Source organism: Archangium violaceum Cb vi76 (assembly GCF_000733295.1).
GTDB classification, from domain to species: Bacteria; Myxococcota; Myxococcia; order Myxococcales; family Myxococcaceae; genus Archangium; species Archangium violaceum.
Window position 1 is genome coordinate 169,781 of the sequence record NZ_JPMI01000378.1, and the last position, 56,113, is coordinate 225,893.

47 protein-coding genes and 1 pseudogene (2 of these 48 cut by a window edge) are annotated in these 56,113 nt (G+C 68.5%); 29 read left to right on the plus strand and 19 right to left on the minus strand.

Annotated features, from left to right (window positions below; translation table 11 throughout):
- Both Q664_RS46885 and Q664_RS46890 read left to right on the plus strand, forming a co-directional pair.
- Positions 1 to 1,173, plus strand: partial view of an ATP-binding cassette domain-containing protein gene (locus Q664_RS46885; RefSeq protein WP_052519575.1) — the 3' portion only. The gene continues 954 nt to the left of window position 1, outside the view; 1,173 of the gene's 2,127 nt are visible here — the last part of the coding sequence; its start codon lies beyond the left edge, outside the window; its stop codon occupies positions 1,171 to 1,173.
- A 71-nt stretch (positions 1,174 to 1,244) separates the two neighbouring features.
- Positions 1,245 to 3,065, plus strand: coding sequence for an AMP-dependent synthetase/ligase (locus Q664_RS46890; protein ID WP_043412667.1), 1,821 nt, complete (start codon positions 1,245 to 1,247; stop codon positions 3,063 to 3,065).
- A gap of 12 nt (positions 3,066 to 3,077) precedes the next feature.
- Here Q664_RS46890 and Q664_RS46895 read toward each other — a convergent pair whose 3' ends face one another.
- The 3 genes from Q664_RS46895 to Q664_RS58605 form a co-directional block, all read right to left on the minus strand.
- Complete coding sequence (locus Q664_RS46895; protein ID WP_043412449.1) at positions 3,078 to 4,652, minus strand: SDR family NAD(P)-dependent oxidoreductase; 1,575 nt, start codon at positions 4,650 to 4,652, stop codon at positions 3,078 to 3,080.
- A 211-nt stretch (positions 4,653 to 4,863) separates the two neighbouring features.
- Positions 4,864 to 7,017 carry a PQQ-binding-like beta-propeller repeat protein gene (locus tag Q664_RS58600; protein ID WP_075207704.1) on the minus strand — a complete coding sequence of 718 codons (2,154 nt, stop codon included), beginning with the start codon at positions 7,015 to 7,017 and terminating at the stop codon, positions 4,864 to 4,866.
- Complete coding sequence (locus Q664_RS58605) at positions 7,014 to 7,832, minus strand: tetratricopeptide repeat protein (RefSeq protein ID WP_063934885.1); 819 nt, start codon at positions 7,830 to 7,832, stop codon at positions 7,014 to 7,016. Before Q664_RS58605 ends, Q664_RS58600 begins: the two co-directional genes overlap by 4 nt.
- A 191-nt stretch (positions 7,833 to 8,023) precedes the next feature.
- Here Q664_RS58605 and Q664_RS46910 point away from each other — a divergent pair, with 191 nt between their 5' ends.
- The 3 genes from Q664_RS46910 (at position 8,024) to Q664_RS46920 (ending at position 12,004) form a co-directional block, all read left to right on the plus strand.
- Positions 8,024 to 9,091 carry a DUF2804 domain-containing protein gene (locus tag Q664_RS46910; protein ID WP_043412455.1) on the plus strand — a complete coding sequence of 356 codons (1,068 nt, stop codon included), beginning with the start codon at positions 8,024 to 8,026 and terminating at the stop codon, positions 9,089 to 9,091.
- A 15-nt stretch (positions 9,092 to 9,106) separates the two neighbouring features.
- The gene (locus tag Q664_RS46915; protein WP_075207705.1) at positions 9,107 to 10,762 is read left to right on the plus strand and encodes a serine/threonine-protein kinase; all 1,656 of its coding nucleotides are present in this window, start codon (positions 9,107 to 9,109) and stop codon (positions 10,760 to 10,762) included.
- Positions 10,763 to 10,897: 135 nt separating this feature from the next.
- A complete protein-coding gene (locus tag Q664_RS46920; RefSeq protein ID WP_043412460.1) occupies positions 10,898 to 12,004 on the plus strand; it encodes a hypothetical protein in 1,107 nt (368 codons plus the stop codon).
- Between the two features lie 84 nt (positions 12,005 to 12,088).
- Here the strand turns inward: Q664_RS46920 and Q664_RS46925 are convergent, their stop codons facing one another.
- Positions 12,089 to 14,644 (minus strand): M1 family metallopeptidase, encoded by a 2,556-nt coding sequence (locus Q664_RS46925; RefSeq protein WP_043412462.1) that lies wholly within the window; start codon positions 14,642 to 14,644, stop codon positions 12,089 to 12,091.
- A 256-nt stretch (positions 14,645 to 14,900) separates the two neighbouring features.
- Between Q664_RS46925 and Q664_RS46930 the strand changes: the two genes are divergently transcribed.
- The 4 genes from Q664_RS46930 to Q664_RS46945 all read left to right on the plus strand — a co-directional run bounded on the left by Q664_RS46930 (position 14,901) and on the right by Q664_RS46945 (position 18,240).
- Complete coding sequence (locus tag Q664_RS46930) at positions 14,901 to 15,479, plus strand: HutD/Ves family protein (RefSeq protein WP_063934886.1); 579 nt, start codon at positions 14,901 to 14,903, stop codon at positions 15,477 to 15,479.
- A gap of 80 nt (positions 15,480 to 15,559) precedes the next feature.
- Positions 15,560 to 16,843 carry an MFS transporter gene (locus Q664_RS46935; RefSeq protein WP_043412470.1) on the plus strand — a complete coding sequence of 428 codons (1,284 nt, stop codon included), beginning with the start codon at positions 15,560 to 15,562 and terminating at the stop codon, positions 16,841 to 16,843.
- 240 nt (positions 16,844 to 17,083) lie between these two features.
- Positions 17,084 to 17,518, plus strand: coding sequence for a hypothetical protein (locus Q664_RS46940; protein WP_043412472.1), 435 nt, complete (start codon positions 17,084 to 17,086; stop codon positions 17,516 to 17,518).
- Between the two features lie 38 nt (positions 17,519 to 17,556).
- Positions 17,557 to 18,240: a hypothetical protein gene (locus Q664_RS46945; protein ID WP_052519579.1), complete on the plus strand. Its 684-nt coding sequence runs from the start codon at positions 17,557 to 17,559 to the stop codon at positions 18,238 to 18,240.
- Here the strand turns inward: Q664_RS46945 and Q664_RS46950 are convergent.
- The 3 genes from Q664_RS46950 to Q664_RS46960 all read right to left on the minus strand — a co-directional run bounded on the left by Q664_RS46950 (position 18,215) and on the right by Q664_RS46960 (position 20,432).
- Positions 18,215 to 18,979, minus strand: a complete 765-nt coding sequence (locus Q664_RS46950) for a hypothetical protein (RefSeq protein ID WP_043412474.1) — start codon at positions 18,977 to 18,979, stop codon at positions 18,215 to 18,217. The two genes, Q664_RS46945 and Q664_RS46950, sit on opposite strands and share 26 nt — an antisense overlap.
- Positions 18,980 to 19,131: 152 nt before the next feature.
- Positions 19,132 to 19,713, minus strand: a complete 582-nt coding sequence (locus Q664_RS46955) for a hypothetical protein (RefSeq protein WP_052519580.1) — start codon at positions 19,711 to 19,713, stop codon at positions 19,132 to 19,134.
- Entirely contained in the window at positions 19,710 to 20,432 is a 723-nt protein-coding gene (locus Q664_RS46960) for a hypothetical protein (RefSeq protein ID WP_425117478.1), read from the minus strand. Before Q664_RS46960 ends, Q664_RS46955 begins: the two co-directional genes overlap by 4 nt.
- A 174-nt stretch (positions 20,433 to 20,606) precedes the next feature.
- Here Q664_RS46960 and Q664_RS46965 point away from each other — a divergent pair, with 174 nt between their 5' ends.
- Positions 20,607 to 21,968, plus strand: a complete 1,362-nt coding sequence (locus Q664_RS46965; protein WP_043412482.1) for a DUF2156 domain-containing protein — start codon at positions 20,607 to 20,609, stop codon at positions 21,966 to 21,968.
- A 24-nt stretch (positions 21,969 to 21,992) separates the two neighbouring features.
- Here Q664_RS46965 and Q664_RS46970 read toward each other — a convergent pair whose 3' ends face one another.
- A complete protein-coding gene (locus Q664_RS46970; RefSeq protein WP_043412484.1) occupies positions 21,993 to 22,211 on the minus strand; it encodes a DUF2171 domain-containing protein in 219 nt (72 codons plus the stop codon).
- Positions 22,212 to 22,423: 212 nt separating this feature from the next.
- Here Q664_RS46970 and Q664_RS46975 point away from each other — a divergent pair, with 212 nt between their 5' ends.
- The 4 genes from Q664_RS46975 to Q664_RS46990 are packed head-to-tail and all read left to right on the plus strand — an operon-like array spanning position 22,424 to position 26,666.
- Positions 22,424 to 23,653, plus strand: a complete 1,230-nt coding sequence (locus Q664_RS46975; RefSeq protein ID WP_043412487.1) for an efflux RND transporter periplasmic adaptor subunit — start codon at positions 22,424 to 22,426, stop codon at positions 23,651 to 23,653.
- Positions 23,650 to 24,348 carry an ABC transporter ATP-binding protein gene (locus tag Q664_RS46980; protein WP_043412489.1) on the plus strand — a complete coding sequence of 233 codons (699 nt, stop codon included), beginning with the start codon at positions 23,650 to 23,652 and terminating at the stop codon, positions 24,346 to 24,348. Before Q664_RS46975 ends, Q664_RS46980 begins: the two co-directional genes overlap by 4 nt.
- A complete protein-coding gene (locus Q664_RS46985) occupies positions 24,345 to 25,505 on the plus strand; it encodes an ABC transporter permease (protein ID WP_043412490.1) in 1,161 nt (386 codons plus the stop codon). The genes Q664_RS46980 and Q664_RS46985 overlap by 4 nt, the downstream gene beginning before the upstream one ends.
- A 3-nt stretch (positions 25,506 to 25,508) precedes the next feature.
- Positions 25,509 to 26,666: an ABC transporter permease gene (locus Q664_RS46990; RefSeq protein ID WP_043412493.1), complete on the plus strand. Its 1,158-nt coding sequence runs from the start codon at positions 25,509 to 25,511 to the stop codon at positions 26,664 to 26,666.
- 40 nt (positions 26,667 to 26,706) lie between these two features.
- On the opposite strand, the gene Q664_RS46995 is transcribed toward Q664_RS46990, so the two are convergent.
- The 3 genes from Q664_RS46995 to Q664_RS47005 form a co-directional block, all read right to left on the minus strand.
- A complete protein-coding gene (locus Q664_RS46995; RefSeq protein ID WP_043412497.1) occupies positions 26,707 to 27,741 on the minus strand; it encodes a rod shape-determining protein in 1,035 nt (344 codons plus the stop codon).
- 242 nt (positions 27,742 to 27,983) lie between these two features.
- A complete protein-coding gene (locus Q664_RS47000) occupies positions 27,984 to 28,547 on the minus strand; it encodes a putative ABC transporter permease (protein WP_152622763.1) in 564 nt (187 codons plus the stop codon).
- A 141-nt stretch (positions 28,548 to 28,688) separates the two neighbouring features.
- A complete protein-coding gene (locus Q664_RS47005; RefSeq protein ID WP_043412503.1) occupies positions 28,689 to 29,408 on the minus strand; it encodes a glycosyltransferase family 2 protein in 720 nt (239 codons plus the stop codon).
- A 203-nt stretch (positions 29,409 to 29,611) separates the two neighbouring features.
- Between Q664_RS47005 and Q664_RS47010 the strand changes: the two genes are divergently transcribed.
- Positions 29,612 to 30,718: an AAA family ATPase gene (locus Q664_RS47010; RefSeq protein WP_043412505.1), complete on the plus strand. Its 1,107-nt coding sequence runs from the start codon at positions 29,612 to 29,614 to the stop codon at positions 30,716 to 30,718.
- A gap of 60 nt (positions 30,719 to 30,778) precedes the next feature.
- Positions 30,779 to 31,576: a hypothetical protein gene (locus Q664_RS47015; protein WP_043412509.1), complete on the plus strand. Its 798-nt coding sequence runs from the start codon at positions 30,779 to 30,781 to the stop codon at positions 31,574 to 31,576.
- 6 nt (positions 31,577 to 31,582) lie between these two features.
- On the opposite strand, the gene Q664_RS47020 is transcribed toward Q664_RS47015, so the two are convergent.
- Both Q664_RS47020 and Q664_RS47025 read right to left on the minus strand, forming a co-directional pair.
- Positions 31,583 to 32,359: a hypothetical protein gene (locus Q664_RS47020; RefSeq protein ID WP_043412512.1), complete on the minus strand. Its 777-nt coding sequence runs from the start codon at positions 32,357 to 32,359 to the stop codon at positions 31,583 to 31,585.
- Between the two features lie 135 nt (positions 32,360 to 32,494).
- Positions 32,495 to 33,931, minus strand: a complete 1,437-nt coding sequence (locus Q664_RS47025; protein WP_043412676.1) for a pyridoxal phosphate-dependent decarboxylase family protein — start codon at positions 33,929 to 33,931, stop codon at positions 32,495 to 32,497.
- Positions 33,932 to 34,058: 127 nt separating this feature from the next.
- Between Q664_RS47025 and Q664_RS47030 the strand changes: the two genes are divergently transcribed.
- From Q664_RS47030 to dapE, 7 genes and pseudogenes are all read left to right on the plus strand, one after another.
- A complete protein-coding gene (locus Q664_RS47030; protein WP_043412515.1) occupies positions 34,059 to 34,976 on the plus strand; it encodes a hypothetical protein in 918 nt (305 codons plus the stop codon).
- Complete coding sequence (locus Q664_RS47035) at positions 34,973 to 35,431, plus strand: type II toxin-antitoxin system VapC family toxin (protein ID WP_084610933.1); 459 nt, start codon at positions 34,973 to 34,975, stop codon at positions 35,429 to 35,431. The genes Q664_RS47030 and Q664_RS47035 overlap by 4 nt, the downstream gene beginning before the upstream one ends.
- 145 nt (positions 35,432 to 35,576) lie before the next feature.
- Positions 35,577 to 35,774, plus strand: a pseudogene (locus tag Q664_RS59730) (SelT/SelW/SelH family protein); the annotation flags it as partial.
- 91 nt (positions 35,775 to 35,865) lie between these two features.
- A complete protein-coding gene (locus tag Q664_RS47040; protein ID WP_052519581.1) occupies positions 35,866 to 36,198 on the plus strand; it encodes a hypothetical protein in 333 nt (110 codons plus the stop codon).
- Between the two features lie 42 nt (positions 36,199 to 36,240).
- Complete coding sequence (locus Q664_RS47045) at positions 36,241 to 37,065, plus strand: 2,3,4,5-tetrahydropyridine-2,6-dicarboxylate N-succinyltransferase (protein ID WP_043412521.1); 825 nt, start codon at positions 36,241 to 36,243, stop codon at positions 37,063 to 37,065.
- A 9-nt stretch (positions 37,066 to 37,074) separates the two neighbouring features.
- Positions 37,075 to 38,166, plus strand: coding sequence for a 50S ribosomal protein L11 methyltransferase (locus Q664_RS47050; protein WP_043412523.1), 1,092 nt, complete (start codon positions 37,075 to 37,077; stop codon positions 38,164 to 38,166).
- Positions 38,163 to 39,239, plus strand: a complete 1,077-nt coding sequence (gene dapE / locus Q664_RS47055; RefSeq protein ID WP_043412526.1) for a succinyl-diaminopimelate desuccinylase — start codon at positions 38,163 to 38,165, stop codon at positions 39,237 to 39,239. The genes Q664_RS47050 and dapE overlap by 4 nt, the downstream gene beginning before the upstream one ends.
- A 28-nt stretch (positions 39,240 to 39,267) precedes the next feature.
- On the opposite strand, the gene Q664_RS47060 is transcribed toward dapE, so the two are convergent.
- On the minus strand, positions 39,268 to 41,088 hold the full coding sequence (locus Q664_RS47060) for a hypothetical protein (protein WP_152622764.1): 1,821 nt from the start codon (positions 41,086 to 41,088) through the stop codon (positions 39,268 to 39,270).
- Positions 41,089 to 41,580: 492 nt separating this feature from the next.
- On the opposite strand from Q664_RS47060, the gene Q664_RS47065 reads away from it, so the two are divergent.
- The 4 genes from Q664_RS47065 to Q664_RS47080 all read left to right on the plus strand — a co-directional run bounded on the left by Q664_RS47065 (position 41,581) and on the right by Q664_RS47080 (position 50,483).
- Positions 41,581 to 42,723, plus strand: coding sequence for an SH3 domain-containing protein (locus Q664_RS47065; RefSeq protein ID WP_043412530.1), 1,143 nt, complete (start codon positions 41,581 to 41,583; stop codon positions 42,721 to 42,723).
- Positions 42,724 to 43,080: 357 nt separating this feature from the next.
- A complete protein-coding gene (locus Q664_RS47070; protein WP_152622765.1) occupies positions 43,081 to 47,673 on the plus strand; it encodes a hypothetical protein in 4,593 nt (1,530 codons plus the stop codon).
- Between the two features lies 1 nt (position 47,674).
- Complete coding sequence (locus tag Q664_RS47075) at positions 47,675 to 50,161, plus strand: hypothetical protein (RefSeq protein WP_043412533.1); 2,487 nt, start codon at positions 47,675 to 47,677, stop codon at positions 50,159 to 50,161.
- 40 nt (positions 50,162 to 50,201) lie between these two features.
- Entirely contained in the window at positions 50,202 to 50,483 is a 282-nt protein-coding gene (locus Q664_RS47080) for a hypothetical protein (protein ID WP_152622766.1), read from the plus strand.
- Positions 50,484 to 50,498: 15 nt separating this feature from the next.
- Here Q664_RS47080 and Q664_RS47085 read toward each other — a convergent pair whose 3' ends face one another.
- The 4 genes from Q664_RS47085 to glpK form a co-directional block, all read right to left on the minus strand.
- Positions 50,499 to 51,371, minus strand: coding sequence for a DMT family transporter (locus Q664_RS47085; protein WP_043412536.1), 873 nt, complete (start codon positions 51,369 to 51,371; stop codon positions 50,499 to 50,501).
- 113 nt (positions 51,372 to 51,484) lie between these two features.
- Positions 51,485 to 52,720, minus strand: coding sequence for a hypothetical protein (locus Q664_RS47090; protein WP_043412540.1), 1,236 nt, complete (start codon positions 52,718 to 52,720; stop codon positions 51,485 to 51,487).
- Complete coding sequence (locus Q664_RS47095; protein WP_043412542.1) at positions 52,720 to 53,031, minus strand: 4a-hydroxytetrahydrobiopterin dehydratase; 312 nt, start codon at positions 53,029 to 53,031, stop codon at positions 52,720 to 52,722. Before Q664_RS47095 ends, Q664_RS47090 begins: the two co-directional genes overlap by 1 nt.
- A gap of 36 nt (positions 53,032 to 53,067) precedes the next feature.
- Positions 53,068 to 54,552 (minus strand): glycerol kinase GlpK, encoded by a 1,485-nt coding sequence (glpK, locus tag Q664_RS47100; RefSeq protein ID WP_043412544.1) that lies wholly within the window; start codon positions 54,550 to 54,552, stop codon positions 53,068 to 53,070.
- Positions 54,553 to 54,650: 98 nt separating this feature from the next.
- Between glpK and Q664_RS47105 the strand changes: the two genes are divergently transcribed.
- Positions 54,651 to 55,181, plus strand: a complete 531-nt coding sequence (locus Q664_RS47105; protein WP_043412547.1) for an FHA domain-containing protein — start codon at positions 54,651 to 54,653, stop codon at positions 55,179 to 55,181.
- Between the two features lie 8 nt (positions 55,182 to 55,189).
- Here Q664_RS47105 and Q664_RS58610 read toward each other — a convergent pair whose 3' ends face one another.
- Positions 55,190 to 55,399, minus strand: coding sequence for a hypothetical protein (locus tag Q664_RS58610; protein ID WP_043412549.1), 210 nt, complete (start codon positions 55,397 to 55,399; stop codon positions 55,190 to 55,192).
- Positions 55,400 to 55,676: 277 nt separating this feature from the next.
- On the opposite strand from Q664_RS58610, the gene Q664_RS57085 reads away from it, so the two are divergent.
- Positions 55,677 to 56,113, plus strand: partial view of an MBL fold metallo-hydrolase gene (locus Q664_RS57085; protein ID WP_052519583.1) — the 5' portion only. 271 nt of this gene lie beyond the right edge of the window; 437 of the gene's 708 nt are visible here — the first part of the coding sequence; it begins with the start codon at positions 55,677 to 55,679; its stop codon lies off the right edge, out of view.

Sequence of the window (56,113 nt, forward strand, 5' to 3'; positions counted from 1 at the left end):
GCGAGCGTGATGGTGACGGGCCCCGCGGGTTGGTACGGGCTGGTGGCGCTGGGTGGCTTTTGCGGCGTGCTGGCGGTGCTCGTCGTGCGCCAGGCGGTGCGTTTCCGCGCGTGGACGGGGGCGCGGATCTCCATGACGCATGCCCTCATCGAGCGCATGCTCGGGCACCGGACGCGGCTCGCTCAGGAGCGGCCGGAGCGGTGGCACGAGGCGGAGGACCAGGAACTGGCTCACTACGCCGAGGCCTCCGAGCACCTGGATGGGGCCACGGCCCGGGTGTCGGCGCTCGCCAGGCGGGGATTGCTCCCGGTGGCGATCATCGCGACGCTCCCCGCCGTGCTCTCGGGGGCCTCGACGGCGAGGATCGCCGTGGGCGTGGGCGCCGCGCTGCTGGCGGCCCGGGCCGTGGGCTCCTTGTCCGTGGGCGTCCTGGCCGTCTCCGGTGCGCGCGTACTGTTCCGCAGCGTGCGTCCCATCCTGGAGGCCGCCCGGAGCTCCAACTCCAACGCCACCGGTGGCGTGGCCGCTCCCCTGCCTCCCGAGGCGGCTCCCCCGGAGTCCCAGGCGCTGCTCGAGGTGCGAGACCTGGTCTTCAAGCACACGGGGGCTCCCCGGGCCGTCATCGAACGGGCCTCGCTGGCCGTGCGCGCCGGTGAGCGCGTGCTGCTCGAAGGGCCCTCGGGTTCGGGCAAGTCCACGTTCGCTTCCATCCTGACGGGCCTGCGAGGACAGGGCTCGGGGCTGCTGCTGCTGGGCGGCCTGGACATGGCCACCTGGACGCGGGACGGGTGGGGCGCGCAGATCGCGGGTGCTCCCCAGTTCCACGAGAACCACGTGGTGTCCGGCACGCTGGCGATGAACCTGTTGCTGGGACGCACGTGGCCTCCCACTCCCGACGACCTGAACACCGCGAAGGAACTCTGTGAGGAGCTCGGGCTGGGGGAGCTGCTCGCACGCATGCCCTCTGGATTGATGGAGCTGGTGGGCGAGCGCGGCTGGCAGCTCTCGCACGGAGAGCAGAGCCGGGTCTTCGTGGCGCGGGCGCTGCTTCAGCGGGCCCGGGTCGTGGTGCTCGACGAGGCTTTTGGGGCGTTGGATCCCGTGACCATGCGCAAGGTGATGGCATGCGTCGAAGCCCGGGCGTCCACGCTCATCGTCATCGCCCACCCCTGAGGGGGCGGGGGTGTCACATACCGTTGTGGATCTGCGAGACTTTCCGCCTCGCCCTCGACCTGGGAGCCGCCATGAACCTACCGAGCCCTGCTTCTTCCGAGACGTCCGTTCGCACCGTCCCCGTCGCGCTTCTCGACACGGTCCGGCGCCAGCCCGATGCCACCGCCTTGCGCTGGCGCGACGGCGAGGGCTTCGGCTCATGGTCCTGGCGTGAGTACGCGGACAAGGCCGCCCGGATCGCCGCGGGCCTGCGCGAGCTCGGCGTGAAGCGCGGGGACCGCATCATCCTGCTGATGCGCAACCGCCCCGAGTTCCACATCGCCGACGTGGGCGCGCTGCTCGCGGGCGCCACCCCGGTGTCCATCTACAACTCCTCCTCTCCCGAGCAGATCACCTACCTCGCGGGGCACTGTGACGCGGTGCTGGCGGTGGTCGAGGACGGCCCCTTCCTCTCGCGAGTGCTGGAGGCCCGCGCGTCGCTGCCCCGGCTGCGCCATGTGCTCCGGGTGGGCGGTACGGGGACGGCGCCCCAGGGCGTACGAGAGCTGTCCGAGCTGCTCTCGGCCCCGCCGCTCGACTTCGAGCAAGAGGCCCTGGCGGTCCAGCCGGAGGACCTGGCCACGCTCATCTACACCTCGGGCACCACCGGCCAGCCCAAGGGCGTGATGCTCACGCACCGGAACATCTCCGCCGAGCTCGATTCGCTGTTCCACTATCTGGGCCGTGACGGCGCGGGCAAGCGCGTCGTCTCGTTCCTGCCCATGGCGCACATCGCCGAGCGCATCGTCACGCACTACCTGCACACCGCTTGGGGCAGCGAGGCCACCTGTTGTCCGGACATCGCGCAGCTCTCCACCTACCTGGCGAGCGTACGGCCCACGTTCATGTTCGGGCCCCCGCGCGTCTGGGAGAAGCTCCACGCGGGCATCCGCGCCTCGGTGGCCGCGGATCCCTCCCGGGCGGAGCGCTTCGAGAAGGCCCTCACGGTCGGCCGCAAGGTGAGCGACACGAAGGCGCTCGGCGCGGCGCTTCCGGCCGAGCTGAAGCAGGCCTGGGAAGCGGTGGACGCGGCGGCGTTCACGCCGTTGCGAAACAAGCTCGGCCTGGACGCGCTGGAGTTCGCCTTCAGCGGCGCGGCTCCCATTCCGCCGGAGGTCATCCAGTTCTTCCGCGACATCGGTGTGCCCATGTCCGAGCTGTTCGGCATGAGCGAGGGCACCGGCGCCATGACCTGGGACCCGCACCGCGTGAAGGTGGGAACGGTGGGCCGTCCCATTCCCGGTGTGGAGATGCGCAGGCTCGAGGATGGGGAGATCGTCTTCCGCGGGGGGATCATCTTCTCCGGCTATCTGAACGATCCGGAGCGCACCGCCGAGGCGCTCGACGCGGATGGCTGGTTGCACACTGGCGACATCGGGGAGATCGACGCCGAGGGCTACCTGAAGATCGTGGACCGCAAGAAGGAGCTGCTCATCACCGCGGGCGGCAAGAACGTCTCGCCAGCGAACCTGGAGGCGATGTTGAAGACGCTGCCGCTGGTGGGGCAGGCGGCGGCCATCGGAGACCGGCGGCCGTACCTGGTGGCGGTGCTCCAGCTCAACCCCGAGGTGGCTCCCGGGTGGGCGAAGGCGCGTGGAATCCCGGCCACCGACCTGCGGGCGCTGGCGGAGGATCCGGCCGTGCAGCAGGAGCTCTCCCAGGGACTGGCCGCGCTGAACCAGCGCGTCTCCGGTGTCGAGCAGATCAAACGCTTCGCCCTGGTGGGTGACGAGTGGCTGCCCGACTCCGACGTGCTCACGCCGACCATGAAGCTCAAGCGGCGTGGCATCAACACCCGGTACGCCGGAGTCATCGAGCAGCTCTACGCGGGCGGTGGCATCGCGGTGGGGTGAGCGGAGCGGTGATCACCACGGGTGGTGGCGGTAGTCCTTGAAGAAGTTGCCCCACACGAACTGGCGGGTGTTCTCCGCGGTCATGACGGGATCCACCACGCGGGCCGCGCCGTCGACGATGTCCAGCGGCGGGTGGAAATCGAGCTCGTTCTGCTTGCGCTCGGAGTGCTGCGCGGGATCCTCGTCGGTGACCCAGCCGGTGTCCGCCGCGTTCATGAAGATGTTGTCCTTCGCGTAGTCGGGCGCGGAGGTCAGCGTCATCATGTTCAGCGCGGCCTTGGCCATGTTCGTGTGGGGGTGTTTGTCCGTCTTCGTCCCGCGCGAGAAGCTGCCCTCCATCGCGGAGACGTTCACGATGTGGCCCGGCGACGAGCGGTCACGCAGCATCAGCGGCTTGAGCTTGCCGCAGAGGATGAAGGGCGCCACCGCGTTGACCAGGTGGACCTCGAGCATCTCGGCCGTCGTCACGTCCGCGAGCTTCATCCGCCAGGAATTCATCTCCCGCAGGTCCACCTGCTGAAGGTCCGCGTCCAGCCGGCCCTTGGGGAAGAGGGCGCTCGTGTCACCCTCCTGCTCGAGCGCGTACGGCAGCAGCGACAGCGCGGCGGAGGAGTGGATGCCGATGGCCGGGTCCGCGCTGCGCCACGTGGGCATGAGCGTCGAGGCGTCCGAGCCACCCGCGCCGAGGGTGGGCTGTAGCGCCGCGACACACTCCTGGTGTCCGGCGAGCAGGGGACGGAGCTCGGCGGGGAGCTGCTCGACACGGCGCAGCTCGCCCTCGAGCAGGTGCTCGTAGAAGCCGGGGGGCCGGCGCACCGTCTGCGCCGCGTTGTTGATGAGGATGTCCAGCCGGTGGTGCGTCTGCTCGATGTGACGGGCGAAGAGCTCGACGCTGGGGGCGTGCCGCAGGTCGAGCCCGTGGATGTGCAGCCGGTGCGACCAGTCCGCGAAGTCGGGCTCGCGCGCGTAGCGCTCCGCCGAGTCGTTGGGGAAGCGGGTGGTGGCGATGACGCGCGCCCCCGAGCGCAGCAGCATCAGCGACGCCTGGTAGCCGATCTTCACGCGCGCGCCGGTGATGAGGGCGACCTTGCCGGACAGCGGGGCGCGCTGGGTCCGCTTGGCGTAGTTGAAGTCACCGCACTCGCGGCACATGGTGTCGTAGAAGAAGTGCAGCTTGCGGTACTCGGCCTTGCAGACGTAGCACCGGCGCGGATTCTCCAGGATGCGCTCGGGACCCTCCTCCGAGGGCGGGGGCGGAGGCAACTGCGGCACGTTGAAGACGGGAGCGCGGCGCAGGGAGCGGATCTCCGTGGTCGCGCGGACGTTGCGGTCGTGCTCGCGCTTCGTCTCCTTGCGCTCGCGCCGCATCGCCTTGTGGAGCCGGGAGAGGGTGGTGCGCTCCGGGTTCAACACGCGGCCGGCCGCCTCCAGCATGGCCTTCCGGTCCGCCTCGGGGATGCCGTTGAGCAGCATGCGGTTCTCGGCGATGGCTCCGAGGATGCGCGTGACCTGGTGCACCTCGTCCAACGACAAGGTGGGCTGGGGCTCCGTGGACGGGGGCAGCTGGGCTGGCTCGGCGTTCTTCATCGCACCGGTGCATACCTGGGGGGGCGCTGGGAGAAAAGGGTCATGGAGGGGTCAGGCCGGACGGGTAGGTGGGGGACCGTGCGGACGGGCCCTCGTATCGGGTCTCCCCGAGCAGGCTGGGCGTGGTGCCCCTCCCAACCAGGAGGGATGACTGGCGCGCTACGTTCCTCAGCATCAACGGAGGTCATGTCGGGGGCGCCATAGACCCTGCCTAGGGACATCCGGTGATGGGGGTGGCCGGGTTGCCGGTGTTGCGCGAGTCGTGTTGGTACTTGGGCCACGGTGCCGAGGTGTCCAGGCCACGGCTGTCGACGACGAAGGCGTACAGTTTGCCTCCGGCGGGGACGTAGAGGACGCCATGGTTGCCCGCCACCAACGCACCCGAGGCATCACGCGGGCAATCGAGCGTGGGCGACGCCTCCACCGTGCCCAGGCCCGGAGTGATCGTCCATCGCTGAGTCAGGGTATCGGCGAGCAATGCCCTGACTGTGCCGTTGGTCGTAGCGGTGTAGACGTTGCCATTCGCCCCCACGACCGGAGCGGCTCGGATGGCCGCGTTGCTCGACACGGGTTGCAACGAAGTACTGGTCAAGTTGAACCGATTGAAGTTGATACTTCCGGTCGGCTCCGAGCCGAAGAAGACGTTGTCTGGAGTCTCCAGAGCACTTCCCACCGCCAGACTGTACACCCGCGAAGACCATGATGTACCTGCGGGGTACAGTCGCGTGACATCTGCGGCACCGGCCTGCGGGATCTTGAACAGCCCGCCCGTAACAGTCTCAGAACTCGCTGCCCCTGCGATGACGTCGGACCCGACTAACACCAGGCTGCGCGTCACCGTCGGAGCATTCACCGGCCAAGAACTGCGGGGAGCCGTAGCACCAAAGACATAGCTCGTAACCTTCGGGGCTCCCGCAGCAGATCCAGCAAAAAAGATAGTGTCGCCCCGCATCAGGACAGAACTTCCAGCGATAAGAAATGGGATTTGCTCTCCACCAGACGGGCTCTCAATCACCGGGCAGGGCAACGTAGCTCCAGGCCTGATGCCAACAATGAGAGAAGCCCCCGAATTACCGTTATAGACACTGACTGCGGTCTCCGACTGGGCCGTGCTCGTCGTTCCCAGCGCCAATGCTCCCTCGAAAGCACCAGCTACTGGCATGGAGCATCTCAGCAGCGTTCCACCATCCCCACTCTGCAAAGCATACAAGTATCCGTCACTGGTGCTATTGGCGCCCACATAAACCAACTCAGTACCGCCATCAGAAGCCCCCACAACAGGCCCGCCGACGACCGAACCAACCTGCGATTCCCACTTCAGTGCGCCTGCTGGAGTCAGCGCGAAAACCTTGCCACTCAGATTCGCGGTGCCCAAGTAGATGGTGCCCCTAGAGCCAATGGCTGGACCAGATCTGATGGCGCCAGCCGCCCCATCGAACGCCCACTTCCAACGCGTGACATCGATATTTTCGGAGCCGCTGCCTGAATTGCCGACTGTGTCCTTACCCTGCGCTGCGACAGACATCGTGCCGCGGAAGGCATTGAAGGAAGGCTCCCACAGATTCAACTGCGCCACGCCGCAGAAGCCAGCGTCACAAACTCCGCTCAAGGGCGTGACAGCAACCGCGGGGGTGGTTCCACCATCCGTGCCCGTCAATGCAACTGTCACGGTGCCAACGTCCAGGTGCGGCTCGTTCGTTCGAATCTCCACCGGCACGACCTGATCGCGGCGCCACGCCGTAGCAAAACCCGGCACCGGATCCCCATAAGTCGTCCCTCCAGCAGCCACACCTGCATCCGACGGAGGCACGAACACCACGAAGGTCGGCCCCGTCGTGTCCACCGTCAAACGCACCGTGGTGCTCGGACCTCCTGCCTCCGGGTGCGTCACTGTCAGGAGGTACTCCCCCTCGCCCGTCGGCGTCCACTCCGTGGTGTAAACGCCCTCGTTCTTCGACACCGCAGTCTGCGTGCCGCCTGTTCCACCATCACTCGTCGCCACACGAAAGTTCAATGTCTCGGGGAAGTTGCTCGCGAATCCCAATCCCACGACCAACTCTGCCCTCACCGGCACAGGACCTGCCCCCACCACGCCTCCGTCCCCAGGTGTCACCACCAGCGCCGTGTACCGGGGAATGCAGATTCTCGACAGCGTGCACGCTTGATACGGCGCGCATGCAGGGGTGCACGCACTGGGGTCGAGCTCCTTCTTCACGCAGAAGCCTTCCTCGCATGTGGAGCCCTCGGGGCATGTGAATGACTGACCGCATGTTCGTGCGCGCTCCTCCAGGAACTCCTGCTCGTCGGGCAAGATGCAGGCTCCGAGCATCAGGAGCAGCCCCAGTACCCATAGGAAGCGTTTCATCGGCTTGCCCCTCCATCGGTGGGCACGGACGGAGACGCGTCACCCGGCATGAGGAACCAGGTCACCACGGCGCCAGCGAGGGCGAGCCCCGCGGTACCGAACAGCACGTTGGCCGTACGAGCGCTGCCCTGGGCCTGGTTGAACTTCGAGAGAGCGTCGTCGCGGAAAGGCTCCACAAGCGCGGCGCCGTATTGCTGGTTCGCGCTCACTCCAAAATATGCTCCCAGTCCTCCAGCCACTGCTCCTGCTCCGAGTAGCGCCAGCGGCACCACTGGCACACGGCGTGGCGTTGCCTCGACCGTGGGAGTCAGCACTGAGGCGGACTCGGAAGGCGTGAGCGGGCTCGGTCGCGAGGGACTGCGCTGGGGCCGGTCCGTCGTGAGTCCTGGAGGCGCAGGTGTGGTTGAAGGGCTCGGAGTGGGCTGTTTCCTGGCTCGCCGGGCGGTCATGCGTTGGCGAATGGACTCGAATTCCTGCTGCACCTTGGGGGAGACGGCCAGGGGAAGCTTCGCCGTGTTGTCGAGCAGAAGCGCCGTTTCAAAAGAGGTACGGGCTTCGTCCCAGCGGCCCAGCTCGGCGAGGAGAATGCCCTCGTGGAGCCCGAGGGTGACGTCCTGTGCGACACCACGAGCAACACCGCGGGCGCGCTGTAATTGGGCAAGGGCTCGCTCGTACTCGAGCTCTTCATAGAGCTGCACGGCAGCATCGAGATAGCGCTTGAAGTCATCCTCTGCGTGCGCGATGTGCAAGGGACTTCCGACGAGCAGGACGCCGAGGATGAAGGCCCAGGAGCTTCGATGCGAAGGCGACGGCATGGAGCCAAATGGTAGGCGAGCCACCAGGTTCAGCTCGGGAATTGGGGTGCGAAGGTAAGGCGGTTACCAAAACCCGACGCCAGCAAGGGTCCACCCCCGCACACTCGGAACAGCGTTCTGTGCGCGAGTGATCCGTCGTACCCTGGGACCGGGTGGCAGATGTGAAGAAGAAGGCCCACCCTGGGCATGAAATGACACCAGAGCGAGAATTGGAGCTCCTTCCCGCCCCCGCCTCCGTGGCCACGGCATCGGGTGAACCTCGATTTGGTACCTACCAGGGCGAACTGCCCGAGGTGGATCTCTCCCGGCTCAAGGGCCGGTGGGCTCCCGCCGCGGCTCCCGCCCGGTTGCTCAAGCGCAAGCGCTGGCACTACACCCTCGCCGCCACCCCCGAGGTGCTCGCCCTCTTCGCCGTCGTGGACGTGGGCTACTCCGCCAACGCCTTCGCCGTCGCCCTGGACCTCAAGGAGCAGCGTCCCCTCTGTGACGTGAGCTTCCTCGGCGCCCCCGGCCCCCTCGCCGAGGTCGGCGACAAGCCCGGCGCCGGGCTCACCGCCTCGTTCCGCACCCTCGGTGGCAGGCTCACGGCGCGCCGCGGCGAGGACGATGAGCGCTACCACCTCCAGGTGGACGTGAGCCGGCTGCGCACCGGCAGCCTCCAGTCCTTCCAGTGGAATGGCGACCTCCTCGTCGCCGGCGGCCCTCCCGCCCTCACGGTCATTGCCCCCGTGGAGGGCGATGGCTTCGTCAACGTCACCCAGAAGCGCTGCGGCATGCTCGCCTTCGGCAGCCTCGAGGCCGGCGGCAAGCGCTTCCGGCTGGATGGTGGCGTGGGCGGCACTGATTACACCCAGGGCTACCTCGCCCGGCATACCGCCTGGCGGTGGGCCTTCCTGGCGGGCAGGCTGGCGGATGGCACGCCGGTCGGCATCAACCTCGTCGAGGGCTTCAACGAGAGCTCCGGCACCAACGAGAACGCCCTCTGGCTGGGCTCCCGGCTCTACCCGCTCGGCCGCGCGCACTTCGAGTACGACCGGCGCGAGCTGCTGAGCCCCTGGCGCATCCGGACCGGCGACGGGGCGGTGGATCTCCGCTTCCAGCCCCTCTACGTCCACCGGGAGGATCATGACTTCAAGGTGGTGGTGAGCCACTTCGCCCAGCCGCTCGGCCTCTTCGAGGGCACCGTCCGGGTGAACGGCCAGACGCACCGGCTGTCCGGGGTGCCCGGCGTCACCGAGGATCAAGACATGCTGTGGTGATAGGCTCGGGGGGCCTTGTCCTCCATCGAGCCTGGGACCACTGTTGGTCGTTACCGCGTCATCCGCCTTCTCGCCCAGGGCGGCATGGCCGAGGTCTATCGTGCCGAGCAGGCCCTCACCGGGGGCATCCTCCGCCCCGTCGCGCTGAAGGTCATCCGCCCCGAGTACTCCGAGTCCGAGGACTTCCGCGAGATGTTCCTCGACGAGGCGCGCACCGCCTGCACCCTCAGCCACCCCCACATCGCCCACATCTACGAGGTGGGTGAGGTGGACGGGCTGCTCTACATGGCCATGGAGCTGGTGCCCGGCGTCTCGCTCACCGAGGTGGAGCGCACGCTGCGTCAGCGCGGCGAGCGCTTCACCGACGAGGCCCTGCTGGCGGTGGGCATCGCCACCTGTTCCGCGCTCGAGGCCGTGCACGAGCGGCCCAACCTGGTGCACCGGGACGTGTCCCCGCAGAACCTGATGCTCTCGGCCGGCGGCACGCTCAAGCTCATCGACTTCGGCATCGCCAAGGCGGCCACCAACCGCAACCTCACCCGCGCCGGCACCACCAAGGGCAAGGCGGGTTACTTCTCGCCGGAGCAGGCCAAGGGCAAGTCGCTCGACGGGCGGAGCGATCTCTTCTCGCTGGGCGTGACCCTGTACCAGCTCGCCGCGGGCGTGGGCCCGCTGGATGCGTATCCCACCCTCATCTCGCGCAACACCGCGCTGGTGCGGGGGGAGTGGGAGCCGCTCTCGCGCGTGTGCCCGGAGCTGCCGCGCGGCTTCATCTCCGTGGTGGAGCGCGCCATGCGCGTGAAGCCCGAGGAGCGCTACCCCGACGCTCGCACCATGCGCGAGGAGCTGGAGTCGGTGGCCTTCGCGGCCGGCCTGCCGGTGGGCCCCGGCTCGCTCACGGGTTACGTGCGCGCCGAGGGGGAGGACGTCTCCGTCGCGAAGTCGAGCCCACGCCGGACCCGGCCCGGTGTGACCGGGACCGGGGCGCCCCAGGTCGTGACGGCCTCGCGTGCTCCGGCGGCTCGTGGCGTTCCAGGGGGCCGCAAGGTGTGGGCGCCCGTGGCGGGGGTGGTGGTGGGATTGGCGCTCTCGCTCGCGGGTGGTGCCTTCGTCTTCTCGCGCCAGCAGTCCGCGCCGGTGACTCCGCCCGCGCCCGTGTCTCCTCCGGTGGCCACGCCCGCCTCCGAGCCCGCACCGGCCACGGCCGTGGCCGAGGCACCCGCGCCCACTCCGGCCCCCGAGTCCACGCCCGCCGCCGAACCTGCTCCAGCCCCGGAACCCGCAGCGCCCGCCAAGGGGGGGTCCGCTTCCGCGGTGGCCGCCTCCGCGGTCCGGCCGGAGCCGCCGGGCCCGAAGCGGGGGTCCAAGCGTTCGCGGGAGCAGGCCCACGTGGCGGCTCCTCCTCCCGCGTCAGCACCCGCCGAGGAAGTGCTGTCGGGCGAGGGGTCCCTGCGCATTGGCGCGACCCCTGGAATCCAGGGGCAGGTGAAGGTGCCCGGGTACGAGCTCGATGAGCTGCCGCGCGTCCTGGGGCGCGTGAAGGCGGGCCGCTACACGTTGCAGTTCACCTCCTCCGGGCGCCCGTCGAGCTGCGAGGTGATGGTTCGCCCCGAGCGCCGCACGTTCGTCGTCTTCGACGGCAAGGGCTGCACGGTGAGCTACCGCGACTGAGAGCCACACGGCCCGTGTGGGATAACGGCGGGGGCTTCTCCAACAACCTCGTCCACGCCGCCGCCTACGAGGAGGGGGCTGTACCGCCGCGGGCCGCCCCTGGCCTAGACTGGGGGCCCCGCTTCGGACCCCCCCATGAACTCCTGCCCCAGCTGTGGCCACCCCTTTGGCAATGAAGTGCAGTACTTCTGTCCCGAGTGTGGCCAGGAAGTCCCGGGCAGCCAGTCCTACGGTGACGGCGGTGGCGAGTATGGCGGGGGGGAGTACGACTACTCCGCCGATGGCGCCTCGTGGGATTCACCGCCTCCTCTCTCCGCGCGGCTGGAGGAGGTGCTCTCCAAGGTGTCCGTCCCCGTGCTCGCCGTGGTGGGACAGGTGGGCGCCGCCTTCCGGAACGTGTTGGATGACCCGCGCCTGCGCTCGCACCTGCCGGGCGGCTCCCTGACGCTGCTCGGCCTGGGGCTCGTGGCGCTGGCCCTGCTGCTCTCGGTGATTCCGTTCGTGCAGGGAATCGGGTTGCCAGGCTCGATGGTGGTGCTGCCGTGGGGCCTGCTCGTCGCCGTGAGCGAGTGGCGCCTCATCAGCGCGCCCGAGGCCCAGGAGCCGGGCACCCGGCCTGTTCCGCCCCTTCCTCCGGCGCTCGCGAATCTTCCGAGGGACCTGCGCCACCCGGGCATCGCCCAGACCTTCGCCCTGCTCACCTGCACGTATGCCGTGCTGATGCTGGGCCTGGGACCCATCTCGCTGGTGTGGGTGCTGGCCGGCACGGTGCTCGGATATGACCAGGGTTGGCGCTACTTCGCGGCCGGGGGAGAAGAGGCGGACGGAATGGAGGGGAACTCCGGTCCCCGCCTGCACCGCTGGGTGGTGGCGGGCACCGTCCTGTGCACCTTCTCGCTCCTGCTCCCGTGGACGCGTGGCACCATGCAGGTTCCGGCGCTGTCCGGCGGAGACATGTGGCTGTCGACGCACTCCCTGTTCACGCTGTTGCTGCTCGCGTGCTCCGGCGTGCGTCACCGCGGCCTGTCCGCCTTCCACCCCCTCCTGCTCATCCTCGCGGCCGTCTGGCTCATGATGTGGCTCGTGCTGAACATGAGCGTCTACGCCCCGGGGCCCTGGTTCTTCCTCCCGGGCCTGCTCGCCGTCGAGGCCGCCATCGTGCGCCACCTCATGCTCCTGCGCGGCAGGGGAAACACCGTGGAGCAGCAGGACGCGGCTTCCGATCTGGATCTCCAGGGGTAGGAAGCCGGGGCCCGGGCACCCTCACCCCGTCCCTCTCCCGGGGGGAGAGGGGTTGAGGCGCGGTAGGACCCCGGGTCCGCCGGACTACGGCTGACGCTTCAGCCAGGTGCTCACCTCGGGCATGGCGCGCTCCCGGAACGCCACGTCCTGCGCCAGCTTCTCCAGCGTCTGCTCCGTGGCCTGCTTCGCCTCCTCCACCGGGCTCGCCGACAGCAGCTTGCTCACCTCGTCGAGCTGCTTGCGCTCGCGCAAGGCCCCCATCGACTCCACCACCCGCCTCAACAGCATCGGCGCCCGGCCCGTCCTCCCCAGCACGTCCTGCCAGCGCTTCTGCATCTCTCCCCACCACGCGTCGCGCCCCGTCCGGTTGCCCATCAGCCCCGTCACGAAGCTCGCCACGTCCTGCATCTTCACCTTGTCCGTGAAGAAGAGCTTCCGCGCCTCGTCCGCCAGCGCTGGATCCTCGAAGGACGTCAGCGCCATGAGGTAGCGCCGCTGCGTCGCCGGATCCGGCTCCCCCGGCATCTTCTCCAGCAGCTTCTCGTAGAGCCCCCGGTCTCCCGAGCGCGCCACCATCGCCACCGCCACGTCCAGCAGGTTCGGCTCCAGCACCCCCTTGTCCCCGTCCAGCATCCGCATCACCCGGGGCCTCGCCTCGCCCAGCGCCTCCGCGCTGCGCGCCACGCCGCCCACCGCCCTCACCAGCGCCGCGCGCCGCAGCTTCACCCGGTCCGACTCCCCCGGCGCCGCGTTCCAGCCGAGCTTCTTCAGCCCCGCCCCCAGCAGCTTCTCCACCCACTGCTGGAAGCGCTTCTGGTCCTCGCCCTCCACCAGCCGGCCCTCCACGTACGCCAGCCGGCCCACCAGATCGTCCAGGACGGCGTCGTCCTCCTCGTTGCCGAAGCGGCTCGCCAGCTCGAGGAAGGCCGCCACCGTGGCCTGCCCGCTGCGCGCCAGCGCCCACTGGTCCGCCAGCAGCGAGATGCGCTCCGCCGGCGCCAGCGTCGTGATGTTCGCCGACAGCCGCTCCAGCGCCGCGGCGTCGTACTGCACCCGGTAGAAGCCCGTGGAGCCCGCGTTGGCGCACAGCCACTTCACCTCGCCCGAGCCCTCCAGCGTCACCTTCGTCCGCGCGTCCTTCAGCAGCACCCGCTGCTCGCGCACCCCGCCCGCGTCCGAGTACCGCAGCACCATGGGCACCGGCCAGCGCTCGCCGCTCTTCACCCCCGGCTCCGAGTAGTAGCGCTGCTGCGACAGCGTCACCGTGCGGCCGTCCAGCGCCACCGACACCAGCGGGTAGCCGCCCTGGCCGATCCACGCGTTGGCCAGCTCCAGCACCGGCTGCGACGAGGCCTTGGCCAGCGCCCGCCACAGGTCATCCGCCACCGCGTTGCCTCGCGCGTGCGTGCGCATGTACTGGCGCATGCCCTCGCGGAAGGGCACCTCGCCGAGGAAGCCCTCAATCATCCGCAGCACCGCGCCGCCCTTCTCGTAGGTGATGAGGTCGAAGCTCTCACCGGCCTCGTTGGCGTTGCGCACCTCGCCGCGCACGGGGTGCGTGGAGCGCAGTGCGTCCAGGTGCATCGCCGCCGCCTTGCCCGTGTCGAAGTCCAGCCACACGCGCCAGTCCGGCTTCCAGGCGTCGACGATCTTGTACGCCATCCACGTGGCGAAGGCCTCGTTGAGCCAGAGGTCGTCCCACCACACCATCGTCACCCAGTTGCCGAACCACTGGTGCGCCAGCTCGTGCGTCACCACCTCGGCCACGCGCTTCTGCACGGAGAGCGGCGCGGTGGCCGGGTCCAGCAGCAGGGCGATCTCCCGGTAGGTGATGAGGCCCGCGTTCTCCATGGCGCCGGCCTCGAAGTCGGGGATGCCCACCTGGTCCACCTTGCCGAAGGCGTAGGGCAGACCGAAGTACTCCTGCAGCCGGGGCAGCGCCGCCAGCGCCGCGTCCTGCCCGAAGCGCGTCAGGTGCGCCTTCTCCGGCAGTGCCCACGTGCGCACCGGAATGCCCTCCACCTTCTCCTCGGGCGTGCCCACCAGCGGGCCGCACACCAGCGCCACCAGGTACGAGCTGAGCACCTCCGTCTCCGCGAAGGTCAGCTTGCGCAGCTTGCCGTCCTCCTCGTCCTCGAGCAGCGCGCCGTTGGCCAGCGTCGTCAGCCCCGGGGGCACCCGCACCGTGAGCGCCCAGCGCGCCTTGAAGGCCGGCTCGTCGAAGCACGGGAAGAGCCGCCGCGCGTCCGCCGCCTCGAACTGCGTGGCCGCCACCTTGCCCGCCGCGTACAGGCCCCGCAGGCCCTCGGTGAAGCGGCCCGTCCACGCCACGTCCAGCGACGCCGTGCCCGCGGGCAGTTGCTCGCCGAAGCGCAGCACCACCGTCTCGCTGACCTGCACGGGCTGGATGGCGGTGGGCGCGAGGCTCTTGCCGTTGCCACCCCGGAAGGTCACGTCGCCGAGCTGCAGCGCGTTGGCGTGGAGGATGATTTCGTTGGAGGGCTTCTCGAGCTCCAGCTCGATGGTCTGCTGGCCCGTGAAGCTCTTGGCCTCCATGTCGAGCGTCACCGTCGCCGCGTACCGCCGGGGACGGATGGACAGGGGAAGCCGGAAGTTCTTGTCGTCGGTTGCGTGCGCCATAGGGGGGCCGACTCTAGCGGGAGTGCAAGCCCGTGCCCGCTGGAGAGTGGTGTTTCCGTGGAACGGGCGTCCACCGGGCGACGGCTCGGCCCGGGGGGACCGGCGGGGATTCGTTGGCCTCGTGACGGGGGAGGGGTGAAGGGGGGCGGGTGTTTCCCGGATATGGTGTTGGCCATGAAAGTCATGAACGTCTCGCGTCTCGGTTGAAGCCTCGGACGTGGTTTCTTCCTGTGCTTTCTCGGAGGGGTGCTCGCTGATGAGACGACTCGGACCCGATGACTATCGCGACATGCCCTGGAAGAACGGGGGAGGGGTGACGCGCGAGCTGTGGAAGTTGCCCCATCCGTTCGACCCGGCCCGCTTCCTGGCGCGCGTGTCGATCGCCACCGTGGGGGCCTCCGGGCCCTTCTCCGTGTTCCCGGGCGTGGATCGGACCTTGATGATCCTCGAGGGCGCGGGGGTGGCGCTGACCATCGATGGGACGCGCGAGGTGGTGCTCGACCAGCGCCTGCGGCCGTTCGAGTTTCCGGGCGAGGCGGGAATCCAGTGCCGGCTGCTCGGCGGTCCGGTGCGGGACTTCAACCTCATGGTGGACCGGGCGCTGGTCCAGGGCTCGCTCGAGGTGGTGCGACTGGCGCCGGGGGAAACCCGTACGCTCGCGGGCGCTGGGACCGTGTTGCTCCATGTCCTGGAGGGCCGGGCGACGCTTCCCGGGGAGCCGCTGGCCCGGGACGAGACGCTCTGGCTGGAGGAGCCCGGGCTCCTGATGCTGCGGAGCGACGAGGGGGCCATCGTGGTGGCCATCCAGTTGGAGCGACGCCCGCTTGCTCCATGAGCGTACCTACCGCTCTCCAGTCCTCCTGCTCACGGTGTTGCTGGCGGGAGGGTGGGGTGTGCGTTAGAGCCGCCCCCAGCATGTCTTCTCCAGCCAGCGCCGCCCCGTCCGTCTTCCGCCACCGTGACTTCCGCCTCTACCAGCTGGCCCGCCTGTGCGCGGTGCTCGCCGTGCAGATCGAGTCGGTGGCCATCGGCTGGCAGGTGTACGAGCTGACGGGCAGCGCCCTGGCCCTGGGGTACACGGGGCTGGCGCAGTTCCTGCCCTTCCTCGCCTTCAGCCTCATTGGTGGACAGGTGGCGGACCGCGTGGACCGGCGCATCATCCTCGCGGTGTGCCAGGGCGTCATGCTGCTGTGCAGCCTGCTGCTGCTCAGCTTCTCCCTGGGCCACGTCCGGGATGTGCGGTTCGTCTACGGGGTGCTGGTGCTCTTCGGCACCGCGCGCGCCTTCTACTCGCCCGCGGGTTCCGCCATCACCGCCCACCTGGTGCCCACCGAGGACCTCTCGCGCGCCATCGCCGTCAACTCCACCACCTGGCAGGTGGCCACCATCGCCGGCCCCGCCGTGGGCGGTTTCCTCTACCAGTGGGTGGGCGCCACCGGCTCCTATGTCGCCTCGGCCTCGCTGTGCGCGCTCACCGTGGTGTGGATCCTCTCCCTGAAGGTGAGGACGGGCCAGGCCTCCAGCGAGGCGTTCTCCATGTCCACGCTGCTGGCGGGGTTCCGCTTCGTGCGCCGGCAGCGGCTGTTGCTGGGCAGCATCACGTTGGATCTGTTCGCGGTGCTGCTGGGCGGAGCGGTGGCGCTGCTGCCCATCTACGCGCGGGACGTGCTGCACACCGGGCCGTGGGGCCTGGGGCTGTTGCGCGGCGCACCGGCCGCGGGCGCGGCGCTCGTGGCGGTGGTGCTCGCCATGCGTCCGCTGGGAGGCCGGGCCGGGTGGAAGATGTTCGTCTCGGTGGCTGTTTTCGGCGCGGCCACGCTCGTCTTCGGGGTGAGCCGCTCGCTTCCGCTGTCCGTGCTGGCCCTGGCGGTGGCGGGGGCCGCGGACATGGTGAGCGTGGTGGTGCGCCACACGCTGGAGCTGATGGCCACGCCGGATGAGATGCGGGGCCGCGTGGGCGCGGTGAACATGATGTGCGTGGGAGCCTCCAACGAGCTGGGCGAGTTCCGCGCCGGAGCCTTCGCCGAGCACGTGGGCGCGGTGCCCGCGGTGGTGGCGGGCGCGGTGGGGACGCTGGTGGTGGTGGCGCTGTGGGCCTGGGTCTTCCCCGAGCTGCGGCGGGTGGACCACCTGGAGGAAGCGGCTCGCCAGCCCCTGCCGGAGGATGCCGAGCCCGAGGCTGTCGGCACGACGTCGTAAGCCCGCGCACGACCGCCCCGTGTGGCTCGAGCACCGGGTGACGCACGGCTTCGTGAGGGGCGCCTGGGCCTGCTGACCCGAGCACGGAGACCCGCGAATCTCCTGAAAGGTAGGGCAGGCGGCCCTACTTGAGAGGTTAGAAGAAGACTGGGCACTGTCAGGGAGTGATGTTACCTTTCGAGTCGTGGGCGCGAGAGGTTCGGGCTCACGGAACGCCCGGAGGGCGAGGAGGTCGTCTCAATGGCCGAGTCGATGGGTGGTGACGTGTTGGGTCAGGTGCTGCAGGCCGTCCAGGGCCTGAGCGAGCAGGTGAAGGGGCTGAGCAACCGGATGGACAAGCTGGAAGGCCGGATGGACAAGCTGGAAGGCCGGATGGAAACGCAGCATGAGTGGCTGCAACGTCTGGGTCTTGAGTTCATGGGCACGCGTGACGAGGTCAAACAGCTTCGTCTGGAGGTCCAGCAGTCCCGTGAGGAGTTCCAGCAGGCTCATAAGAGCCTGGGCGCGGACGTCCAGGCTGCCCGGACGGAGCTGCAACTCGGAATCCGGCAGATGCATGACCGGATCGACCGCAACAATGATGCGGTGCTCCTGATGGTCTCCGGGCTGCAACGGAACACAACGGAGCGTTTCGAGCCCATGGAGCATCGTCTGAAGGCGCTCGAGGTTCGCTGACACGTCGAGGGCGGCCCGGGCTGGCGTAGAGTCGCGCCATGCCGCCCCGCGCCCCCCTCGTCCACATCCAGGACCACGCCCTGCCCGACGCGGACTTCTCCCGCCTGTGGCGCAAGGTCCGCGCCCTCGGCACCGAGCGTCTCCGTCAGACCTACCAGACCACCTTCTGGTTCGAGCTCGGCGAGCCCACCAACATCGTCGAGCAGATCATCCTCACGCTACGTCCACGCGTCCCCCTGCGCCGGGGCCTCGCGGGCGTCGAGTGGTGGTTCTCTCGCATGCGCACCACCGACGTGCAGGTGGACTTCCACCAGGACCGGGACGAGAAGCTCGCCCTGCGCGGCGGCCCGCTCGTGCACCCCCGCTTCACCTCCCTGCTCTTCATGAACAGTGTCCGCGGCGGCGCGCTCGCGGTGACGAAGGCCCTGCCCTGCGAGGACAACCCGTCCCTCGCTCCCAACACGGACGCCTTCGATCTGGCGGCGCCCCGGCCCAACCGCTTCGTCTACTTCCGGGGGGACCTCACCCACGGCGTGCTGGATGCCCACAACCAGATTCCCACCGGGAAACTGCCGGGCACCTCGCGCCTGCGTGTGACGCTGGTGATGAACTGGTGGAGCCAGCGCCCCACGGACATCCCCACCTTCTCCGAGTCGAAGGTGTACCGCTCGCTCGCGCTCCCCGCGCCCCGGCGGCCTACTTCCGCGGGTCGGACGCGATGAAGAAGACCGTCGCCGCGCCCACCACCAGCGCCGCGCCGCCCGCGTAGACCCACGGGCTCTCGTACCAGGCCTTCCGCTCGATGACCGAGAGCTGCAGCGGCGCCAGCGGATTGGCCGCCCGCGCCACCGTGTTGCCCTGGCTGTCGAGCGCCTCGACGAAGTACCAGGCCGTGAAGGACGCTGCGCGGGGAGGCACGGGCAGCTCACCCTCGCAGGTGTCCTGCTGGCACGCCATGGCCGTGGCGCGGTAGGGGCCTCCCGGGACGGGGGCGTGGCGCAGGAGCACCTCGCTGGCCCGGGCCTGGGGGTCCTTCAGGCTGGCGCGCACCCGCTGGGGCCGGCCCGCGTCCTCGCGCGGCAGCACCTCCAGCTTCGGCCGGGCGGCGAGCATCGCGCGCACCCGCTCCAGCAAGTCCTTCTGCTTCTGCGGCGCGTTGGGAGGCGGCCGCACCCAGGCGTCCAGCTCCAGCGCCTCGGTGGTGCGCTGCTCGGCGTTCACCGTGTCCTCCAGCAGCAGGTGGATGAAGCCGAGCTCCAGCAGGGACTCGGCGCGCTCGGCGGCGGGCCGGTCCGGGTGGCCGAGGTAGCGCTGGTATTCGACGACGGCTTCCTCGTAGCGCAGGGCGCCGGCGAGCTCGCGGGCGCGGGCGAGGTCCGCCTGGGCCGCTCCGGGAGCGGGGGCCTGGGCGACGACGAGGGACGAGGCGGCGGCGAGGACGGGAAACGTGAGCGGAAGCACCGCCTCCGAGCCTACCCGGGCCGCCGGGACTTGTCAGACCGGTGCGCTAGGAAACGTCCCTGCGCGGGCCGGGTGTTGGTGGCCCACGGCAGGTGTCGTCACAGCGGAGGGCCGGGTCCGGGCGGGTCTCGGGCCCGGCTCTCGCACTTCTCCTACAGACCGCTGGGCCCCAGCATGCCCTCCAGCCCCTCGAAGGGCTTGGAGACGGTGGCGTGCAGGACGATGTCCTTGAGCTGCAGCTCCAGCGGCAGCTCCAGCGGGTTGCCGAGGCCCGCGTCCGTCACCGTGTTGCTGACGATGACCCAGATGCGCGCCTTGCCGATGGCGTTGCGCAGCGTGGGCGAGTCCGCGTGCACCGGCGTGCTCGAGCCCGGCGCGAAGTCCATCTGGGGCAGCAGCACCTCGGCCGTGTGGTAGTACGCGGGCAGGTTGCTGTCGCTGTAGAACTTGGGCTCGTCCGGCGTGGCGGTGCCGGTGAGGGACAGCCGCGCGGTGGACGTCAGCGTGAACGTCCTGGAGGGGTTGATGACCGTGAGGTCGGCGGAGATCTCCTTCACGGCGACGTCGAGGTTCTGCGTCTCCTCGGGCATGTCGACGGCCACCTCGACGTGGATGGCCCTGGCCACGGAGGTGACGGGGATGGTGACCTCCTGGGGCGGCGTGTCCACGGCGAGCTCGGCGGAGCACGCGGAGAGCATCAACGGGCAGAGCAGGGCGAGCAGGGCGCGTTTCATTGGAAGGTCCAGGACAGGTCGAAGGCGGGGAGGATGGGGAAGCGGCCCTCGTTGAAGGGCACCAGGGGCTCGTTCACGTCCACGTAGGCGGCGCCGAGCGAGAAGCCGAAGTTCTCTCCGGCGTAGCGGATGCCGGCCGCGCCGCGCAGGGGGTAGCCCTCCTGGAGGCGCACGCCGAACTCACCCACCACGGACCAGTTGCCCGCGAAGTTGACCACCAGCGCGGCCGTGGCGGTGGTGGTGGCCGTCTGGTAGCGCCAGTGGCGCACCTCGCCCTGCACCAGCACCGGGCCCAGTTGCAGGCCGTAGAGCGCGTAGGCGCTGGGCCCCTCGAAGTTGATTTCGAGGTTCTTCACCGCCTCCTCCTGCGTGGCGACGTAGTCCGAGATGAGCTGACTGCCCAGGAACTTCGTGTAGCGCGCGCCGATGACGAAGCGGTGGGCCCCGGCTTCCAGGCCCCAGCGCAGGCCGAGGTTGGGGGCGAGCGCGGCGTCGGCGAGGACGGAGGTGTCCAGCGCGAACCCCCACGCCAGTGGCACCGCCGAGCGTTGCAGGCCGAGCACGGGCTTCTTGATGGCGGCGGCCTCGTCGGAGGCGAGGAGCCGCGCGTTGCCGGCATGGTTGAAGGCATGGGCCTGGGAGGAACCCAGCAGGGTCCCCAGTGCCCCGAGGGCGAGCCCGAGCAGGCCCGGGCGGGAGAAGGTGTTTCGAGGTGTCAACCCACTCACTCCTGAAGAGGAAAGGGAGGCCCTGGTGTACCGCGCCCATGCCCGTCCTGTCACACACCCGGGGTGGAGTGCCTCGCACCTGGCGGCCCACGCTGGGGAGGCAGGCGTCCGGAGCGGTGGAACAGTCCTTGCGAAGGGCCTCGGTGGGGGCGTATCCGGAGCTGTATGCGCTCCCACGATATCGAGCACGCGCGGGTGTTGGCGCTGCTCAAGCGCCACGGGTGGAACGCCACGTCCTTCCAGGTGCTGGAGCCGGGGTATTCGTACTGGTTCGACGGGGAGGACGCGTGCGTGGCGTACGTGGACACGGGCCAGGCGTGGGTGGTGGCCGGCGCCCCCATCGCCCCGCACGAGCGCCTGGGCGAGGTGGTGCGGCGCTTCGAGGCGCATGCGGCCGCGTCGGGCCGGCGGCTGTGCTTCTTCGCCACCGAGCAGCGCATGTTGGACGCGGCCCCGTTGAAGGGGCTGGCCATTGGCGAGCAGCCGGTGTGGGACCCGAGGCGGTGGGAGCTGAGCGTGCGTGAGAGCCGGAGCCTGCGCGAGCAGCTGCGCCGGGCGCGGGCCAAGGGCGTGCGGGTGCGCGAGGTGATGCCCTCCGAGCTGAAGGACGCGGCGCACCCGGTGCGGGCGGGGGTGGACGGGCTGATGGAGCGCTGGCTGGGCTCCCGGCGGATGGCACCCATGGGCTTCCTGGTGCAGCTCTCCCCGTTCGCCTGGGCCGAGGAGCGGCGCTCCTTCGTGGCGGAGCGGGACGGGGAGGTGGTGGCCTTCCTGTCGGCGGTGCCGGTGTACGCGCGCAATGGCTGGCTGGTGCAGCACCTGCTGCGCGACGCGCGGGCGCCCAACGGCACCGCGGAATTGCTGGTGGACGCGGTGATGCGCGCGGCGGCGGCGGAGGGGCGCGGCTACCTGACGCTGGGGCTCGCGCCGCTGGCGGGCGAGGTGGACGGCTGGCTGCGCGCGGCGCGGGTGGTGGGCATGCCCCTCTATGACTTCGAGGGGCTGCGCGCCTTCAAGGCCCGGCTGCGCCCGCATGCGTGGCACCGCCTCCACCTGGCCTGGCCCGCGCGGCACGGCTCGCCCCTGCCGCTGTATGACGCGCTGAGGGCCTTCGCCCGGGGGAGCCTCACCCGCTTCGGCCTGGCCACGCTCCTGCGCCGGCCCCTGCTGCTCGTGTGGCTGCTCGCGGTGCTGCTGGTGCCCTGGACGGTGCTGCTCGCGCTGCCGGCCAACGCCCACCGCTTCCCCTCGCCACTCGTGCAGTGGGGCTGGGTGCTCTTCGACGTGGGGCTGACGGTGGGGCTGTTTTCCCTCGTCCGCCGCTGGCGCTCCGGGCTCGCCACGCTGCTGGCCTCGCTCATCACCGGAGATGCCTGCCTCACCTTGCTGGAGGCGCTTCTCTACAACCTCCCTCGTGCGCGAGGGCTCGGAGACTGGCTCGTCATGGGAGTGGCCGTGCTCGCGCCCGCCACGGCGGCGGTGCTGCTCTTCTGGGTCCGGAAGCATCCGGCGCTCGAGCCCGCCTGAAGGGGCCGCGCGCGCCGGGAGGCGTCAGTCCTCGGGAGGCACGGTGGTGGGCGCGGACGCGAGGAACACCTCCCGGCCCTGGACCCGCTCCACACGGTGGTAGTGCACCATGTAGTCCCGCCGGGCGGGCGAGCCCTGCCCCAGCTCGAAGTGGGTGTCCCCGACGTTCGACACCGTCCCGAGTTTCCGCCCATACCTGTCCTTCACCGTCATTCCCTCGTGGATGTCGCCGGGGTCGATCATCGTGGTCCTCTGTCCGCGTCTGCGCGTGGTCCCTTGAGATGAACACTCCGGGCGCTCCTGGCCCGTGGTTCTGGCCTCCTTCGAGAGGAAGCGCCGTGCCCCCTGGTGGGGGAGGGCACGGGCGGCCAGCGGAGTGAGGCGGAGCGGGGTCACGCCCGGGCAAGCCCCCTACCTTCTCTCCCGAGGGCTCGTGACGCACGGGAGAGACGCGCATGGCGGAGGCCCAGGCCCAGAAGTTGGCTGTACTCAAGATCGACCGCGCCGCCCACCCGCGACGGAAGCTCCTGCGCCGGTGGCCGCTATGGGTGGGGCTGGCCGTGGTGCTCGCCCTCGTGGTGGGGATGGCGGTGCTGGGTCGGGCGCCCAGCGTGCGGGTGGCCGAGGTCCGCGAGGCACGCCCCGGCGAGCAGCAGACCGAGCTGTCCGCGGCCGGCTATGTGTCCTCGCGGCGTCGCTCCGTCATCGCGCCCCAGGTGGCGGGGCGGTTGGTGGAGGTGGCGGTGGACGAGGGGGACGCGGTGGAGAAGGGGCAGGTGCTCGCCCGCCTGGATGACCGGGATGCTCGGGTGATGGCGGCCCGGAGCAGGGCGGAGCTGCGGGCCGCCAGCCAGCGGCTCGCCGCCGCGAGGGCCACGGCGACGCGGGCGCGTAATGACCTGAAACGGGCGGAGCAGCTGGCCCGGGCCCAGGTCATCACCCGGGCGAGCCTGGAGGAGGCGCAGGCGCTGGCGAGGGCCTCGTCCGCGGAGGAGCAGGCGGCGGTGGCCCAGCTCGCCGCGGCGCGGGAGGCGGCGCGGGCCACGGACCTGCAACTGTCCCATACGGTGGTGCGGGCGCCCTTCGCGGGGACGGTGGTGCGCAAGCTGGCGGACGAGGGAGCGGTGCTCGCGCCCGCCGCGCTCGAGCAGGAGAACATCGGCGGCATCGTCGAGCTGGTGGACCTGGGAGCGCTCGAGGTGGAGGCCGAGGTCAGCGAGGAGCAGTTGCCGCGCATCGAGCTGGGGCAGCCGGCGCTCGTCTTCCTCGATGCGTACCCGGACCAGGCGTTCGTCGCGAAGGTGCGCTCGGTGCGCCCCGCCATCGACCGCTCCAAGGCGACGGCGGACGTGAACGTGGCGTTCGAGGAGATTCCCCCGGGCGTGCTGCCGGACATGGGAGCGCGGGTGGCCTTCCTGAAGGAGGAGTTGCCGCAGGAGGCGCTCACGAAACGGGACGCGGCGTTGCGGGTGCCGGCATCGGCGGTGGTGCGGAACGGTGGGGAGTCCGTGGTGTGGGTGGTGCAGGACGGGAAGGTGAAGCGGCAGCCGGTGCGGGTGGTGGAGAAGGTGGGGGACGAGGTGGCGCTGGCCCAGGGGCCGGAGCCGGGGACACAGGTGGTGGTGTCGCCGGATGGCTCGCTGCGTCCGGGGCGCAAGGTGAAGGTGCGGACGGAGGGCGGATGAGCACCGCACCCGGACAAGAAGCGAAGTCTCCGCTCATCCGGCTGCGGGGGGTCTCCAAGGCCTACCGGCGCGGCGACATCGTCGTGCCCGTGCTGGAGAACGTGGACCTGGACATCGAAGCGGGAGCCTTCGAGGCCTTCATGGGTCCGTCCGGCTCGGGCAAGTCCACGCTGCTCAACCTCATCTCGGGGTTGGACCGGCCCACCACGGGGGTGGTGGAGGTGGGAGGGCAGGACCTGGCGCGGATGAGCGACAAGGAGCTGTCGGACTGGCGCGCGGGGCACGTGGGCTTCGTCTTCCAGCTGTACAACCTGCTGCCGGTGCTCACGGCGGCGGAGAACGTGGAGCTGCCGCTGCTGCTCACCCCGCTCTCGCGCGCCGAGCGCCGTGAGCACGTGGCGGCCGCGCTGGAGGTGGTGGGACTGGGGCACCGCATGGGGCACCGGCCGCCGCAGCTGTCGGGAGGCGAGCAGCAACGGGTGGCCATCGCCCGGGCCATCGTCACGGATCCGGATCTGCTCATCGCGGACGAGCCCACGGGAGACCTGGACCGCAAGTCGGCCGAGCAGGTGTTGGATCTCTTCGAGGTGCTGCACCACGAGCTGCACAAGACGCTCGTCATGGTGACGCACGACCCGCATGCGGCCGAGCGCGCGGACCTGGTGCGGCACCTGGAGAAGGGGCTGCTGCAATGACGTTCGGGCGGCTCGTGTGGAAGGACCTGTTGCGCAACCCGCTGCGGCTGGTGCTCACGGTGCTGGCGGGAGCGGTGGGGGTGATGGCCTTCATCTTCCTGCGCACGGTGGTGGACCTCTTCTATTCGAGCGCGGAGTCGGCGCAGGCGGACCGGCTCTTCACGCGAGCCAAGGCCTCCATCACGGCGGATCTGCCGCTGTCGTACCTGCCGCGCATCTCCACCGTGCCGGGGGTGGATGACATCACCTTCTACGGCTTCTTCGGCGGGCGGTACGGCGACTCCCAGCGCGATTTCTTCGGCTCGGCCTTCGTGGACCCGCCCTCCTTCATGCGTGTCTTCGACGAGCTCGTCGTGGCTCCGCGGGAGGTGGCGGCCTTCCAGGCGGATCCGTGTGGCGCGCTCATCGGCAAGGAGCTGGCGAAGCGCTACGGGTGGAAGTCGGGGGACCGGGTGACGCTCCAGGGCACCATCTACCCGGGCGAGTGGACCTTCAACGTGCGCGGCATCTACGACGTGCGGACGGGGTCGCTGGACACGAACTCGCTCTTCTTCCCCTACCGCTGCCTCAACGAGAAACTGCCGGACGAGCGCAAGGACCGGGTGGGGGCCTTCATGGTTCGGGTGGAGGACCCGTCACGCTCGGCGGCGGTGTCCTCGGCGGTGGATGCGATGTTCGCCAACAGCCCCTACCCGACGCGCACGGAGAGCGAGCGCGCGGCCACGCTGGGTTTCATCTCCATGCTGTCGGCCATCATCACCGCGGTGCAGGTGGTGGCCACCGTCATCCTGCTCATCATCCTGCTCGTCATCGGCAACACGCTGGCCATGAGCGTGCGCGAGCGCACGAGGGACCTGTCCACGCTGCGGGCCATGGGCTTCAAGAGCGGGCGGGTGGTGATGCTCGTGCTCTTCGAGTCCCTGGCCATTGGCCTGTGCTCGGGGGGATTGGGGGTGCTCATCGCGCCGCCGCTCGTGCGGGGTTTCGTCGCGGTGGTGGGCTCGCAGATGGGCGGACTTCCCGCTGACTTCATGCGGGAGGGCACGCTGGTGCTCGGGGTGCTGGCGGCGGTGGGGGTGTCGCTGCTGGCCGGAATCATCCCCGCGTGGCGCGCGGTGCGCATCCCCGTGGCCGAGGGGCTGAGGAAGGTGGCCTGAGCGATGATTCCCCTCTACTACAACACGCGCAGCCTCTGGGCGCGGCGGCTGTCCACGGGGCTCACCGTGCTGGGCCTGGGGCTCGTCGTCTTCGTCTTCTCGGCGGTGCTGATGCTGGCCAACGGAATCGAGTCCGCGCTCGCCTCGGGGGGAGACCCGCGCAACGTCATCCTCCTGGCCGAGGGCTCCACCAGCGAGCTGATGAGCAATGTGGAGCGGGACGCGCTGCGCGCCCTGGGGAGCGCCCCGCAGGTGGCCTCGTCGGTGGAGGGCAATCCGCTGGTGGCGGGAGAGCTGGTGGTGCCGGTGCTGCTGCCGCGAGGGGATGGCAAGGAGTCGAACATCAACGCGCGGGGCATTGGCCCGGAGAGCTTCGCCATCCGGCCCACGGTGCGGCTCATTGCGGGCCGGGAGCCGCGGATGGGCACCAACGAGGTGGCCCTGGGCGAGGCGCTGGTGGGGCGTTCTCCTGGGGCGAACCTGGGTGGGGAGCTGGTGTTCGCGGAGGAGCGCTGGCCGGTGGTGGGGGTGTTCACCGCCGAGGGTGGGGCCTACGAGTCGGAGCTGTGGGTGGACGTGAACCGGTTGGGACCGGCGTTCGACCGGCCGGGGCTGAGCGCGGTGGTGGTGCGCACGGGCTCGGAGCAGGCACGCGATGCCTTCATCAAGGGAGTGGAGGAGGACTCGCGCTTCACGCTCGAGGCGAAATCGGAGCCCGAGTATTGGGCGGATCAGGCCACGTGGCTGGCCACGTTCATCCGGGTGTTGGGCCTGTTCGTGTCCTTCATCTTCAGCGTGGGCGCGGTGCTGGGGGCGATGATCACCATGTACGCACAGGTAGCGGCGCGCATCGGTGAGCTGGGGATGCTGAGGGCGGTGGGCTACCGGCGCCGGAGCGTGCTGGCGAGCATCCTCATCGAATCCGCGGTGCTGGGGGCGGCGGGCGGGGTGCTGGGTGCACTGGGGGCGCTGGCCACGCGGTGGATGGAGATAAGGACACTCAACTTCCAGACGTTCGCCGAGATTCGCTTCGGCTTCACGCCGACACCGGGAATCATGGTGGCGGCGCTCGTCTTCGGGACGCTGATGGGGACACTGGGCGGACTGCTGCCCGCCCTGCGCGCCTCACGGCTGTCGATTCTGGATGCGTTGAGAGCGTGAATCCCCTCGCCCAGGGGGAGAGGGGAGAGGCGGGGACGGCTCAGCCCGGCTGGCAGACCTGGCGGAGGATGTCGAGCGACTCCAGCGCCTTGCCCGCGCCCATCACCACCGCGGACAGCGGATCCTCCGCGAGGAACACCGGCAGACCCGTCTCCTCGCGCAGCAGCGTGTCCAGGTTCTTCAACAGCGCTCCACCACCGGCCAGCACGATCCCTCGGTCGGCGATGTCACCGGCCAGCTCCGGCGGCGTGCGCTCCAGCGTCAGCTTCACCGCCTCGACGATGCCGTTCACCGGCTCGCTCAGCGCGTCGCGCACCTCGTCGCTGCTCACCGTCAGCGTACGCGGCACACCGGCCACCAGGTCGCGACCCTTGATCTCCATGGTCATGACCTCCTCGGTGGGATACGCCGTGCCGATGCCCATCTTGATGAGCTCGGCCGTGCGCTCGCCGATGAGCAGGTTGTACTTGCGCTTCACGTACTGGATGATCGCCTCGTCCAGCTTGTCGCCGCCGATGCGCACGCTCTTGGCGAACACGATACCGGCCAGGCTGATGACCGCCACGTCGGACGTTCCACCGCCGATGTCGACGATCATGTTGCCGCTGGGCTCCGTGACGGGCAGACCCGCGCCGATGGCCGCGGCCATCGGCTGCTCAATCAGGTACACCTCGCGGGCACCGGCGTTGGCGGCGGCCTCGCGCACCGCGCGGCGCTCCACCTCGGTGATGCCCGAGGGGATTCCAATGACGATGCGCGGGCTGACGAGCGACTTGCGATTGTGCGCCGTCTGGATGAAGTAGCGGAGCATCGCCGCGGTGATCTCGAAGTCGGCGATGACGCCGTCCTTCATCGGGCGGATGGCCACGATGTTGCCCGGCGTGCGGCCGAGCATCTCCTTGGCCTCCTTGCCCACGGCGAGCACCTTCTTGCCGCCGCGCGCGTCCTGCTGGACGGCCACCACGGAGGGCTCGTTGGACACGATGCCCTGGCCGCGGATGTAGATGAGCGTGTTGGCCGTGCCCAGGTCGATGGCGAGGTCACGCGAGAAGAGAGTGTGGAGCCAGTCGAACATACGGGGGCGGAAACTTTCAAAGGTGCGGCGTCATTTCCAACACCGACAGTGAGTGCGCGGCAACCTACTACGCGGGGCCCGTTGCAGGAAGAAAAGCCAACTGTCAAGTGGAGGGCCCGGCCGGAGAGCGTCCAACCCACGGGGCCCCCTGTCCTTTCCCCTCCTCCACCCCATCTCCCCTCTAGGAGCGGGTCCGGGGATGAGGGGTTTTCCCTACAGGTGGCTCGCTTCCCTGCCTCCTTTCAATGGGCGGGCTGAAGCTCGCTCTCCTCCGCGAGGAGGAAGGTGTCCGCCGCTTCCCCGGCCTCCTGCTCGGTGGAGACGGGGGCGCGGTGCCGGGGCTCGGCCACGGTGCCATTTTCCACCGCGTGGCGGTACTCGGGCGTCTGGCGCAGGGCCTCGCTGGTGACGCGCAGGAAGGCCTCGCGCACGGGCTCGAAGAGCAGGCCGGCCACGTACCAGAAGGGCGCGTAGTCCAGGCGGATGAGCCCCTTCACGCTCCAGCCCTTGTCCTCGTAGTCCCAGGGGCAGCGGCCGAGCGCCTTGCGCAGCAGCCAGCCCGTGGTGAACTCGGCGCCGAAGATGACGGCGGTGTAGGCGAGCGCGCGCACCGGCCGGGGCAGGAAGCGCAGCCGGTCATGGAGGAACTCCATCCCCAAGGCGGTGGCCCCGTAGATGGGGTGCATCCACAGGTACGTCTTCGCCGTCCCATGTGCGTCCCGTTCCACCAGGGCCGCGCCCATGCCGGTGAAGCACACCTCCATCACCCAGCCCGCACACCCGTAGAGGAGGAATCGCGGTAGCACGCCCCGAAGCTAGGGACCGGCCTCCCAAAGGGCACCTGGCGGCAGGAGGGCGGGGGAGCGGCCGACGAAGGGCCGGGCCCTCCCCTGGGAGGGCGCGCGGTGTTGGCCGCCGGACAGAGCGAGGCGGACGGGGCGGGGGCGTCAGCGCTTGAGGGCGTACTTGCCGATGGCGTAGAGGGCGCGGACGCCATCCTTCCAGCCAATCTTCTTGCCCTCCTCGTAGGTGCGGCCGTGGTAGCTGATGGGCACCTCGAAGACGCGCCAGCCGCCGCGGGCCACCTTGGCGGTGATCTCCGGCTCGATGCCGAAGCGGTCCTCCTCGATGTTCACCGAGCGGATGACCTCGGCCCGGAAGGCCTTGTAGCAGGTCTCCATGTCGGTGAGGTTCAGGTTGCTCGTCATGTTGGAGAGCATGGTGAGGAACTGGTTCATCACCGAGTGCCAGAAGTAGAGGACGCGCCGGGGCGTGCCGGTGAAGCGGCTGCCGAAGACGACGTCCGCGTCGCCGTCGAGGATGGGCTGGAGGACGCGGGGAATCTCGCGCGGGTCGTACTCGAGGTCCGCGTCCTGGACGATGACGATGTCCCCGGCGGACTCGGCGAAGCCGCGGCGCAGGGCGGCGCCCTTGCCCTGGTTCTTCTCCTGGAGGAAGACGCGCACGTCGTTGCGGTTCTTCGGGGTGCCGCCGATGACGGACAGGCCCTCGCTGGCCAGACGCTGGAGCAGCTCGCGGCTTCCGTCGCGCGAGCAGTCGTCCACGATGACGAGCTCCTTGGGGAAGTCCACCGCGGTGACGCGGCGGAGGAGCTCAGCGAGGGTGGAGATCTCGTTGTAGACAGGGATGACGACCGAGACGAGCATGGCGCAGCGGGCTCTATCCGATTTCCGCCCCTCGCGCGACTCTTCGGTACGGGGGCCCCTGGATACGGGGAGGCAGGGGAGGGAGTCCGGCGGTCCGCTACGAATCGGACCCGGTGCCTGGGGTTTATCTGCGCTATGGCTCCCGTCCGGCCGGATGGCCATGATGCTTGGAGGGCAGCCGGGCTTTCCGCGAGAGGTGGGACATGGGGTTCACCCTGAGCGTGCATAACTACCGCGGCCTCCGCCGTGTGGAATGGAGCCCTTCGGGGGTCTGTGCCCTGGTGGGGCCGAACGGGAGCGGGAAGACGACGCTGATCGACGTGCTTCAACTGCTTCAAGACGCGAGCAGGAGTGGGTTCGCGAAGGCCATCTCCATGCATGGTGGGGCTTATGGTCTGCGGCACTTCAAGGCGGAGCGTGACGAACCGGTCATCTTCAACCTCTGTGTCGAGGATGCGAGTTGGGAGGTCCGGCCCCAGCTCTCCCTGGGTCCCGGGGGGGCGCGTCTACCAAGGCGGGAGAGGGTCACCTTGGGCGAGGAGGTCCATGACGCGGAAGAGTTCGAGGAAGAACCCGAGTACGCGTATTCCTTCATTCAAGCCATTCTTCAAGGTGCCGACCCGATTCCGGCGTCACTCCAGCGGCTCAACGACATCTCCTCTTCCTATCGCGACTACCATCACTACGCGCTCGCGGGCCTCCGCCGGGAGGGCTCGCTTCTCAGCGGAGACCTGCGGCTGCTCGATGATGGGCGCAACCTCTTCGCGGTCCTGATGAATTGGCACAGTCGGCGTGACCACCGGGACCGTTGGACTTTCGTGGTCAATGTCTTGCGCGGCTGTTATCCGGAACTGTTCTCGGATTTTTCCTTCCCGATCGCGGCCAACATCGTGTCCTGTGAGGTCCACACTCCGAACGGCCACACGCTGACTCCCGCGCTGCTTCCGGATGGGTTCCTCGTCGCGTTGATCCACCTCTGTGCCGTCGCATCGTCAACGCGCGGAGGCGTGCTCGCCATCGACGAGCCCGAGAATGCGCTGCATCCCTTCTCCATCCGCCGTTTGATGGATGCCTTCCGTGAGTGGTCGGATGAGCATGACGTGACGGTGCTGCTGGCCACGCACTCTCCGGTCATCCTCGACACGTTCAAGTCATTGCCGGAAAAGGTCTTCGTGATGGAACCAGCGCAGGAGGTGCTGCCCGTGCCACTCGATCAGCTCAAGAAGCGGAGCTGGCTGGCGCACTTCTCGCTGGGAGATCTCTACGAGCACCTCAAATACGGTGCACCAGCGGGAGCGGATGAGGCGTGAGCGCGCGTGTCGGGCTCATCGTGACGGGGAAGTGCGAGCAGAAGGGATTGTGACTCGCTCGTGCGTGTCTTCCCCGGGACCCGGTTCGAGCTGCTCGAGCGGGTCGAGTCGTTCCCCAGCGCCGATGTCCGGGAAATGCCCGAATCGGTTGTTCCGGGCACGACGCTCGACAAGTTCGCGGCGAGTCTCGTGGCCGCGGTCGAGGAGGAGCCGCCCGACCTCGTGGTGGCGCTGGATGACCTCGAGTTGATCAACGCTCCGCATCCCGAGCGGGTGGCGGACAGGGTGCGTCACGCGGTTCGTGCGCACCTTGCCCGTCACTCCTGGACGTCCGAGGCCACGCGAGACAAGGTCACCCGCCGCGTCCGGGAGCGCTGCTCGTTCCATCTGCTCGCTCCGATGGTCGAGTCCTATTTCTACGCCGAGCCGGAGGCGCTCGTGCGCGCGGGGGCGAGCCGGCCCTCCCGGGTCGATGCCGCGGCCATCGACCTGGAGGTGTTCGTCACGGACGACCCCGAGTACCTGGGTCATGACTTCGTCCCGCATCAGCAGAGTCCGAAGCGGAAGTCCTGGGCCATTCCCCTGCCCGAGCGGGCCCAGCACCCGAAGCACTACCTGCGATTCCTCTGCGACCCGGCGAACCCCTACACGGACCGTTACGTCGAGACGAAGGGCGGTGCCGCGGCCCTGCGCGAGCTGGACTGGTCACGTGTCTTCGCGCACGGCGAGCGGGCCCGTTTCGCCCGCGCGCTGTTCGAGGACCTCGCCCTCGGGCTCGGAGTGTCCCCCCCGTTTCCCGGAAAGGGGCACCCGGCGACGTCGGACTTCAAGAACGCGCGCGTCCTGCGCAACCTCTGAACTGCCTCACTCCGCCCAGGTGAGCACTTCCACCATGCGCACGAAGCGCCGGTCGGTGCTGACGGCGGCCACCACGAAGCCGGCCGACTCGCCCGGGCCGCCCCGGCCCATGCTGCGCCAGCTCGACACGTAGAGCCGCTGGCTGTTCTGCGAAATCTGGGTGATGTATGCCACCGCTCCGTTCACCTCGGCCGCGCTCGGCGTGCCGTAGGCCGTGCGCGCCTGCAGCCTGGCGGTGAGCTCGGCCTGGGTGATGGGCTCGAAGAAGTACGGGTAGTCGTAGGCGCTGCCAAAGGTCCACCCGTACGTATCCGTCAGCGTCACCTGATTGGCCACGCCCTGGCCGTAGGGGATGTAGCCCTCCTTGATGCGCGAGGCGCTGGCGAGCGCTCCGCTCGCGCCGTAAAGCTGGGCCGGCGTGCCCGACACCGCGTTCATCCCCAGCGGCGCCGCGTAGGTCGCCGCGTCGTTCAGCTCGTAGAAGGCGTTGAGGTACTGCTTCGCGTCCGCCGCCACTCCGGTGAGGAAGGTGGCATTGCCCACCTTGGTGGACAGGTGCGCGCGCTCCGTGGCGTCCACCCAGTAGTCCTGGTCGAAGGCATCGAGCGCACCCACCATCTCCGCACGGGTGACCGTCGCGCCACTGGGGCTGGTGCTGGTGCGCGCGGTCGCGATCTTCGAGTCGAAGAGGGCGATGTTCGCGGCGCTGTCCGCCAGCGCGGCCGGAGCGGCCAGCAGCATCAGACCGCCGAGGAGGGACTTGAGAGAGGAGCTGGACTTCATCGGGATGCCTCGCGAATCGGGCCGGGGGGCCCGGGGGGGGAAGGAACTTCGTCGAGGCTCCTACTATTTTCTGCGAAGTCAGGTCCAGCGCAAAAATCCAGTTTGCCTGTTATTCACGGTTTCGTGACCTCGGGCTCAAACGGTGCGGCGCAGGGCTTCGAGGAGGGCGTCCAGGTCCGAGTCGGTGGTGAGCGGATTGATGACGGTGGTGCGCAGCCACACGCGCCCGCGGAGCGTCGTCTGCACCAGGTAGAAATCGCCGCGGGTGATGAGCGACTCGCGCAGGCGCACCTGGAGCGCGTCGAGCTCCGGCTCGGGGAGCCCCTTCGGCGTGTGGCGGAAGCAGACGATGTTGCAGTCTGGGGGGACGGCGAGCTCGAAGTCGCTGGAGGCCTGGAGGCGCTGGGCGAAGCGGCGGGACAGGTCGAAGGTGTCGGTGACGGCGTCCGCGAAGAGCTTCGTGCCCAGGGCGTGGAGGCAGGTGTACAGCTTGAGTGCCATCATCTCCTTGGTGCACTCGAGGGTGCGCAGCGCCACGTCGCTCCAGCGCCGCGTGTCCTGGCCGGTGAAGAGGTAGGAGGCCTCCTGGGCGAAGGCCTCGAAGGAGCGGTGGCCCTCGCGGAAGAGCACGGCGGTGATGAGTGCCGGCATCATCATCATCTTGTGCGCGTCCCACACCACCGAGTCGGCGCGCTCGATCCCCTTCACCTGGTGGCGGTAGCGGGGGCTGAGCGCGGCCGAGGCGCCGTGGGCTCCATCCACGTGGAACCACAGGCCGTGCTTCGCGCAGAAGTCGGCCACGGCCTCGAGTGGATCAAAGGCGCCCGTGGCGGTGGAGCCGGCGCTGGCCACGACGGCGATGGGACGGCGGCCGGCGCGCCTCGCGGCGGCGAGCGTCTCCTCCAGGGCCTCGGGGCGCAGCCGGTAGTGCGCGTCCACGGGGATGGGGGTGACACCCTCGGCGCCCCAGCCCATCATCCGCACGGAGCGGGTGACGCAGTAGTGGGTGGACTCGGGGACGAGCACGGTGAGGGGTGGCCCGGCGGTGGGGCCTCCATTCCACGCATCGAAGCCGGCCCTGGCCTGGCGCGCGGCGAGCAGGGCGGTGAGGTTGCCAGCGGAGCCGCCCGAGGTGAGCACGCCGCCGGAGCCCTCGGGCAGGCCGAGCACCCCGGCCATCCAGCGCAGCACGTTGTGCTCCATGGCGGTGGAGACGGGCCCCATCTCGTAGACGGCCATGCCGTTGTTGAGCAGCGAGGAGGTGAGGTCACACAGGGCGGCGAGGGGCAGGGGCGCGGACACCTGGTGGCCCACGTAGTGCGGGTGGTGCAGGTGGTGCGAGTGCTCGATGACGCGGGCGAGGAGGGCGGAGGCGTCGCCGCCAGGCTCCTCGGGGAAGTCCGCGGGGAAGCGTTCGGCGTGGGTGGCGGGCGGGGCCCAGGGGAGCACGGGCCCCTCGCGGCGGGTGGTGCGGGCGAGGTGGTCGGCGAGCTGGTCCACCAGTTGGTGTCCGAGGCGGCGGAAGTGCTCGGAATCGTAGGCGGCGGCGAGGTTCGGGCGGTGGGGAGCCATGGACGGCTGCATGCCGACTGCCTCCCCCGGCGTCAATCCTCTCCTGGAATGCGTCCTGCCTGGCGGGGCGTTGGCTGCATGAAGGGCTGTTGATATGGGACGGGATGGATGGTGCGTGGGAGGTCTGATGGCGGTGAGGCAGAGACGGACCTACGAAGTGCAATTGGACGGGGTAGACGCCCTCGACATGCCGCTGAGCGTGCTGAGGGACCTCTGCGACCTGCTCGTGGAAGGGGCCCAGCGGGCAACCCGGCTCGCCGTGGAGGGGCGGAGTGTGGCTCGTGGTACGGCCCCCTCCTGGTTGGTATCCGCGGCGGATCTTCGTGTGGGCCGGTACGAGCGTGGCTCGCTCTCCCTTTCCGTCTCAGCCCCGGAGCTCCAAGCGGTTGCGCCCGAGGTCTTCGCACAGCAGAGGCTCCTCGCCCCTGACGCGACGGCCTTCGATGCCTTCCTGGAGGCGGCGAGCGATGCGGTGGACGGGCATCGGGGCAGCGAGTTGCTCGATACCGGAGTACTGGAGGTGCTTGCCCGGACCCATGCCCTCTCTACCCGGGGAGTGGTCAGTCTCCGTATCCGTGAGAGCACGGGCCGGCGGATGGTCATGATCGACTCCATGAGCTCGCAGCGCATCCTGGCGCTCGCCAGGGACACTCCTACTCCTCGCGTGGAGCGGGTGTCGGGAGTGCTGGATGCGCTCACGGTGAGTACCAGGGCGCTGATGTTGAGGCTCGATGACGGCAAGGTGCTTCGAGGGCTCGCGGTGGGGGCGACCTTGGAGACCTTGAAGACACTCCTGGGCGCGCGGGTCATGGTCGAGGGACTCGTGACCTTCAGGCCATCGGGTGATGCGCTCCGTATCGAGGTGGATCATGCCGCTCCCGCGGCGGCCAGCGACACCTTGTGGGCGCGCCTGCCCCATGGGGAGGCGGGCCCTTCGCAGGTGGTGTCGCCCCAGATCGCTCCAGAGTGGCAGAGCCTCCTCGGGAGCTGGCCAGGTGAAGAGACGGACGACACCCTCTTCCAGGCCCTGGAGGAGTTGTCGTGAGGTTGCCTGGGGAGCAGCTCGTTCTCGACACGAACGTGTTGGTTCATCTGCTGCGCAAGAAGGGGCCCGCTGGAGCGTTGCTCGAACAGGAGTATGCGATCGGTACGCGCCGCCCTCGTGTGCTCGTCCCCGTGGTCGTCAAGGGAGAGCTCAAATCGTTGGCGTTCCAGTTCGGCTGGGGGCCCGAGCAACAGCTGGGGCTCGATTCGCTGCTGGCGCAGCTTCCCACAGTGGACATCTCGTCCTCGCTGGTGATTGGCGCGTACGCGAAGCTGGACCATCTGAGCCGCCAATCAGGCCGCTCGATGGGAAAGAACGACGTCTGGCTCGCCGCCGTGGCGCACGTGCAGTCGGCTGTCCTGCTTACGACAGACAAGGACTTCGACCATTTGAGTCCCGCACACCTGCGGGTGGAATACATCGATCCGGAGAAGCTCAAGAAGGGCATCATCTGATTGCCTGATTGCACGCTCCTCGTGGTCCGTTGTTTCAATGGATAGACCCTGAGGGAGGCGCACTTTCCGTGTCCCCAGGCCCTGGAGGTCCACCATGGCGTCCCGCATCACCATCACGTATTGCAGCGCTTGAGGCTACAGGCCTCGGGCCGCCCGTGCGGCGGCCGCACTGAAGAAGGAACTGAACCTGGACGCCGAGTTGAAGGTAGGCCCCTCCGGCAGCTTCATCGTGGAAGTGGATGGCACCCCCGTGGTGAAGAAGGAGTCCTTCGACTTCCCCACCGAGCAGCAGATCGTCGAGGCGGTCTCCAAGGTGGTGGGCGGGCCCCCAGCGGGCTCGTGAGCCCCGGGCAGGCGGCCGGGGGCCTGGCTCCCGGCGCCATGCTCCCCGGAGGGTGAACCGGGCCTCACCTTCATCGCGTGGAGGTGAGGCCATGGCCGTGGAGTGGTGGGAGTCCCCTTTCCAGCGCAAGTCCATCCAGCACTGGATGAAGGTCCTGGACCTGAACGGGAAGGTGCTGGGGCGGGTGGACTGCATCGGGGAGACGGTGTTGTTCGTGCGCCAGCGCTTCTCGCGCAAGCTGTGGGCGGTGCCCCTGGCGCGGGTGGAGCGGGTGTCGGGCAGGGGCGTGCACGTGGCGGGACGGGAGCGCGAGGTCCTGGAGCCCGAGGCGGGCCGGAAGCACATGGAGCTCGTCACGGCCACGTATCCCCTGGCGGAGCCTCCGTACACGAAGCTGGAGGCGGCGCGGCACGTGGGCGCATGAGGATGATGCACCGCGTGGCGTTTCGTGCTTGAAGGGGCGGCCATGTCCTCCATCGAGAATCTGTCGCAGAAGGTGTCCGCGGCGTTCGCGGACCGGGCGAAGCTGAAGGAAGCCGACCACGCCGCGGCCGTGCGCGAGACGCTGGCGCTGCTGGACGCGGGTGAGCTGCGGGTCGCCGAGAAGGGGCCCGAGGGCTGGAAGGTGAATGCCTGGGTGAAGGAGGCCATCCTCCTGTTCTTCGCCCTCTCCGAGATGAAGGTGATGGAGGTGGAGCCCTTCGAGTTCTTCGACAAGATTCCGTTGAAGAAGGGGCTGGAGGCGGCGGGCGTGCGGGTGGTGCCGCCGGGCGTGGTGCGCTACGGGGCCTTCGTGGAGCGTGGCGCGGTGGTGATGCCCGGCTACGTGAACATCGGGGCGCGGGTGGGCGCGGGGACGATGGTGGACACGTGGGCCACGGTGGGCAGCTGCGCCCAGGTGGGCCGCGACGTGCACCTGTCCGGTGGCGTGGGACTCGGCGGGGTGCTCGAGCCGCCCACCGCCTCGCCGGTCATCATCGAGGACAGGGCCTTCATCGGGAGCCGCTGCATCGTGGTGGAGGGTGTGGTGGTGGAGGAGGAGGCGGTGCTCGGTGCCAACGTGGTGCTGACGGCTTCCACGCCCATCATCGACGTCACCGGCCCCGAGGAGAAGGTCTACAAGGGCCGCGTGCCCGCGCGCAGCGTGGTGATTCCGGGCATGAAGGAGAAGCAGTTCCCCGCCGGCCGCTACATGGTGCCGTGCGCGCTCATCATCGGGCAGCGCAAGGAGAGCACCGACAAGAAGACGAGCCTCAACGCGGCGCTGCGCGACTTCGCCGTGCCGGTGTAGGCCGCTCGCATGGATGCCTTCACCTGGCGCTCGGAGAGCGGTGAGCCCGCACCATCGCGGCTCTCCCCCGTCGATGACCGGCTCACCGCGGATACCGCCCTGAAGCGGGTCCGCCGGGGTGAGCACCTGCTGTACACCGGGGACTTCCACAACGCGAAGCAGTTGCTCGGCGCCATGGGCCGCCGTCTTCCCCCGCCGCGTGCGGCACGCTCGCCCCTGGAGTCCTTCCGCGCCGAGCGCCGTGCGCGTCAGTTGGAGCACGAGACGCTCTCGCGCATCGTCGTGGCGCTGGACCGCTCCTACCGGTTGGAGCTGAAGCGCGCGCCCGACGTCGCCGAGGCCTGCCTCCAGGTGTGGGGCGAGCCCGACGCGGACAGGACCGTGGTCTCCCTCAAGACGCTGCTCGGCATGCTCGGGGCCGCGGAGTGGCGGCGCAAGGGCCTGGACGTGCCCGGGCTCCAGGGCAAGCTCCATCCCCACTACGGCGTCTACCTGCCCACGCGCACCGACTACGTCGAGCTGCTCAACTCCGTCACGGAGGTGCGCGGCAAGAAGGTGTTCGACGTGGGCACGGGCACCGGCGTGCTCTCGTTCCTGCTGCTCCAGCGCGGCGCGGCTTCCGCGACCGCGACCGATATCGACTCGCGCGCGGTGGCCTGCGCCCGGGAGAACGCCGAGCGGCTGGGGCTGTCCAAGCGCTTCGAGGTGATGGAGGGAGACCTCTTCCCTCCCGGCAAGGCGGATCTCATCGTGAGCAATCCGCCGTGGCTCCCCGAGCCGCCGAAGAACCGCGTGGACCGTGCGGTGTTCGACGAGGAGAACCGCTTCCTGCGCGGCTTCCTCGAAGGACTGGCCGCACACCTCCACCCCGGGGGCGAGGGACTGCTGCTGCTCTCCGACCTCGCGGTGCTGCTCGAGCTGCGCGCCGCGGACTGGCTCGAGCAGGAACTCGCGCGGTGCGGGCTCGCCGTGAAGTGGAAGCGCTCGGCCCCGGCGCGCCACTCGAAGGCGAAGGACAAGTCCGACCCGCTCCACGCGGCGCGCTCCCGCGAAGTCACCACCCTCTACTGCCTGGTTCCCGCTCCGAAAGCCACGTCATGAGTGAGCTCGCCACGCGCCTCGCGCAATCCACCCTGGCCCTGTGCCGCATCCCGAGTCCCATTGGCGAGGAGCGAGCCCTCGCGGACCACGTGGAGCGCTGGGCCCACGCGCACTTCCCGCAACGCGAGGTGTTCCGGCTGGGGCACTCGCTGGTGCTGGGGAGCCTCCAGGACCCGAGGCCCACGGTGGCGCTCGTGGGGCACCTGGACACGGTGCCCGCGCATCCGAACGACCGCGAGCCACGAATCGAGGGCGAGCGCATCTTCGGCCTGGGCTCCTCGGACATGAAGGGCGGGCTGGCGGTGATGATGGCGCTGGCGGAGGACCTGCCGCGCGCCGAGCTGCCGGTGAATCTGGTGGTGGTGCTCTACGAGCGCGAGGAGGGTCCGTACCTGGAGAGCGGACTGGGGCCGCTGTTCGAGACGCGTCCGGAGCTGAAGCGGGTGAAGTTCGGCATCGCGATGGAGCCGACGGACGGGGTGGTGCAGGTGGGGTGCGTGGGGAGCCTGCACGTGACGCTGCGGTTCAAGGGGCGCAGCGCGCACTCGGCGAGGCCGTGGCAGGGGGAGAACGCCATCCACAAGGCGGGGCCGTTGCTGGCGCGTCTGCTGGAGTTGCCGAGGCGCGAGGTGATGTACGGCGAGTTCGCCTTCTACGAGGTGATGAACATCACGAAGGCCTCGGGAGGGCGGGCGCGCAACGTGATACCGGAGGCGTTCGAGCTGAACCTGAACTACCGCTTCGCGCCGGGGAAGACGGTGGAGCGGGCGCAGCAGGACGTGCGGGAACTGGTGGGGGACGCGGCGGAGGTGGAATTCACGGACCTGGCGCCGAGCGGCCGGGTGTGCGCGGACAACCCGCTGTTCCAGCAGCTCCTGAAGCTGACGGGGCTGCCGGCGGCGTCGAAGCAGGCGTGGACGGACGTGGCGCGTTTCTCCGAGTTCGGCGTGGACGCGGTGAACTTCGGGCCGGGCGAGACGGCGCAGGCCCACCAGGCCAACGAGTGCGCGCCGATTCCCGCGCTGGCCGTGGCGTACGAGAAGCTGGCGACGTTCCTGAAGCAGGCGCGCTGAGCCGGTCTCCCCCCGCTTCGCCACCGCCTTACTCGGACGCTGAGCGGAAGTCCGGTTCGCCCGGGCAGTTGTCGAGCTTTGGAGCGGAGGTGTACGGAAGCATCCCGTACCTTGTTTCGACCTCCTTCGAGACCTCCTGGTAGCTGTTCTCGTAGACGCCGCTCAGGCCTTGCATCTCGGTCTCTCGCATGAAAGGCACCGGGTAGTTGATGTCGCTCTGGGGGTTCTCCAGGAAGCGAACAGTCATGAGGGCATTGCCTTCATGAAGGGGTTTCAGCCAGAGCAGGGCCTCTCCACTGACTGGCCATGCAACCTGAGTGGCCTCGGTCTTGGGACTCCGCCCCTCCGAGACCGAGTAGCGCCCGTCCTGGCAGACCCAGTGCATCCAGTATTCTCTACTGAGTATGTACAGCGTCAGTCCATTCCGGGCCGAGGCCGGTGTCGCCGCATAGCGCACGCGCAGGAAGGGCCCATCCGGAAATGCCTCCGAGAGCTGTTCCCAAAGGCGCTCTTCCTGGCGCAGCCGCTTCGCTTCTTCTGCCCTGTCAGGACCGAAGTTCTGTGGCTCACCTTCGTAGTCCTCCGGACCAGCGCAGAAGACGCAGCGCTCAGGGCTCCGGTCGTAGATCAGGCAGGCGTTTTGTGGACCCTGTTTCGGCCTGGCCTGGTCGATCTCGGAGACCTTCAGCAACCTGGCTCGTGTGCGATCCCCGCGGCAGCCGAAGACATAGGTGAGCTCCATGGCCACATCGTCGAGTCGCCTGAGCTGCATCGCCGCGTGGGCCGCCACCTTGTACTGGTGGGCCTTCAGCGCGAAGGCCAGGAGCGCCTCCTGCGCCACGGCTCTTTCGAGGGACCTTTCCGGCGCTATCCGTACCGCCCCCATCATGAGCCGGACCGCCTGCCGTGAGTCCTCCGCCCGCATGTGCAACTTCAGGTGGCGCTCCAGCCGTTCCCGCTCCTCAGGCCAGGGCTTGAGCATGTTCGACCGCAGGTATCCGGTGAGCATACGTGGCTCGTCCAGCTCTGCCAGGGGGGGCGCCGTGTCACTCTCGTCCGTTGTATCGGGGGGCGTGTCCGGGGGGTTGGTGCCGTCCTGCATGGCTTGCAGCTCGCCTCCATCCGATGGGAACTTCGAGGCACTTGCTCCTGGGAGAGGCTCCTGTCCGCTCGGGTCCGTGGGCCCCCCCGCGTCCTCTGGAGCGCGAGGTGAAGTAGCGCCGGGCTCGCGCAGATCCCCGTCGTCCACCCGCGCGACCCGGAGCCAATCCTTCCCGAGCTCCAGGATTCGGAGTGGCTCCCCCTTTTCCAGTGGCTGTCCGCTCGGAGCTTTTGGATCTGGGGTTTCGCGCAGCCCGTCGAGCACACCATCCGAGATGTACTCCGGGTACATGTACCAGATATCGCCCACCGTCATTTCATCCGCATCTATCGGGCCCTGGCCAGGCCCGAGCTTCTCCGCCATCTGCGTGAGGTCGAGGTCGGAGTGGAGGCGCTCCCTGCGGATGGCCGCCTGAATCGCCAGTGGCTCGACACGAGATGGGTCGAGTCTGGAGGCCAGCTCCATGTAGCGTGATGCACTCTCGACTTTCAGTGTGGCGAGGGCCTTCAGCCCCTCGTTCCAGGCCTCATCGAAGGTGAATGGCTGGGCGCGAAGATCGCTCTTGCGTACATAGCCTTCCAGCTCCGCGCTTCCGGTGTCCTCGGGTCTGGTTCGTGGAATGAAGATGAAGTCATCGCGGACGTTGGCCGCGTCGACATCGATTCGTGTTCCGATGGGGAAGTGGTCCGTCCATGCGTAGGACTCAGGTCGCGGCTCGGAGTAGAGCCTGCCCCAGAGGGATGCCATGTAGAGCACACGCGGGGGTGGGGGACTCGTGGCTTCTGGGCGAGAGAGTGCTGGGGGCGCGGTTTCCGGGCTCTTGGACTTCGACGGGGACGCCTGTGGCAGCGGCTTGGCCCCGGAGCTTGCACGGTGAGCTCCGTATCCCATGCCCACCACCACCCCTATCGCCAGGGCGATCAGACCCACCTTCGTCTTCTTCAAACACACCCCCCGCAGAAAACCAGGCACAGCCTACCATGTGCCAGAGCCAGCTCGGGTGATGGTGCGGACCTCTGACGCACACGTGGAAATCCCGGTCATGCGCTTGTGAATCTGGCGAGCTCCCGGCCGTCCAGGTTCCCGAAACCGGTATCGATGGAGTCCAGGTACCATCTCATTGGAAAGTTCAATGATTCCAGTTGGTTGTGTTGGTCCAGAGCCAGCTCGCTCCGTGGACAACCTCCGAGTGCCCGTGACATCGTCTTCTTCCCACCAGCTGTTCCAGGATCATTGAAGATGCAAACGCTTCTGCTCTCCCTGCTGCTGGCGACGGCTGCCGCCGACACCGAGGCGCAACGGGTCTACGTCCTCGGCTCCTCCCTCAACCTCCGGAAGGAGCCTTCCGCGGAAGCGGAGATCCTGGAGAAGCTCCAGATCGGAACGGAGTGCCGGGTCTCGGAGAAGCTCGAGGGCCAGTGGCTGAAGGTCCTCTGTGGCGAGAAGGCGGGCTACGCGTCCGCGTCCCTGCTGGGCCTGGAGAAGCCCTCGGCGGAGAAGCTCAAGGCCGAGGCGCAGGACACGAAGCTTCCGCTCAAGCAGCGAGAGGAGAGCGCGTTGCGTGCCTCGACCCTCTCCCCGGAGGACGCCGAGCTGCAGAAGCTGCTGGGGAACCTCTTCTTCGAGCGCAACCTCGAGCTGGCCGCTGGCATCAAGAAGCCGACGATGCGCAGGACGTTCCAGCATACGTGCTTCAATCAGAGCGACAGCTCCTGCATTGGAGACGCCACCGGAGCCGCGGTGAAGGACGTGAAGGTCCGGGCCGAGACGAAGGGGAACCTGTTCGTGGTGGCCGTTGGAAACGCGGAGCGCGTGGTCGTCTATCGGGGCAGATACAAGATCAACAGGATGAACGAGCTGACGGGAGAGGTGCTCGAACAGACCGGTTTCGCCACGACCCCGGTGCTGGAGAAGGCGCTCTTCTTTGGCCTCCAGCCGCGCCGTTCCGGCCAGTGGGACCTGTCCCTCGGACAATTTGCTCTGGACGAGGCTTCCCACTCCCTGTTGGACGTGCTTCCCAGGGAGTGGGCCGTGCTGGAGCAGAGTGCAGCGGGCTCGGGCCTTTGGAAGGCACAGTGGAACGATTGCTTGAAGAGGCCCTTCCTGTTGAAGTTTGCTCCAGACATCCACGGCCGGTGGTTTCTCGTCATCGAAACCGTGGGGGCTGATAATGCGTCGAAGTCGTACTGGGTAGCCGCGCTGTCAAAACAGGGTAGCGACCTCGAGTTGACGCTCGATGATTACTACGGAGGTACGAAGCGCGAGCTGTTCAAGCTTCCGCAAGGCCGTGGCGACATCGCCTACCTGGGGGACAAGGCGTATTCCTTCAAGCTCAACAGGTACGCCGAGGTGCATCACCCTTGCATTCAGGGTGGCCCGTAGAAGACTGAGTGACCTGGGGGGGACATGAGTCAGAACAGCAGATATTGGCCAGACTGGAAGTACGAGCTGCCGGACAAGCTGCTTGCGGCGCTGGATGAGTACCACATCCTCAAGGTTCCGCTTCTTGGACAGCACTATCCTAAAGGACCGTCGGATTGGTGCGGGCGAACGTCTTGCTCCATGGCGTTCAACTACTACCAACTCGTACAGGGGGGCGATTTCGAGTCCAGGTTCATCACGCATTGGAATGGAGGGCAGCAAGGTCGTTTCGTGGACCTCCGCTACCCAGGTGGCCAGCGAGCCTTCCACACCAAGCCAGTGAATGGTCCTCCAGGTATCAATCTTGACGGATACGCGGTGTCCGACCCGGCCTACAAGGGAGGCGACGTTGCGGTGGTCGCTCCGCCGTCTGACTTCACGAAAGGGCAATTCAACGCATCCACCATCCTGGGCTTCTCCTTCGGCGTGGTGCTGCCCTACGACCTGTCCAATCGGAAGGTGCAGGCGGCCCGGATCGCGAACACGCCTTCCCTCATCGAGTCGCATCTCGCGACCGTCCTCGAGGCTGTCTCCTCCAACAACCCGGTCATCTTCTACTCCGGGTTTTCCATGCGCCGCAGCGCGCCGATCCACCTCATCCTCATTACCGGCTATGCCTACCTGAAGGATGATACGGGCCGGCACCTCTGGCTCGCGGTGGCGGATCCCGCCACCCATGAGACGAAGATCAAGGCGGGCATGTATTCGGTGCCATCGCCCAAGACGTCGCACGATCTGGATGCGCTCGCCCAGCTCAGCGGAAAGCACGACATGATTCGTGTGATCTCCGGGAACTGGAATGAGGCCAAGGCCTCCTTGGTGTTGATCCGGGCCCGGAAGCTCTTCGAGGAGAACACCGTCAGCAGTGTTCGTGATGACCTGTACATGGATTACAACGGGCCCAACAAGGGTGGGGCCTTCATCTATTCACACCGCCAGACTCCGGCTCCTCCTGAGTGCATCTTCACCAACGTCTCGTATTCCGCCGCCTACCCCATGGACGGACGGAAGGAGCGCTACCGCCCCGTCAACTGCTACGCGATGACGGAGGAGGCCGCGAAGGGCCTCTTTCCCCTCGGCAGCCAGCGCAATCTCCATTCGGGTGTCCACCTGGAGCTCTCCAGCTTCTCGCGGGCACCTCCGCCACCTCCTCCCGAGAACACCGCCTCCTCCGCGGCTCCCGCGTCCGTCCCACAGGCTCAGCACAGGGAGGTGCGGTGCCTCGCACCGGGGTACGTCGTCGCCGTCCGGCTGGCGAACGCCCTTCCTGAATCCAAGCAGTCACCAGCCTCGGGGGATGCCGCCGCGAAGACGAGCGACGACGGGCAGGGGGCGAAGAAGGGGCTCGAAGCGAACGAGCTGTCCAGGGAGTTCGCGGGAAACCACAACTCCTTCATCCTGGTCCGCCACGACGTCGAGGAGTTCATCCCGAAGAAGCCGCAGGATCAGTCACAGGAGCAGACGCCCCAGCAGAAGCAGGAACCCAAGCGCTTCAGCTTCTACAGTCTCTACATGCACCTGGTTCCCCCGGACTGGAAGAAGGCGGGGACATACCAGGATGTGGCCTGGCTCAAGGTCCTCGCGCGCCGCGATGGCTCTCTGTCCGTGCTCGATCCCCGGCACGAGGCCTTCCAGCAGGTCCGGTGGCTCCAGGGCGCCTTGGAAGGTGCTGACTCCAAGGAGGAGATCGCCACGAAGAAGGGCGGCTCCTTCTCCACGATCGGCTCGGAGCTCTCCAAGCCCCAGACCTTCCAGCTGGGTGACGAGAAAGAGGGTTTCATCCGTGCTGTCTTCAAGCAGCCGGACCGCGATCTGAGCGAGCTTCACCAGTCGCTCATCGCGGGAGAGGTCGTCACCCTGTGCCATCCCTACCTCAAGGTCCGGGCGGGGGAACTGCTCGGCTATCTCGACGACAAGAGCGAGGCGGTGGGCCAGGGCTTCCTGCACTGGGAGGTCCTCGCGCCCAGTGAGCCGGGCCAGCTCAAGCAGTTCCTCCAGTTCGCGGAGGAGAAGCTCGGGCTGTCGAGCGGCGGCAAGCCCTTCTTCCAGCTCTTCGAGGAAAAGGAGCAGAACAACTACTTCGATCCTCCCGCCGCGCAGAGCGGCTCCGAGCGCACGGGCGAACTCGAGTCCCTGCTGAAGCTCGCGCCCGTGTTGGAACAACTGGGGGACGAGGAGAAGAAGCTGCTCGACGGTTTCAAGGACACCTACAACCAGGGGCTGCTCCGGAGGCTCCTGGGGTCCTCCCGGACAATGCCTTTCTATTCGCCTGGCTCCGAGGACAAGCCCGCGGAGGAGAAGGTCCTCGGCTATCCCGTCGACGTCCTTCTCGAGAACTACAAGAACTGCCTGCCCTCGGGCTCCTACAAGCTCCGGTTCACCTTCGACCCTCCGTCCCTCGCGCCGGTGGAGGTGGACTACGACGGACGGAAGACCCGCCTCCGCATCATCGTGCCCGCGATGGCGAGGAAGATCTTCGTGCAGCCCGTGACGCCTGGGAGCCTCTTCCTCCAGTCCGGAAGCGCTCCGGCCAAGGACGAGCGCCTGAAGAAGGATGTCGAGCACTTCAAGGCCTTGACCTCCGTGCGCTGGCGCAACGTCGTCCTGCGGCACCTCAATGAGTGGAGCCCCGACAACATCGTGAAGCAGGTGCTGGAGCACCTGAAGGCCCGCAAGCAGCTGGTGCTCGGCTCGGACGTCCTGGAAGCCACGGATGAGAAGGGCGCGAAGGAGATCATCCAGAAGTACGCGGACGCCATCGGCTGGTGGGCGAACAAGGAGAAGCCGGTGCTGGGTCCCCAGGGGAACGAGAAGCCCCTGTTCGCCGACAACCCGGACGGCGAGCAGCTCCCCAAGAACACCCTCCTCGACAACCCGCACCCGGTCACCTTCGCCTGGCTGCTGATGCTCCTGACGCGGCACAACTTCATCCAGTTCTCGGATGTGCCGCTCTGGCACTCGGAGGAACTGAAGAAGCTCGCCGCGGTGGGGTGGTTGCCGGCGCGTGAGACGCAGGAGTCCCGGCGCGTGGGCGAGCTCCTCCACGCTGGCGCGGTGCAGCGGGGCTATGGCAAGGACGCGGTGGACCTGCACGTCCTGTCCTCGAGCGCCTCGGAATGGCGGCTGAAGATCGCCTCGGGGAAGTTCAACGATGGCGTGTTCGCGCAGCCCGTGGAGGTGCCCGGCTGGGGCGAGTGGCGCCTGGATGAGCCCAATGCGACGGCGCTTGGTGAGCTGAAGATCCAGGGGCTCGAGCCCGCGCTCCTGAATACCTCCAAGCCTTCGCAGGACGGCTCGCAACCCCTGATACCCGATGCGGCGCTGGTCAGTGGAAAGGATGGAACCTTCTCCTGGCGGATCGCGTTCCGTGCCAATTGCCCCAGGCTCCTCCGAGGTTGGATCCTCCTGCGCAAGTGGAAGGGCCGGGTCACTGGCGAGCTTCCGAAGGATGCCGCTGCCTTCGAGACCGCCGGGGTGGCGATTCCCATCGTGGCGCGGGAGGACACGGCCCTCAAGGAGGAGGCCGGTTTCGCCGTGGTCGATGGTTTCGTGAAGCAGGGGACCGTCAAGAACGTCAGCACCTATGTCACGCAGCACTTCACGTACAAGGAGTTCCTCGATGCGGCCAAGGGGCAGAAGCTCGCCACTGGTTCCGAGCCCCTGATTGCCTGGGAGCTGGTCGAGGCGGTGGAGCGCATCCGGAGTGGGTATGCGGCACGCCAGGCGGTGACCTTGCTCGGGCTCTCCGAGGATGGGCTCTCCGTCCAGCTTCGGGCCGCCAACCCGGAGAAGCTGCGCGAGGCCGTGGACAACGCGAAGGCTGACGGCTGGATCGACGAGGCCGAGGATGCGGGAAAGGGCGAGCGCCGCATCCGGGTGAAGGCGCCGCGGGAGAGCCAACACCCTGGTGAGCTCGTGATCGAGTTCGATGCGAACGAGGTCTTCACCGAGCTGCGCAAGGAGTTCTCCCATGAGGAGCTGATGGCCGTGCAATTCGGCTGCTTCTTCCCGAATGGAGGAAGCGCGCTGGATGGACGGCTCCTCGCGTCGGACACACTCGGCAAGAGGTGTGAGCAGGTGAAGTTGGAAGAGCTGAAGGGGCAGGCCCGGGGCGGTTCCCTGGAGCAGTGGTCGACGGGGATCTCGGAGGTGCTGCACAGCCCCATGTTCGGAGAGCCGCAGGTCCAGCTCACCAGCAAGGGCGCCCAGGTCTGTGTGCCGCTGCTCGGAGGAGATGCGAACTTCTGGAAGGCGGCCCAGCCGAACATCACCTTTGGAAGCGATGCGCTCGACAAGAAAGCGAAGTCGCTCGTCCTGCCCAATCCGCTACGTGTCGTGCGGGCGTTGGACTTCAGCGACAAGGCCTTGAAGGGGAAGCAGCTGGCCATCTCGGCCGCCGTCAAGAAGAAGGACGTGCCCCTGAAGGCCGAGCGCATCGACGTCCAGCCCTCGAAGGAAATCGGATACGACATGGAGCCGAGCGCCTCGTTCCAGGCGCAGCCGGCGCTGTTCGACCCCTTCGTCCTGACGGTCTCGCTCTCGACGAACGCGGTCCCCGCCAGCAGGGGCTTCAAGCTGGAACTCACCACTTCCTCGGGGACGCTCCTGAAGCTCCCGGCGGACTGCATCTCCTACGAGCTGCGGCGCAAGGCGGGAGGCGGCGTGACGGACTCGAAGGGTGTCTTCCGCGCCAAGGTGGACGTGAGTGACGTCGCCGAGGCACTCAAGGGCGAGAAAGCGTACAAGCTCCGTGTCGTGCCCGTGGAGAAGGCGGACGAGGCCCTGGCCTGCGAGGAGGAACTCTCCATTCCCGAGCCCCTCGAGCAGAAGGAGCCGCAGGAGGTGCTGGGTGATTTCCCCGGCATGTGGCCGGACGGCCGGGGTGTGTTCATGACGAGCGGGAGGGCCTGACATGGCGACCGAAGCGCAAGTGGCTGCTCCTCTCGAAGTGCGGCTCGAGCCGGGCGCCGAGGGCGTCATCCGCCTGGTGGCCGTGGCCCCCATTACCCTCAACCTCTCCCTCTCTCCCGCGGACATCCGGCAGGAGGGGCGTCTCTACAAGGTCACCCTGCGGGGGACTCAGAAGAACCTGCCAGCGGATGCGACGTGCCGCGTGCTCATCACGGCGGAGTCGCTCGGAGAGCCACGGCAGTCCGAGATCGGCGCGGTCCCCATGAAGATCAACGGGGACTCCTGCACCATCGACGTGGAGATCGACACCTTCGCGTCGGGCCTCTTCGGAGAGGCCAAGGCCCAGCTCTCCGTCGTCCCGGACTTCCCGTTCACCACTCCCCATGCGGTCTCGGGTCTGCTGCCGTTCAACAACCCGCTGGATGTCACGGGGGCCAGCCCCGGCAAGGTCCTTCTCGGCAGGCTGCTGAAGCTCAAGCCGGTGCTCAGCCGGAAGTTCGAGAAGGCCCGGCTCAAACTCTCCGTCTTCCACGGTGGAACCATCGAGTCCGGCAAGCTCTCCGACTCCCTGGCCTGGTCCATCTTCGAGTGGAGCATGGAGGAGGACGACACGCAGGAGTGGCGGGTCGGCTGCGCCGAGAGCGGCGGCGAGTACCTGCTGACCTACCTCGAGAAGCACCAGGACGAGTACAGCTTCGATCTCCTGCTCGAGGTCGTCCAGGAGACCGAGGGGCAGGAAGTGGGCTACCTGGTCTGGAAGCGGCCCAAGGCCGTTTCCTTCCCGAAGCCGAAGCTGACGAGCTTCGAGGTCAGCAATGGAAGCGTTCTCGCGAAGGTGGAGAACGTGGACCCGGGTTTCCGCCTCCCGCTCGAGCTGACGCTCTGGCAGTACGGGCTGCACGACCTCGATTCCGTGGTCCGCACCCTGTTGATGAATCCCATCTCGCGGCCGGCGTTGGCGGAGGCGTCGTCCTCGGAGTACTTCTGGGAACTGCTCATGCCCACCCTGGGGATGTCGCAGGTGCAGCTCTTCGCCCTGCTGCGGATTCCCAAGACGTTGTCGGGCACCGATTCCTACGTCCCCGTCAGCGCGGTGATGGACTACGACGCGTCCAGGTTCCTCACCTTCGATGATGACCAGCTCTGGCTCGAGCCTCCTCCGAAGAAGGGCTCGAAGCAGCCCAAGCAGAAGAAGACGCCCAAGGACCTGGCCACCGCCATTGCTTCCCAGGAGTTGAAGGACACCCCGTCGCGGGCTCCTCACTTCGGGTCTATCTCGACCGGCGTGCGGGACAACCAGCTGCTCGTGTCCATCAAGCTCGTGGGCGATGGGGGGTACTGGAAGGCCGCCGAGCCCGTCTTCTCCCTGTATGACGAGGCCGGTCAGACCGAGCTCATGAAGCTCACCGTCAAGCCCGCGGAGCGGAACCCCCGCTACCTCGAGGCGCTCGTTCCCCTGGAGGATCCGAACCTCCTCGGCAAGAAGGTGCGCATCCGCGGCCAGGTCACCGAGCCGGGCGCCAACCTCTGGGACGAGCTGGTCGCCGCCCCGCCGGCGTTCTCCGTTCCCTACGAGGGCGTTCCCCGGTTGAGCGACCTGTCGGTGCGCTTCGTGGAGCTCACCGATGCCACGTGCCACATGCTGGTGCGGTGTCAGGCGCGGCATGTCCCGAATGGGAAGAAGGGCAGCACGCTCGGGTTCCGCCTCTATGAATACTTCTCGGGCTTGAAGGACCCGGTGCTGCTGTCGCGGGTCCCGTTCCGGTACGACGTCGCGCTCGGCGCCGGAGGCCAGTGTGACTCCCAGGGACGGTTGGTGGCTCGAATCACCGACCAGGAAGTGGTCCGGAAGCTGCGGGGCCCGGGCAGGTTCAAGCTCGAGGCCTGCGTGTTGGACAACGAGGGCAAGGTCCTGTCCACCGAGGTCCACTCCGTCTCCACGACCCTCGGGGATTCGCCCCGGAAGATCGAGGGCACCATGGTCTGGGGGTCCAAGGTCTCGGCGGAGTTCAGGAAGAAGGTGCTGGTCATCTGCGACCTCCTGAAAATCCAGCCGGATGACCTGATGGCCTGCATGGCTTTCGAGACGGGAGCGACGTTCCTGGCCAGCAAGCAGAACAACGCGGGCGGTCAGGCGTATGGCCTCATCCAGTTCACCCCGAGCGGCACGGAAGGCCTCGGGAAGACAGTGGATGAATTGAAGGTGATGACCGAGCTCGAGCAGCTCGATTACGTCTACAAATACATGGACCGCTGCATCAAGGCGAAGGGGCCGCTCAAGACCCGGAGCGACGTCTACATGGCCATCATCTGTCCCGAGGCCGTGGGCAAGCCGGAGACCTATACGTGCTACTCGGCGGCGAGCAGTCCGCGTGCCTACGAGAAGAACAAGGGGCTGGATGTGGCGAAGAAGGGCTACATCACCAAGGCGGATGCGACGGCTCCGGTGGACAAGGCCTTCCAGGACGGTCAGCTCTCCCGGGTGTGAGGAGAAAAGAAAACAGGAGGGCCCGCTGTTGGAGAGCCAGATGAACCCTCAGCTGCTCCTCCAGGACTCCGCCTCGTTCCGGCGCACGGTGGTGATGATGGTGCTGATCGCCATCCTGCTCTTCGACTGGCAGCCGGACTCCCGCCTGCTCAGCGCGCCAGCCCGGAGGCGTGAGGATGACCGGCCCCTTCCCGAGGATGGGAGCGAGGTAGCCGCTCCCGCCGCGAGGACTCCCCGTGCCGCACACCTGGTGGAGTCGCCGCCCCGGCCCCTGCCCGGCGTGCGGCAGGCGGCGCGGCGCCGTCCCGGGCGACACGGCTGAGTCCCGGCGGAAGGCTCACCGCGAGGGTGACGGGGCCTTCCGCTGTCGCGCGAGCAGCGCCAGGAACACGCCGCACAGCAGCGCCGAGCCCGCTCCCACCAGCCGCGCCGTCAGCGTCTCGCCGAGCAGCAGCACCCCGCCCACCGCCGCCACCACCGGCACCGCGAGCTGCACCACCGCCGCCCGCATCGCCGTCAGGTGCGGCAGCGCCGCGTACCACAGGCTGTAGCCCACCCCCGATGCCAACGCCCCCGACGCGACCGCGAGTCCCGCTCCCTCTACCGTCGCTCGCGGTGCTCCCAGGAACAGCGGGGCCAGCAGGGACAGCGCGAGCGTCATGGGCACACCGCGCAGGAAGTTGTCCGCCGTCGCCGCCAGCGGGTCCGCGTTGCCTCGTCCTCGCAGGGAGTAGATGCCCCACGCCACCCCCGCTCCCGCCATCAGGGTGGCTCCGAGCGCGTCCGGTGCCGTGGCTCCCGGCAGGCGCAGCACGATGAGCCCTCCGAGCGCCATCGCCAGCCCCAGCCACTCGAGTGCCCGTGGGCGCTCGCCCCGGAAGAGCCCTATCCCCAGCATCGTCGCCTGCACGCAGCCGAAGAGGATGAGCGCGCCCACTCCCGCCGGGATTCGCACGTACGCCAGCGAGAAGCCCGCCGCGTAGGCGAACAGCGCCAGCCCCGAACCCCACGAGCCTCTGCGTTCCGTGCTTCTGTTGCCGCGCACCCGTAACAGGAGCCACAGGACGAGGGCTCCTGATGCCAGGCGGATGCTCGTGAAGCTCGCCGCGTCGATTCTCCACGCTCCGTTCTCGAGCGCGGCTCGGCACAGCAGGGAATTGGCCGCGAAGCCGATCAGCGCGAGGACCGTGAGCACTCCCGTCTTCCACATGGCTCGATGACCCTCACCCTGACCCTCTCCCAGAGGGAGAGGGGATTGACGCGGTGGCGAACCCGGGGGACGGGCACCCTCACCCCGTCCCTCTCCCGAGGGGAGAGGGGTGTTCATCTCCACAGACCCACCGAGATTCCGAAGTCCGAGTAGCGTCTCGAGACGTCGAACGACGCCGTCAGCGCCCAGTCATCCAGATATCTGAACAGGAAGAGCTCGAAGCCCCCCGTCACGTGGGCCCTTGGCAGGTGGTCCTTGAACGGTGAGGGCTCGATGAAGGCTCCCAGTCTCGTTCGGAGTCGTCCCGGCCAGGTTTCGTGTTCCACTCCCACCCTGGGTTGCAGCATCCCTGACACGCCCACCTTCTCCGGCGCCGAGAGCACCGTGAACGAGCGCACCGGCACCGCGTTCTCCGCCGGCGAGATGAAGTCCGCCTGCGCGCTGATGAGCCACTGGCCCGCCAGCCCTTGCGTTCCTTCCTCGGCCGGTACCTCCGAGAAGTGGTCTCCCTCCAGCATCTGCCGGCGCGCCGCGGGCGAGAGCTGGTTGTAACGCTCGGCGCCCTCTCCCAGTCTCCAGCTCGCTCCCACTGACATCACCGCCGGTGACACCACCGCCGAGTACAACTGCCGGCCCGCCAGGAAGGGCACCTGTCCCTCACCTCGTCTCCATGCGCCCACCACCTCCGGTCTCACCGACACCCCCACCCGGTACGCGCGCCCGTGCGGCCGGTACAGCATGTCCAGCGCCAACCCCGTGTCGCCGTAACGCCAGTCGCCCTCCGGCTTGTGGCTGAAGACCGCCTGTGCGCTGTAGATGCCGAAGCCGATGATGAAGTCGTCCCGCCCCAGCGCCACCGCTCCCGCCAACGAGGACTGCACCAGCGATACGCGGATGCGGTCACTCGAGTCGCAGAGCACCGTGTTGCAGTAGGCCACCTGGTAGTTGCGCAGCGAGAAGCCCAGCCCGAAGTTGCGGTACTGCAGCATCACCGCGCCCTGGAGCTGCAACGTCTCCGGCGCGTCGTCCGGTTGGCCGTCGTTGTCCAGGTCCTCGCCCTTCACCTTCGCCAGCGGCAGGTTCATCCAGGACAGCGTGACGCCCACGTCCCAGTCCCGGTCCAGCCTCGGCCCGCGGTGCGCCAGCGCCGCCTGGTTGTGCGTGAAGCCCGCCACGCCCTCGGCGATGCCCACGTACGCCCCACCCAGCCCCACCACCCGCGACGAGCCCATCAGCACGCCCGAGTTCAGGTACAGCCGCTCCGGCCGGGTGGCCTCGGGCACCTCCTCCTGTGCCCGCGCCACCGCCCCCGCCAGCAGCACCCCGACGACCATGAGTGCTGCCCGCATCAGCCCTGCTTCACGACCTGGGTGAAGTGCGTGTCCGCCTCGGCCGCCAGCTTCGTGTCACGCCACGTCAGCCCTCCCGCGTCGTGCGTCACCAGCGCCAGCGTCACCTTGCGCCAACGGATGTCGATGTCCGGGTGGTGGTCCGCCGCCTCGGCGGCCTTCGCCACCCGGCTCACGAACTCGATGCCCGCCAGGAAGCTCGGCGCCTCGTACGTGCGGCGGATCATCCCGCCCTCGTGCTTCCACTCGGGGTGCTCCGTGAGGAACTGCTTCAGCGCCTCGGGGGTCAACTGCGTGCGGTCATGGGCCATCACTCGTCTCCTCTATCGCAACCGGGGGCCGCTGTCTCAGGCGCGCTCCACCGCGCGCCGCCACTTGGTCAGGTACCGTTCACGCACCTCGGGCTTCATCTTCGGCTTGAAGACCTTGCCCACCTTCCAGGCGCGGCGGATGGCGTCCGTGCCGCTCCATACGCCCGCTCCCAGGCCCGCCAGGAAGGCGGCCCCCAGGCTCGTCGTCTGCAGGTTCTGCGGACGCACCACCTCCGTCCCCAGCATGTCCGCCTGGAACTGCATCATCAGGTTGTTGGCCGACGCGCCTCCGTCCACCTTGAAGGACGGAATCTCCCGCCCGCTGTCACGCCGCATGGCCTCGGCCAGGTCGTGGATCTGCATCGCCACGCCCTCGAGCGCCGCGCGCGCCAGGTGCGCCACCGTGGTGGAGCGGTCGATGCCCGCGAAGAGCCCGCGCGCCTCCGGCCTCCAGTGCGGCGCTCCCAGGCCCGCCAGCGCCGGGACGAACACCACGTCCCCGCTCTCCTTCACGCTCGCCGCCAGCGGCTCCACGTCCCCCGCCTTCTTGATGACCTTCAGCCCATCCCGCAGCCACTGCACCGCGGCCCCGGCGATGAAGGAGCTGCCCTCCAGCGCGTAGGCCGTCTTGCCGTTGATCTTCCACGCCACCGTGGTGAGCAGCCCCGCCTTCGAGGCCACCGGCGTCTCGCCCGTGTTCATCAACAGGAAGGCCCCGGTGCCGTAGGTGCACTTGGACTCGCCCGGGTTGAAGCACGCCTGCCCGAAGAGCGCCGCCTGCTGGTCTCCCGCCATGCCGCTGATGGGGATGCCATCCGGCAGGCTCTTCATGCCCCGCGTGGTGCCGTAGCTCTCCGCCGAGCCGCGAATCTCCGGCAGGCACGCCGCCGGCACGCCGAAGAGCGTCCGCATGCCCTCGTTCCACTCGAGCCGGTTCACGTCCATCAGCAGCGTGCGGCTGGCGTTGGACACGTCCGTGACGTGCGACTGGCCTCCCGTCAGCTTGTAGACGAGCCACGTGTCCACGGTGCCGAAGCACGCATCCCCCTTCTCGGCGCGCTTGCGGGCCCCCTTCACGTGCTCCAGCATCCACGTCAGCTTCGTGCCCGAGAAGTACGGGTCCAACACCAGGCCCGTCGTCCGCCGCACCCGGTCCTCCTCGCCCTGCTCACGCAGCTTCGCGCAGTGCTCCGAGGTGCGCCGGTCCTGCCAGACAATCGCGTGGCTCAGGGGCTTGCCACCGTCGCGCAGCCACAGGCCGGACGTCTCGCGCTGGTTGGTGATGCCCACCGCGGACAGGTCCTTGCCCGCCAGCCCCGCGTCCTTCAGCGCCAGGCGGATGCACTGCTCGACACTGGTCCAGATTTCCTCCAGGTCGTGCTCCACCCAACCGGGCTTGGGGAAGTACTGGGTGAACTCGCGGTACGAGCTCCCGACCACGCGCAGCTTGTCGTCGAGGATGGAGACGTGCGTCCCGGTGGTGCCCTGGTCCACTGCCAGCACGTACTTCGCCTTCGCCATGGATGAAGCCTCCTGAGGCTGCCTGGGTGGTGTGCGGGCGCAACATACCCGAGCCTGGGCTCTTGGCACGCGCGGCGTGGACGCCTAGCCTGCGCGCCATGCCTTCTGTGAAGGAATTACGGGCGCTGCCCCAGGTGGATGTGAGGACGTTCCAGTCCGAGCACGGACCGGTGGCGCTCATCCAGCAGCCTCCCGCGCCCGTCTTCCAGCGGGTGGCCCAGCAGATGGGCGGGGCGCGCACGGTGTTCATGGCCCACCGCTCGCGCCTGGCGGACCGGTTGATGGCGATGCTGCAGGGTTTCGAGCACCTGCAGGTCCTCTTCCTCAATCCGAAGACGGATGGCGAGGTGTTCGCCGTGGGCCGGCTGGAGACGAGCTCCCTGGTCATCCATGATCCGTCCGTCTCCAAGTTCCACGCGCTCGTGCGCTGGAGCGCGGCGGACGGCAACTGTTTCGTGCGCGACGCGGGCTCGATGAACGGCACCTTCGTCAACGCCATCGCCCTGGGGGAGCAGGAGCAGCAGTTGGTGGATGGGGACGGCCTGTCCTTCGGCGACGCGCAGTTCCTCTACGTGCGCACCGACACGCTCCACGCGCACCTGGCCATGGCCGCCCCCGTGTCCCGCTAGGGATTGCGTCAGGCGGGAAGCTGCCGGCGGGCCATGAAGCGGCGCGCGGACAGTAACGCGAGCCCCCCGAGGCTGAAGCGGCCCAGCGGGGTGAGGCCGAGGAGGAAGTTCGCGGCGGGGCGCCGGGCCAGGGTGTTGCGCCGGTACCAGGGAACGCGGGGCCGCTGGAAGAACTTCGAGAGAATCAAAGCGCCGAGTGCCTTCTTGGCGAGGGCCATGCTGTCGCTCCTGTGTGGAATCGCCCACGGGTCCATTCCCGGGGTGCGGTGTCCCTCAAGCTGGGGGCCGCGGTGGCCGGGGACAGCCCGCGGACGGGCCGGGGCCTGGCCGCCCGCCTGCTCGCCCTTCGGACGAAAGCACCCCTTCGGACAACGCATGTCCACCAGACGGCGTCTCGGGGCCCGCGGAGGTTCGTCCGGCCGTGCGATGGGCGGGCAGTGCCTACCTTGTCCCTGTCCCGGTGGGGGTGGGCCACCCGGGAGAGGGAGGGAGTGGATGAAGGGCTTCATCTTCGAGGAGCTGAACGGCGGGGCGAGCTGCCGCACGTACCTCATCGTCAGCCCGCGAACGCGCCAGGCGCTCATCGTGGACCCGGTGCTGGAGCTGGTGCCCGGCTACATGCAGCGGCTGGCGAAGGACCAGCTCCGGCTGATGATGGTGGTGGACACCCATACGCACGCGGACCACCTGTCCGGAGGCCGCGAGCTGTCCCGGATGACGGGCGCGGTGCACGCGGGGGCTCCGGAGGGCTCGGTGCGGCGATTGCTGCGCGAGGGCGAGGTGCTCGCGGTGGGCGACGTGCACCTCACCGTCTGGGACAGCCCGGGGCACACCTCGGACGCGCTGGTGCTGGTGATGGAGGACCGGGTACTGACCGGCGACACGCTGCTCATCGGCGCCACGGGCCGGACGGACCTGCCCACGGGCGATGC

What these genes read in the sequence shown, in the direction of transcription:
- Q664_RS46890 (WP_043412667.1), top strand. Translation starts at nt 1,245, where the DNA reads ATGAACCTACCGAGCCCTGCTTCTTCCGAGACGTCCGTTCGCACCGTC.
- Q664_RS46895 (WP_043412449.1), bottom strand. Translation starts at nt 4,652, where the DNA reads ATGAAGAACGCCGAGCCAGCCCAGCTGCCCCCGTCCACGGAGCCCCAG.
- Q664_RS58600 (WP_075207704.1), bottom strand. Translation starts at nt 7,017, where the DNA reads ATGAAACGCTTCCTATGGGTACTGGGGCTGCTCCTGATGCTCGGAGCC.
- Q664_RS58605 (WP_063934885.1), bottom strand. Translation starts at nt 7,832, where the DNA reads ATGCCGTCGCCTTCGCATCGAAGCTCCTGGGCCTTCATCCTCGGCGTC.
- Q664_RS46910 (WP_043412455.1), top strand. Translation starts at nt 8,024, where the DNA reads ATGACACCAGAGCGAGAATTGGAGCTCCTTCCCGCCCCCGCCTCCGTG.
- Q664_RS46920 (WP_043412460.1), top strand. Translation starts at nt 10,898, where the DNA reads ATGAACTCCTGCCCCAGCTGTGGCCACCCCTTTGGCAATGAAGTGCAG.
- Q664_RS46925 (WP_043412462.1), bottom strand. Translation starts at nt 14,644, where the DNA reads ATGGCGCACGCAACCGACGACAAGAACTTCCGGCTTCCCCTGTCCATC.
- Q664_RS46930 (WP_063934886.1), top strand. Translation starts at nt 14,901, where the DNA reads ATGAGACGACTCGGACCCGATGACTATCGCGACATGCCCTGGAAGAAC.
- Q664_RS46935 (WP_043412470.1), top strand. Translation starts at nt 15,560, where the DNA reads ATGTCTTCTCCAGCCAGCGCCGCCCCGTCCGTCTTCCGCCACCGTGAC.
- Q664_RS46940 (WP_043412472.1), top strand. Translation starts at nt 17,084, where the DNA reads ATGGCCGAGTCGATGGGTGGTGACGTGTTGGGTCAGGTGCTGCAGGCC.
- Q664_RS46945 (WP_052519579.1), top strand. Translation starts at nt 17,557, where the DNA reads ATGCCGCCCCGCGCCCCCCTCGTCCACATCCAGGACCACGCCCTGCCC.
- Q664_RS46955 (WP_052519580.1), bottom strand. Translation starts at nt 19,713, where the DNA reads ATGAAACGCGCCCTGCTCGCCCTGCTCTGCCCGTTGATGCTCTCCGCG.
- Q664_RS46965 (WP_043412482.1), top strand. Translation starts at nt 20,607, where the DNA reads ATGCGCTCCCACGATATCGAGCACGCGCGGGTGTTGGCGCTGCTCAAG.
- Q664_RS46970 (WP_043412484.1), bottom strand. Translation starts at nt 22,211, where the DNA reads ATGATCGACCCCGGCGACATCCACGAGGGAATGACGGTGAAGGACAGG.
- Q664_RS46975 (WP_043412487.1), top strand. Translation starts at nt 22,424, where the DNA reads ATGGCGGAGGCCCAGGCCCAGAAGTTGGCTGTACTCAAGATCGACCGC.
- Q664_RS46980 (WP_043412489.1), top strand. Translation starts at nt 23,650, where the DNA reads ATGAGCACCGCACCCGGACAAGAAGCGAAGTCTCCGCTCATCCGGCTG.
- Q664_RS46985 (WP_043412490.1), top strand. Translation starts at nt 24,345, where the DNA reads ATGACGTTCGGGCGGCTCGTGTGGAAGGACCTGTTGCGCAACCCGCTG.
- Q664_RS46990 (WP_043412493.1), top strand. Translation starts at nt 25,509, where the DNA reads ATGATTCCCCTCTACTACAACACGCGCAGCCTCTGGGCGCGGCGGCTG.
- Q664_RS46995 (WP_043412497.1), bottom strand. Translation starts at nt 27,741, where the DNA reads ATGTTCGACTGGCTCCACACTCTCTTCTCGCGTGACCTCGCCATCGAC.
- Q664_RS47005 (WP_043412503.1), bottom strand. Translation starts at nt 29,408, where the DNA reads ATGCTCGTCTCGGTCGTCATCCCTGTCTACAACGAGATCTCCACCCTC.
- Q664_RS47010 (WP_043412505.1), top strand. Translation starts at nt 29,612, where the DNA reads ATGGGGTTCACCCTGAGCGTGCATAACTACCGCGGCCTCCGCCGTGTG.
- Q664_RS47020 (WP_043412512.1), bottom strand. Translation starts at nt 32,359, where the DNA reads ATGAAGTCCAGCTCCTCTCTCAAGTCCCTCCTCGGCGGTCTGATGCTG.
- Q664_RS47025 (WP_043412676.1), bottom strand. Translation starts at nt 33,931, where the DNA reads ATGGCTCCCCACCGCCCGAACCTCGCCGCCGCCTACGATTCCGAGCAC.
- Q664_RS47030 (WP_043412515.1), top strand. Translation starts at nt 34,059, where the DNA reads ATGGCGGTGAGGCAGAGACGGACCTACGAAGTGCAATTGGACGGGGTA.
- Q664_RS47040 (WP_052519581.1), top strand. Translation starts at nt 35,866, where the DNA reads ATGGCCGTGGAGTGGTGGGAGTCCCCTTTCCAGCGCAAGTCCATCCAG.
- Q664_RS47045 (WP_043412521.1), top strand. Translation starts at nt 36,241, where the DNA reads ATGTCCTCCATCGAGAATCTGTCGCAGAAGGTGTCCGCGGCGTTCGCG.
- Q664_RS47050 (WP_043412523.1), top strand. Translation starts at nt 37,075, where the DNA reads ATGGATGCCTTCACCTGGCGCTCGGAGAGCGGTGAGCCCGCACCATCG.
- dapE (WP_043412526.1), top strand. Translation starts at nt 38,163, where the DNA reads ATGAGTGAGCTCGCCACGCGCCTCGCGCAATCCACCCTGGCCCTGTGC.
- Q664_RS47060 (WP_152622764.1), bottom strand. Translation starts at nt 41,088, where the DNA reads ATGGCATCCCTCTGGGGCAGGCTCTACTCCGAGCCGCGACCTGAGTCC.
- Q664_RS47065 (WP_043412530.1), top strand. Translation starts at nt 41,581, where the DNA reads ATGCAAACGCTTCTGCTCTCCCTGCTGCTGGCGACGGCTGCCGCCGAC.
- Q664_RS47075 (WP_043412533.1), top strand. Translation starts at nt 47,675, where the DNA reads ATGGCGACCGAAGCGCAAGTGGCTGCTCCTCTCGAAGTGCGGCTCGAG.
- Q664_RS47080 (WP_152622766.1), top strand. Translation starts at nt 50,202, where the DNA reads ATGAACCCTCAGCTGCTCCTCCAGGACTCCGCCTCGTTCCGGCGCACG.
- Q664_RS47085 (WP_043412536.1), bottom strand. Translation starts at nt 51,371, where the DNA reads ATGTGGAAGACGGGAGTGCTCACGGTCCTCGCGCTGATCGGCTTCGCG.
- Q664_RS47090 (WP_043412540.1), bottom strand. Translation starts at nt 52,720, where the DNA reads ATGCGGGCAGCACTCATGGTCGTCGGGGTGCTGCTGGCGGGGGCGGTG.
- Q664_RS47095 (WP_043412542.1), bottom strand. Translation starts at nt 53,031, where the DNA reads ATGGCCCATGACCGCACGCAGTTGACCCCCGAGGCGCTGAAGCAGTTC.
- glpK (WP_043412544.1), bottom strand. Translation starts at nt 54,552, where the DNA reads ATGGCGAAGGCGAAGTACGTGCTGGCAGTGGACCAGGGCACCACCGGG.
- Q664_RS47105 (WP_043412547.1), top strand. Translation starts at nt 54,651, where the DNA reads ATGCCTTCTGTGAAGGAATTACGGGCGCTGCCCCAGGTGGATGTGAGG.
- Q664_RS58610 (WP_043412549.1), bottom strand. Translation starts at nt 55,399, where the DNA reads ATGGCCCTCGCCAAGAAGGCACTCGGCGCTTTGATTCTCTCGAAGTTC.